The organism is Comamonas flocculans, from assembly GCF_007954405.1.
GTDB lineage: Bacteria > Pseudomonadota > Gammaproteobacteria > Burkholderiales > Burkholderiaceae_C > Comamonas_C > Comamonas_C flocculans.
In genome coordinates this window covers 3,121,966-3,175,170 of the sequence record NZ_CP042344.1, presented here as the reverse complement: position 1 = coordinate 3,175,170, position 53,205 = coordinate 3,121,966, and the positions used below count along the sequence as shown (strand labels likewise).

Annotated in this window: 64 protein-coding genes and 1 other annotated feature (2 of these 65 cut by a window edge); of the genes, 38 read left to right on the top strand and 26 right to left on the bottom strand. The window is 67.2% G+C overall.

From position 1 onward, the window contains the following. From FOZ74_RS15205 to FOZ74_RS15125, 17 genes are all read right to left on the bottom strand, one after another. Positions 1-357 carry the 5' portion of a phage protease gene (locus FOZ74_RS15205; protein WP_146913880.1) on the bottom strand. It extends 795 nt beyond the left edge of the window, so 357 of the gene's 1,152 nt are visible here — the first part of the coding sequence; the start codon lies at positions 355-357; its stop codon lies beyond the left edge, outside the window. Positions 358-405: 48 nt separating this feature from the next. Then, positions 406-966, bottom strand: coding sequence for a phage virion morphogenesis protein (locus FOZ74_RS15200; protein ID WP_146913878.1), 561 nt, complete (start codon positions 964-966; stop codon positions 406-408). Between the two features lie 215 nt (positions 967-1,181). Beyond that, on the bottom strand, positions 1,182-2,420 hold the full coding sequence (locus FOZ74_RS15195) for a PBECR2 nuclease fold domain-containing protein (RefSeq protein WP_146913876.1): 1,239 nt from the start codon (positions 2,418-2,420) through the stop codon (positions 1,182-1,184). 102 nt (positions 2,421-2,522) lie between these two features. Continuing rightward, entirely contained in the window at positions 2,523-4,154 is a 1,632-nt protein-coding gene (locus FOZ74_RS15190; RefSeq protein ID WP_146913874.1) for a DUF935 domain-containing protein, read from the bottom strand. 7 nt (positions 4,155-4,161) lie between these two features. Next, positions 4,162-5,835, bottom strand: coding sequence for a hypothetical protein (locus FOZ74_RS15185; RefSeq protein ID WP_146913872.1), 1,674 nt, complete (start codon positions 5,833-5,835; stop codon positions 4,162-4,164). Next, positions 5,835-6,425, bottom strand: coding sequence for a phage protein Gp27 family protein (locus FOZ74_RS15180; RefSeq protein ID WP_146913870.1), 591 nt, complete (start codon positions 6,423-6,425; stop codon positions 5,835-5,837). Before FOZ74_RS15180 ends, FOZ74_RS15185 begins: the two co-directional genes overlap by 1 nt. A gap of 9 nt (positions 6,426-6,434) precedes the next feature. Beyond that, positions 6,435-6,749 (bottom strand): hypothetical protein, encoded by a 315-nt coding sequence (locus FOZ74_RS15175; protein WP_146913868.1) that lies wholly within the window; start codon positions 6,747-6,749, stop codon positions 6,435-6,437. Beyond that, positions 6,746-7,105, bottom strand: coding sequence for a hypothetical protein (locus FOZ74_RS15170; protein ID WP_146913866.1), 360 nt, complete (start codon positions 7,103-7,105; stop codon positions 6,746-6,748). Before FOZ74_RS15170 ends, FOZ74_RS15175 begins: the two co-directional genes overlap by 4 nt. Beyond that, positions 7,102-7,347, bottom strand: coding sequence for a TraR/DksA C4-type zinc finger protein (locus tag FOZ74_RS15165; RefSeq protein ID WP_186764618.1), 246 nt, complete (start codon positions 7,345-7,347; stop codon positions 7,102-7,104). The genes FOZ74_RS15170 and FOZ74_RS15165 overlap by 4 nt, the downstream gene beginning before the upstream one ends. Positions 7,348-7,431: 84 nt before the next feature. Next, positions 7,432-7,866: a hypothetical protein gene (locus FOZ74_RS15160; protein WP_146913864.1), complete on the bottom strand. Its 435-nt coding sequence runs from the start codon at positions 7,864-7,866 to the stop codon at positions 7,432-7,434. Next, entirely contained in the window at positions 7,863-8,492 is a 630-nt protein-coding gene (locus FOZ74_RS15155; RefSeq protein ID WP_146914228.1) for a transglycosylase SLT domain-containing protein, read from the bottom strand. The genes FOZ74_RS15160 and FOZ74_RS15155 overlap by 4 nt, the downstream gene beginning before the upstream one ends. 2 nt (positions 8,493-8,494) lie before the next feature. Further along, on the bottom strand, positions 8,495-8,878 hold the full coding sequence (locus FOZ74_RS15150) for a putative holin (RefSeq protein WP_146913863.1): 384 nt from the start codon (positions 8,876-8,878) through the stop codon (positions 8,495-8,497). A 103-nt stretch (positions 8,879-8,981) separates the two neighbouring features. Continuing rightward, the gene (locus tag FOZ74_RS15145) at positions 8,982-9,536 is read right to left on the bottom strand and encodes a hypothetical protein (RefSeq protein ID WP_146913861.1); all 555 of its coding nucleotides are present in this window, start codon (positions 9,534-9,536) and stop codon (positions 8,982-8,984) included. Between the two features lie 13 nt (positions 9,537-9,549). Continuing rightward, positions 9,550-10,533: a hypothetical protein gene (locus FOZ74_RS15140; protein WP_146913859.1), complete on the bottom strand. Its 984-nt coding sequence runs from the start codon at positions 10,531-10,533 to the stop codon at positions 9,550-9,552. A 29-nt stretch (positions 10,534-10,562) separates the two neighbouring features. Further along, positions 10,563-11,390 carry a tetratricopeptide repeat protein gene (locus tag FOZ74_RS15135; RefSeq protein ID WP_146913857.1) on the bottom strand — a complete coding sequence of 276 codons (828 nt, stop codon included), beginning with the start codon at positions 11,388-11,390 and terminating at the stop codon, positions 10,563-10,565. Between the two features lie 15 nt (positions 11,391-11,405). Beyond that, positions 11,406-11,756 (bottom strand): helix-turn-helix domain-containing protein, encoded by a 351-nt coding sequence (locus FOZ74_RS16580; protein WP_432417463.1) that lies wholly within the window; start codon positions 11,754-11,756, stop codon positions 11,406-11,408. A gap of 159 nt (positions 11,757-11,915) precedes the next feature. Then, positions 11,916-12,221 (bottom strand): hypothetical protein, encoded by a 306-nt coding sequence (locus tag FOZ74_RS15125; protein WP_146913853.1) that lies wholly within the window; start codon positions 12,219-12,221, stop codon positions 11,916-11,918. Positions 12,222-12,289: 68 nt separating this feature from the next. Between FOZ74_RS15125 and FOZ74_RS15120 the strand changes: the two genes are divergently transcribed. Continuing rightward, a complete protein-coding gene (locus FOZ74_RS15120; RefSeq protein ID WP_146913852.1) occupies positions 12,290-12,550 on the top strand; it encodes a helix-turn-helix domain-containing protein in 261 nt (86 codons plus the stop codon). 21 nt (positions 12,551-12,571) lie between these two features. Here the strand turns inward: FOZ74_RS15120 and FOZ74_RS15115 are convergent, their stop codons facing one another. Continuing rightward, positions 12,572-12,877, bottom strand: a complete 306-nt coding sequence (locus FOZ74_RS15115; protein ID WP_146913850.1) for a hypothetical protein — start codon at positions 12,875-12,877, stop codon at positions 12,572-12,574. A 108-nt stretch (positions 12,878-12,985) separates the two neighbouring features. Here FOZ74_RS15115 and FOZ74_RS15110 point away from each other — a divergent pair, with 108 nt between their 5' ends. The 22 genes from FOZ74_RS15110 (at position 12,986) to dld (ending at position 29,405) form a co-directional block, all read left to right on the top strand. Further along, positions 12,986-13,459, top strand: coding sequence for a hypothetical protein (locus FOZ74_RS15110; protein ID WP_146913849.1), 474 nt, complete (start codon positions 12,986-12,988; stop codon positions 13,457-13,459). A gap of 2 nt (positions 13,460-13,461) precedes the next feature. Beyond that, the gene (locus tag FOZ74_RS15105) at positions 13,462-13,740 is read left to right on the top strand and encodes a hypothetical protein (RefSeq protein WP_146913847.1); all 279 of its coding nucleotides are present in this window, start codon (positions 13,462-13,464) and stop codon (positions 13,738-13,740) included. After that, on the top strand, positions 13,737-14,045 hold the full coding sequence (locus tag FOZ74_RS15100) for a hypothetical protein (protein WP_146913845.1): 309 nt from the start codon (positions 13,737-13,739) through the stop codon (positions 14,043-14,045). Before FOZ74_RS15105 ends, FOZ74_RS15100 begins: the two co-directional genes overlap by 4 nt. A gap of 100 nt (positions 14,046-14,145) precedes the next feature. After that, positions 14,146-15,045 (top strand): hypothetical protein, encoded by a 900-nt coding sequence (locus tag FOZ74_RS15095; protein ID WP_255437668.1) that lies wholly within the window; start codon positions 14,146-14,148, stop codon positions 15,043-15,045. Between the two features lie 13 nt (positions 15,046-15,058). Further along, positions 15,059-16,852: a transposase family protein gene (locus FOZ74_RS15090; RefSeq protein WP_146913842.1), complete on the top strand. Its 1,794-nt coding sequence runs from the start codon at positions 15,059-15,061 to the stop codon at positions 16,850-16,852. Positions 16,853-16,862: 10 nt separating this feature from the next. Beyond that, on the top strand, positions 16,863-18,104 hold the full coding sequence (locus FOZ74_RS15085) for an ExeA family protein (protein ID WP_186764617.1): 1,242 nt from the start codon (positions 16,863-16,865) through the stop codon (positions 18,102-18,104). Positions 18,105-18,106: 2 nt separating this feature from the next. Continuing rightward, on the top strand, positions 18,107-18,316 hold the full coding sequence (locus FOZ74_RS15080) for a hypothetical protein (RefSeq protein ID WP_146913838.1): 210 nt from the start codon (positions 18,107-18,109) through the stop codon (positions 18,314-18,316). Between the two features lie 68 nt (positions 18,317-18,384). Continuing rightward, the gene (locus FOZ74_RS15075; RefSeq protein WP_146913837.1) at positions 18,385-18,579 is read left to right on the top strand and encodes a hypothetical protein; all 195 of its coding nucleotides are present in this window, start codon (positions 18,385-18,387) and stop codon (positions 18,577-18,579) included. Continuing rightward, positions 18,576-19,181 carry a hypothetical protein gene (locus tag FOZ74_RS15070; protein ID WP_146913835.1) on the top strand — a complete coding sequence of 202 codons (606 nt, stop codon included), beginning with the start codon at positions 18,576-18,578 and terminating at the stop codon, positions 19,179-19,181. The genes FOZ74_RS15075 and FOZ74_RS15070 overlap by 4 nt, the downstream gene beginning before the upstream one ends. After that, positions 19,178-19,414, top strand: coding sequence for a hypothetical protein (locus FOZ74_RS15065; protein ID WP_146913833.1), 237 nt, complete (start codon positions 19,178-19,180; stop codon positions 19,412-19,414). The genes FOZ74_RS15070 and FOZ74_RS15065 overlap by 4 nt, the downstream gene beginning before the upstream one ends. 19 nt (positions 19,415-19,433) lie before the next feature. Continuing rightward, on the top strand, positions 19,434-20,054 hold the full coding sequence (locus FOZ74_RS15060) for a DUF3164 family protein (protein WP_146913832.1): 621 nt from the start codon (positions 19,434-19,436) through the stop codon (positions 20,052-20,054). Next, entirely contained in the window at positions 20,051-20,287 is a 237-nt protein-coding gene (locus FOZ74_RS15055; RefSeq protein WP_222434173.1) for a hypothetical protein, read from the top strand. The genes FOZ74_RS15060 and FOZ74_RS15055 overlap by 4 nt, the downstream gene beginning before the upstream one ends. An 8-nt stretch (positions 20,288-20,295) precedes the next feature. After that, on the top strand, positions 20,296-20,589 hold the full coding sequence (locus FOZ74_RS15050; RefSeq protein ID WP_146913828.1) for a hypothetical protein: 294 nt from the start codon (positions 20,296-20,298) through the stop codon (positions 20,587-20,589). Further along, entirely contained in the window at positions 20,586-20,981 is a 396-nt protein-coding gene (locus tag FOZ74_RS16170; RefSeq protein WP_146913827.1) for a hypothetical protein, read from the top strand. Before FOZ74_RS15050 ends, FOZ74_RS16170 begins: the two co-directional genes overlap by 4 nt. A 5-nt stretch (positions 20,982-20,986) precedes the next feature. Then, positions 20,987-21,697, top strand: coding sequence for a regulatory protein GemA (locus tag FOZ74_RS15040; RefSeq protein ID WP_146913825.1), 711 nt, complete (start codon positions 20,987-20,989; stop codon positions 21,695-21,697). Continuing rightward, on the top strand, positions 21,687-22,091 hold the full coding sequence (locus tag FOZ74_RS15035) for a Mor transcription activator family protein (RefSeq protein ID WP_186764615.1): 405 nt from the start codon (positions 21,687-21,689) through the stop codon (positions 22,089-22,091). The genes FOZ74_RS15040 and FOZ74_RS15035 overlap by 11 nt, the downstream gene beginning before the upstream one ends. A 432-nt stretch (positions 22,092-22,523) precedes the next feature. Next, entirely contained in the window at positions 22,524-23,576 is a 1,053-nt protein-coding gene (locus tag FOZ74_RS15030) for a TRAP transporter substrate-binding protein (protein ID WP_146913822.1), read from the top strand. 62 nt (positions 23,577-23,638) lie between these two features. Beyond that, positions 23,639-24,223: a TRAP transporter small permease subunit gene (locus tag FOZ74_RS15025; RefSeq protein ID WP_146913820.1), complete on the top strand. Its 585-nt coding sequence runs from the start codon at positions 23,639-23,641 to the stop codon at positions 24,221-24,223. A 17-nt stretch (positions 24,224-24,240) separates the two neighbouring features. Then, positions 24,241-25,614 carry a TRAP transporter large permease gene (locus tag FOZ74_RS15020; RefSeq protein ID WP_146913819.1) on the top strand — a complete coding sequence of 458 codons (1,374 nt, stop codon included), beginning with the start codon at positions 24,241-24,243 and terminating at the stop codon, positions 25,612-25,614. A gap of 79 nt (positions 25,615-25,693) precedes the next feature. Further along, on the top strand, positions 25,694-26,503 hold the full coding sequence (lldR, locus tag FOZ74_RS15015) for a transcriptional regulator LldR (RefSeq protein ID WP_146914227.1): 810 nt from the start codon (positions 25,694-25,696) through the stop codon (positions 26,501-26,503). Continuing rightward, complete coding sequence (gene lldD / locus FOZ74_RS15010; protein ID WP_146913818.1) at positions 26,500-27,639, top strand: FMN-dependent L-lactate dehydrogenase LldD; 1,140 nt, start codon at positions 26,500-26,502, stop codon at positions 27,637-27,639. Before lldR ends, lldD begins: the two co-directional genes overlap by 4 nt. Beyond that, on the top strand, positions 27,636-29,405 hold the full coding sequence (gene dld / locus FOZ74_RS15005; RefSeq protein ID WP_146913817.1) for a D-lactate dehydrogenase: 1,770 nt from the start codon (positions 27,636-27,638) through the stop codon (positions 29,403-29,405). The genes lldD and dld overlap by 4 nt, the downstream gene beginning before the upstream one ends. Before the next feature lie 158 nt (positions 29,406-29,563). On the opposite strand, the gene FOZ74_RS15000 is transcribed toward dld, so the two are convergent. After that, positions 29,564-30,829, bottom strand: coding sequence for a YihY family inner membrane protein (locus tag FOZ74_RS15000; protein WP_146913816.1), 1,266 nt, complete (start codon positions 30,827-30,829; stop codon positions 29,564-29,566). 29 nt (positions 30,830-30,858) lie between these two features. Between FOZ74_RS15000 and FOZ74_RS14995 the strand changes: the two genes are divergently transcribed. Genes FOZ74_RS14995 through hmgA form a run of 4 tightly spaced genes read left to right on the top strand, consistent with a single transcriptional unit; the run spans position 30,859 to position 34,884 of the window. Beyond that, entirely contained in the window at positions 30,859-31,281 is a 423-nt protein-coding gene (locus FOZ74_RS14995) for a DUF2069 domain-containing protein (RefSeq protein ID WP_146913814.1), read from the top strand. After that, a complete protein-coding gene (locus tag FOZ74_RS14990) occupies positions 31,259-32,686 on the top strand; it encodes an FAD-binding oxidoreductase (protein ID WP_146913813.1) in 1,428 nt (475 codons plus the stop codon). Before FOZ74_RS14995 ends, FOZ74_RS14990 begins: the two co-directional genes overlap by 23 nt. A gap of 39 nt (positions 32,687-32,725) precedes the next feature. Beyond that, the gene (locus tag FOZ74_RS14985; RefSeq protein WP_146913811.1) at positions 32,726-33,547 is read left to right on the top strand and encodes a thymidylate synthase; all 822 of its coding nucleotides are present in this window, start codon (positions 32,726-32,728) and stop codon (positions 33,545-33,547) included. Between the two features lie 47 nt (positions 33,548-33,594). Next, positions 33,595-34,884, top strand: a complete 1,290-nt coding sequence (gene hmgA, locus FOZ74_RS14980; RefSeq protein WP_255437666.1) for a homogentisate 1,2-dioxygenase — start codon at positions 33,595-33,597, stop codon at positions 34,882-34,884. A gap of 51 nt (positions 34,885-34,935) precedes the next feature. On the opposite strand, the gene selD is transcribed toward hmgA, so the two are convergent. Further along, complete coding sequence (selD, locus tag FOZ74_RS14975; protein ID WP_146913808.1) at positions 34,936-36,006, bottom strand: selenide, water dikinase SelD; 1,071 nt, start codon at positions 36,004-36,006, stop codon at positions 34,936-34,938. 65 nt (positions 36,007-36,071) lie between these two features. On the opposite strand from selD, the gene gloA reads away from it, so the two are divergent. After that, complete coding sequence (gloA, locus tag FOZ74_RS14970; RefSeq protein ID WP_146913807.1) at positions 36,072-36,521, top strand: lactoylglutathione lyase; 450 nt, start codon at positions 36,072-36,074, stop codon at positions 36,519-36,521. Between the two features lie 277 nt (positions 36,522-36,798). Here the strand turns inward: gloA and FOZ74_RS14965 are convergent, their stop codons facing one another. Continuing rightward, entirely contained in the window at positions 36,799-37,278 is a 480-nt protein-coding gene (locus tag FOZ74_RS14965) for a Wadjet anti-phage system protein JetD domain-containing protein (RefSeq protein WP_146913805.1), read from the bottom strand. Between the two features lie 20 nt (positions 37,279-37,298). Between FOZ74_RS14965 and FOZ74_RS14960 the strand changes: the two genes are divergently transcribed. From FOZ74_RS14960 to FOZ74_RS14940, 4 genes are all read left to right on the top strand, one after another. Then, a protein-coding gene (locus FOZ74_RS14960; RefSeq protein WP_432417462.1) for an IS3 family transposase occupies positions 37,299-38,539 on the top strand; the annotation gives its coding sequence in 2 pieces (ribosomal slippage) (positions 37,299-37,590 and positions 37,590-38,539; 1,242 coding nt in all). Next, positions 37,577-37,690, top strand: a sequence feature (AL1L pseudoknot). Its footprint overlaps the gene before it by 114 nt. A gap of 615 nt (positions 38,540-39,154) precedes the next feature. Continuing rightward, positions 39,155-40,357 carry a tryptophan synthase subunit beta gene (gene trpB / locus FOZ74_RS14950; protein WP_146913802.1) on the top strand — a complete coding sequence of 401 codons (1,203 nt, stop codon included), beginning with the start codon at positions 39,155-39,157 and terminating at the stop codon, positions 40,355-40,357. Positions 40,358-40,386: 29 nt separating this feature from the next. After that, a complete protein-coding gene (gene aat / locus FOZ74_RS14945; RefSeq protein ID WP_146913801.1) occupies positions 40,387-41,136 on the top strand; it encodes a leucyl/phenylalanyl-tRNA--protein transferase in 750 nt (249 codons plus the stop codon). Further along, complete coding sequence (locus FOZ74_RS14940; RefSeq protein WP_146913800.1) at positions 41,133-41,870, top strand: arginyltransferase; 738 nt, start codon at positions 41,133-41,135, stop codon at positions 41,868-41,870. Before aat ends, FOZ74_RS14940 begins: the two co-directional genes overlap by 4 nt. 63 nt (positions 41,871-41,933) lie before the next feature. Here the strand turns inward: FOZ74_RS14940 and FOZ74_RS14935 are convergent, their stop codons facing one another. Beyond that, entirely contained in the window at positions 41,934-42,635 is a 702-nt protein-coding gene (locus tag FOZ74_RS14935) for a pirin family protein (RefSeq protein ID WP_146913799.1), read from the bottom strand. Positions 42,636-42,798: 163 nt separating this feature from the next. Between FOZ74_RS14935 and FOZ74_RS14930 the strand changes: the two genes are divergently transcribed. The 5 genes from FOZ74_RS14930 to FOZ74_RS14910 all read left to right on the top strand — a co-directional run bounded on the left by FOZ74_RS14930 (position 42,799) and on the right by FOZ74_RS14910 (position 48,936). Beyond that, complete coding sequence (locus FOZ74_RS14930) at positions 42,799-43,860, top strand: NAD(P)/FAD-dependent oxidoreductase (protein ID WP_146913798.1); 1,062 nt, start codon at positions 42,799-42,801, stop codon at positions 43,858-43,860. Between the two features lie 66 nt (positions 43,861-43,926). Then, positions 43,927-44,871 carry a tRNA glutamyl-Q(34) synthetase GluQRS gene (gene gluQRS, locus FOZ74_RS14925; protein ID WP_146913797.1) on the top strand — a complete coding sequence of 315 codons (945 nt, stop codon included), beginning with the start codon at positions 43,927-43,929 and terminating at the stop codon, positions 44,869-44,871. Next, complete coding sequence (trmB, locus tag FOZ74_RS14920; RefSeq protein WP_432417461.1) at positions 44,868-45,584, top strand: tRNA (guanosine(46)-N7)-methyltransferase TrmB; 717 nt, start codon at positions 44,868-44,870, stop codon at positions 45,582-45,584. Before gluQRS ends, trmB begins: the two co-directional genes overlap by 4 nt. A gap of 97 nt (positions 45,585-45,681) precedes the next feature. Then, positions 45,682-48,564, top strand: a complete 2,883-nt coding sequence (locus FOZ74_RS14915) for a bifunctional diguanylate cyclase/phosphodiesterase (RefSeq protein ID WP_186764614.1) — start codon at positions 45,682-45,684, stop codon at positions 48,562-48,564. Between the two features lie 12 nt (positions 48,565-48,576). Next, complete coding sequence (locus FOZ74_RS14910; RefSeq protein WP_146913794.1) at positions 48,577-48,936, top strand: ArsR/SmtB family transcription factor; 360 nt, start codon at positions 48,577-48,579, stop codon at positions 48,934-48,936. A 42-nt stretch (positions 48,937-48,978) separates the two neighbouring features. Here the strand turns inward: FOZ74_RS14910 and FOZ74_RS14905 are convergent, their stop codons facing one another. The 4 genes from FOZ74_RS14905 to rlmB all read right to left on the bottom strand — a co-directional run bounded on the left by FOZ74_RS14905 (position 48,979) and on the right by rlmB (position 53,167). Next, positions 48,979-49,899 (bottom strand): M48 family metalloprotease, encoded by a 921-nt coding sequence (locus tag FOZ74_RS14905; RefSeq protein ID WP_146913793.1) that lies wholly within the window; start codon positions 49,897-49,899, stop codon positions 48,979-48,981. Further along, complete coding sequence (locus FOZ74_RS14900; protein ID WP_146913792.1) at positions 49,896-50,405, bottom strand: SH3 domain-containing protein; 510 nt, start codon at positions 50,403-50,405, stop codon at positions 49,896-49,898. Before FOZ74_RS14900 ends, FOZ74_RS14905 begins: the two co-directional genes overlap by 4 nt. Beyond that, complete coding sequence (locus tag FOZ74_RS14895; RefSeq protein ID WP_146913791.1) at positions 50,402-52,330, bottom strand: adenylate/guanylate cyclase domain-containing protein; 1,929 nt, start codon at positions 52,328-52,330, stop codon at positions 50,402-50,404. The genes FOZ74_RS14900 and FOZ74_RS14895 overlap by 4 nt, the downstream gene beginning before the upstream one ends. A gap of 102 nt (positions 52,331-52,432) precedes the next feature. Continuing rightward, positions 52,433-53,167: a 23S rRNA (guanosine(2251)-2'-O)-methyltransferase RlmB gene (gene rlmB, locus FOZ74_RS14890; RefSeq protein WP_146913790.1), complete on the bottom strand. Its 735-nt coding sequence runs from the start codon at positions 53,165-53,167 to the stop codon at positions 52,433-52,435. 35 nt (positions 53,168-53,202) lie between these two features. Between rlmB and FOZ74_RS14885 the strand changes: the two genes are divergently transcribed. Continuing rightward, positions 53,203-53,205 carry the 5' end (the start) of a phospholipase D-like domain-containing protein gene (locus FOZ74_RS14885; protein WP_255437664.1) on the top strand. It continues 1,491 nt past the right edge of the window, so 3 of the gene's 1,494 nt are visible here — the first part of the coding sequence; it begins with the start codon at positions 53,203-53,205; its stop codon lies off the right edge, out of view.

Sequence of the window (53,205 nt, the reverse complement as noted above, 5' to 3'; positions counted from 1 at the left end):
GGTCATCTCGACGGTGCCAAACAGGCCCTGGCCTTCGACCCATTCGAGGGACTTGGGCCACCCGGCGGCGGGCGCGGGCTGGCCGTTCTTTTCCTTGTGCAGGGTCTGGTGCTCGTAGTCGATGACGAGCGGCTTGCGCCGGGCCTTGAAGCGCTCGATCACGCGCGCGGCGCTGGCGGCGTCGATGCGCCAGGCGCTGACGTCCTCGGGGCGGGTGTCGCCACTGCGAAACGGCCCGGCGGGGAAGAACTGCACCCGGCGCAGCAGGCCTGCGCTGTCCCCCGCCGCCTGCACGGCAAAGGTGCAGGCGGCGATCGCTACAGCGCTACGCTCACGGTGGGTGTTGGGGGAAGGCATGCCGCCATGGTCGGCATGCGGGCACGTCAAGTCATGGGAACCAGGACACTATCCGTCGGCCCCGTCCAGCCAGTGCGCGAGGATGTCGCGGATCTTGCGTTCATCCTCGGCGCTGATGCCCAGGAACGGGCGCGCCGGTATCTTGACCTGGTAGGCGCCGCGCGTGACCCAGCGCTCGGTGACGCCGCGGGTGTGGGACTTCTTGGCGAACAGCACGCGCCCGGCCACGCTGCGGTAGCGCGTCTTGCGCGACTGGGCGTGCTGCTCGATGGTGCCGCCGAGCTGGTGGATGGCGGCGTACTCCTGGTTGGAGCCGACCTCGACGGTGCGCGCGTCGGTCACCTGGTAGTGGATTTGAGAGCGCAGGTAGCCGCGCAGCGTAAGGATCTTGTCCTGGTTGTACTTCTTGCGCCGGGCGTAACGCGCTTGCAATGGCGCCCAGGGCGCGCCGTCGGGCGCGGTCTGGGTGGTAAAGCGGCGCTGGGCGGATTCGGTCAGGTATTCGCCCAGCCGCGGCATGAGGCTGGCCATGCCCAGCTCGGCCAAGCGTGCCAGCCGAGCGCGGGCTTGGGCATCGTCCACGGTGATGGTGAGGTGGGTTCCGGCCATGGTGCAAGGCTCCTACAATCGCGTTACTTCATCGGGTGAGACGGCCGTGCCAGGCCCTGCGTCCCTACACCCGGAAGAACCCAGCATGTGGCGCCGTGCTGGGTTATCCATTGTTTTGAGCCTGCAATCCAGGCCACCCATCGGACGGGCAGCGGCTGCCACCGCCTCCAATCCCACGTCCGGGTGGCCAGCATGTGGCGGCGTGCTGGCTTTTTTCATTCCTGTCCCCTGCGATACAGGCGCACGCCAATGCGCCACCCTTCGGGTGCCTGATTCGGCCCGGCGAAGGCGGTGACGCCGCTCCAGCCGTCCGCGCCGTTTTCAAAAACGACCAGGGCGGGAGCAGCCTCCCCCTCCACCACGAAGCGCGCGATGTAGCGGCGACGCACCACGGCGCGCTGCTGGCCGTAGAGCCATTCGACGCGGGTCCAGATTTCATCGGGGGCGAGCAGCGCATGGGCAAGCAGCGGCATGAAGCGGCCACGGCCGCGCTTGTCGGCCTTCCATTCGCCAGCTGCATCCTTGAACAGATCCGCGCCCACCACGATGCGCTCGCCGAGCACGTCCTTGATGATGGCGGCCGTCTGAAGCGTGGCGCCCAGGATTTCGAGGAAGGCGCGCGCATAGTCCTGCGGCGGCAAGCCCGCGGGCAGCAGATCGGCGGCAGGCACGTTGCGCGCGGGCGGCAGTACGTCGAGTGGGCGGCGATTGGGCAACCCCTGGCCACCGGTGCTGCCCGGGATGGGTGGCGTGGGCCGCTCTGGCGGAATGGCGCTTTTCAGGCGCGCGCTGCCCGGCGCGTATTCAAAGCCGGGGTCTATCCCCTCGGGCACGCGCACGGTGCGCGGGCCGTTGATGCTGCGCTGGCCGATGGTGCGCTGCACCCATTGGACGGGTGGCGCCTGGTCGGGGCCGCTTTTGCCCAGGCGCACCAGGTCGCTGGCCCAGCGCCCGCGCACGGTGCAATGGCAGCCCCAGCCGTTGGGCGGGAAGTGGGTTTGCCACCAGGGGTCGTCGCGCTCCAGCAGCAGCCCATCCCAGGCGACGTGCTGCTCGCGCGGCTGCTGCACCCAGTCCTGGTGTTCGTACTGCCAGTAGGGCGCGGCCTGCAGCTGCTGCCAGCGCCCGGCCGCGTAGCTGGTGGCAAGGTTGGTGTCGTAGATGACGCGGCTTCGCCAGTCGCGCCCGCCGTTGTAGTCCCAGCCGTGCGTGGCAACGATGCGGTCGAAATCGCGGCGAAAGTCTTGCAGCGTGCTGCCGCCGAGGATGGCCTTCTCGACGGCCGCGCGGAAGTCGGCGACGATGGCGTCGCGGTTGGCACCGGCGACGACGAAGGCCCAGTCGTGCATCCAGGTGTAGATGTCGGTCCAGCCGGTGGTGGGCAGATTGAGCTTGCGCCGGAAAAACTGCGCCGTCTCGGCAAACGGCAGCGATCCATAGGCCGCGCTGCTCATGCATGCCCCCCACGCGCGTCAGGCGTGTTTATAAACACGGTTGGCGCGCAAACCCGGGGCGACGTAGCCGCGAGGCCGCAAACGGGCGCCACGGGCCGGATTTCAGTCATGCAGCCCTCCGGCTTCTTGCAGCACCTCGTAGCGACCGGCCAGCTCGGCGGCGCGCAGGGCCTCGGCCATGGCGGCGGCGTACTGGTCCAGCGTCATGCCGGGCAGCAGGGCGTCCAGGCCGTCGCGGATCTCGGCGAGCGACTGCGCGCGCATGACGAGCTCGCGCACCTGCTCGATCCAGCCGGCCACGGCCGGGGCCAGGTCGCCAGCCAGGCGCGGCTGCATCTGCGCGGGCGGGGGGGCGCCCTCACCCCGGCCCTCTCCCAGGGGGGGAGGGAGGGCAGCAAGGGATGCCGTGGGTGAGCGGCCCTCACCCCGGCCCTCTCCCAAAGGGAGAGGGTGAGAAGTCAGGGCGGCGGCGGGCAGGAGCACGGGCTCGTTGCCCTGGGCCACGGGGATGCCGAGCTTTTCATGCACCCACGCAACGGGCGGGCGCACGCCCATGTTCACCAGCGCGGGCAAGCCCTGGCTGAAGGCGGTGAGGTCTTCCCTCTCTTGCGTCTTGAGCCGGAACTGCGGCAGGCGGCGCAGGCCGCCCGGTGCCAGGCCATTGAGCGAGGCGACGGCGAAGACCAGGTCGCGCGTGAGCGTGGTGTTGGCCTGGCGGATGTCGCCATCGCGCAGGTCTTTGCGCACTTCGTTGTGCACGTTGCCCAGAGCGTTGGTGCTGGACTTGCCGTCGGCGCCGCTGGTGAGGGTGCCGCCGAGGATGACCTTGGACTGGTTGCGCTCGCACCAGGAGATCATGAGCTCGAAGGCCTTGGGGTCGCCCGTGGCGGCGTTCTCGAATTCGATGAGCATGCTGTCGGGGACGATGCCCGCCGCGTTGTGCCCCACGGCGGCGACGGCGCGCAGCAGCGTGGCCTTTTCCTTCTCGCTGGCGCTGGCGGGGTATTTGCCGATGCGCAGGGGGATGCCGTAGATCTCCAGGAATTCGGCGAGGTCGCCCACGCTGTAGTTCTTGAACAGGTAGGTCCACACGAGCTGGCGAAACAGCGCCGAGCGCTCCAGGTAGCCGCTCTTGGCCTTGTGGATGTGGGTGATCCAGCCGAAGGGCTGAAGCGGCGCACCCATGACGCCGTCCACCACGTCGAGCGTGCGCAGGCGCAGCTCCTGGCGGTAGCCGCGGTGCAGCGTGAACCAGCCTTGCGGGCGGTGGGTGATGGTCTTGGGCACCCACCAGCGCTCGACGCGCTGCCACTGCATTTCCAGGCAGGCGTAGCCCTTGCCGATGGCGTCGGTGAGATCGAACACCATGTCTTCGAAGTCGGGGATTTCCATGAGCAGCTCACCGAGTTGCGACGCGCGCTTTTTCTCGGCGGCATCTGCGCCTTCGGGCGGCACCACGTCCCAGTCGAGCACGCAGGCGCGGCGGCGCTTGCCCATCTCGGCGGCGATGTGGCCGTCCTTCTCTTCCATGTCTTCGAAGAGCTCAAACTGGGCGATGAGGTCGCCGGCTTCCGCCGCGTCCAGAATCTTGGCCAGGCGAGACGGCGTGAGGCCGCGCGTGGGATGGGTCTGCAGCTCGCGCTGCAAATGCAGGAGCCGCGAGGTTTGCGGCTCGGCCAGGTCAGGCATGGCGATGGGCTGGCCATCGGGGCCAAGGATGCGGGATGTGGCCATGGCGGGTCTACCAGGTAGCGTGCGGCTCGCGCAGGAGGCCAAGGTCGTCATCGCCCTGGTCGCTGGCGTCGCCTGCGAGGTTGTCGAAGCCGCGCGGGAAGGCGGGCACGGGGGTGAATTCAATGGCGCCGCCCAGGTTCAGCGTGGCGAACCAGCCCAGGCACAGCATGACGGCGGAGTCACCGTGGCGAAACAGGTCGGGGTCCTTGACGTCTTTGCGGCGCGCCTTCACGACCATGGGAATGCCGTCCACCTCTTCGATGGCGCGCAGGTCCTGCGCGTAATTGGGGTCGGCGGGGATGTCGAGCATGCCGTCTTCAAACGCCTGCACCAGCTTGGGCATCCAGGTGCCGTACCACGCGCGCGCCAGCTTGACCTGGTGCACGTGGGTGTGGCCGAACTTGTCGGCGGTTTCCTCGGCCAGCGTTTCGCCGTTGCCCCCGGCGTCCATGGCGCCGCCGCAGCGCCGGGGCAGGTGCTCGATGGCGTACCAGGTGATCTGCCGCTGCTGCGCGTAGGGCACCTTGTGCATTTCGATGGACAAGGGCAGCTGGCGGCGCATGCCGGCGCCCAGCGCGAGCGCGCCCCAGACGGAAAAGTCGCGGTGGCGCGCATAGTCGTGCGCGAAGACGTGCCTCTCGTTCTTGTCCAGGCGATCCAGGGCGGGGGCAAGGTAGCGCTTGATCCAGTCGGCCACCCACGCCTCGCGCTCGGCGGGCGCCTTGCGCACGAAGTCATCGTCCAGCGCCAGGCGCAGCACGCTGCTGGGCGGCAGCACCATGGCCTGCTCGATCCAGACGCCGGGCAGCGCCACGCCGTTGCCGTCGCGCGCGATGGCGTCCAGCTCTTCGCGCATGGCGGCCTTGCGCACGCCGTAGGCGTTGCGAATCTTGGCGTACCACTTGGCCTTGCCCTCGGGCGTGGGCGTCTCGCCCTTCATCCAGCACACGCGCTCGTACAGGCCGTTGGCCACCGCGTCGTCGAAGGTGACGGTGAACACGGCGGCGTCTTCGCCGTAGCGGCCGGCCTCGATGTCGCGGCAGAACTGCGCGAAGGGGTTGGCCTTGCCGTTGTGCGAGCTGATGACGGTGATCTGTCCGCCCCAGATCAGCAGTGCGCTGGCGGCGTCGAGCACGCCCTGCACGTCGGGGTGGAACGCCGCCTCGTCGATGACCACGTGGCCCTGCAGGCCGCGGATGTTGGCGGGCCGGCTGGACAGCGCGCAGACCTGAAAGCCCGAAGCAAAGCGGATGCGGTAGGCGGTGATGTGGCGCGTTTTGCCGGTCTGCGGGTCCTGGTCCTCGAAGAGGAATTCTTCGATGTTGGATACCTCGCCCTGCGCCCGCGCGATGACGCGGGCGAAGCGGGCGCAGTAGCCGATGGCCTCCAGGCCCTTCTCTTTCGTGTCGCCGATGTAGTAGACGTTGTCGCCACCGGCTTCCTTGCTGGCGGCGGCCACGAGCGTCTTGCGCAGCATCACCGCGAAGGTGATGCCGGTGCGCCGCCCCTTGGGGATGGCGATGATCGATTGCGTCATCGCGACCACCTGGCGCTGGTGCAGCATCAGCACGCCTTCGGCCACGGGGTCGAAGTTGGCGGGGATGGCGCGGGCGCGCGGCGGCAGCTCGTCCCATTCGACGACGCGCAGCGTGCTGGCCAGCGGCTGGATGATGGATGCCATCAGCGCACCCCCAGGAATTCCTTGATCCAGAAATCAACCTGCTCGCGGCCCATGCCCTGGCTCTTGGCGATCTTCTCCAGGTTGGCCTGCTGCTCGGCCAGCAGCTTCTTGCGCGTGGCCTCTTCGATGCGCGCCTGGAATTCCTTGAGGTTGATCGAGCTGCGCGTGAGCGTTGCGATGTTCTTGGCGGCCTTGCTGAGCAGCGCGACGCGCTCGCCAGGGTCGGCCTTCTCGCCGTCTTCGCCGATCTCGTCGGCCTCTTGCAGGGCCAGGATGGCTTCGAACAGTTCGCTCTGCACCATGGCGGTGAGGGCTTCGCTGCGCGCGTCCTTGTCATCGCCCGCGTGCTGCTGGATGAGCTTGGCCGCCTCGGTGCTGGCGCGAATCGCGGCCAGGCGCCGATCCAGCTTGGCGCCGTAACGGTGCAGCGCGCTCCTGCTGGGCAGCTGGCCCGCGTGGGATTCGGCCGGATAGCGCGCCTGCAGGTCGGCAATGAGCTCATCGAGCGTTTGCGCGCCCGTGGCCAGCATGGCCTCGATGTAGCTCTTGATCTCGGCGGGCAAGCGGCTGACGGTGCTTTTGCGACCCATGGCGCGCGCCTACCAGTACTTGGCCGGGCGGGCGATGCCGGGCTCGCAGTCGGTGGTGTATTCGGCCAGATCAATGCCATGGCGGGTGAGCTTGGCGAACCAGCGGCCGCTGGGCTGGCGTTGCAGCTCTATCAAGGCGCGCTCGTGCAGATACTCCAGCTCACGGCGCAATTCCAGGGCCGTGCAGTCAGGGTATTCGGCCTGCGCCACCGACAGTACCGGGCCCTCGAAGGCGCCAATCGGGCGCGCGTTGTTGAGCGTGAGCAGCACCAGCCAGCGCAGGGCCTCGCGGCGCAAACGGGAGGTATCAATCGAAGTGGTCATGGCGTTGGATGGTCGGAGTCGCGGGAAAACACACGTGCACGCAGCTGCACGTTGTCGATCTTGGTGGCCAGGCCGTCGAGCTTGGCCTCGACGATGCTTTGGCCGCGCACGTAGTCTTCGCGGCGCACGTACTGCAGAGGCAGCTCCGCCTGCAGCGTGAGCAGTTCGCGCTCCAGGCGCGAGAGGCCCGAGAGCTCGGCCTCGCGCGTGGTCTGCAGCGCCGCGAAGCGCTCTTGCATGCGCCGCTCGAACTGTCCGGCGATCAGCTTGCCCGCCGTGAAGATGATGGTGGCAAAGCCACCGAGCAGCGATATGCCAAAGCCCACCAGCTGCCAGAAGTCAACGCCCACCGTCATTGCGCTTTCTTTCCCTTGGAGGTTTTCTCAAGACGTGCCTGGCATGCCACGCACAGCCGCACGCCCGGCAGGGCGCGACGGCGCGGCTCGGGGATGGGTTCGGCGCAGCCGCGGGCCTGGCAGTGCTCGGCCGAGTCGGCCATGGTCTTGCCGGTGAGGCCCGCGCGGCGGTGCTGGCTGTGCAGCGCGTCGGCGAGCAGCTCGGCCTCGCGCGCCTGGGCGCGGTCGATGTCGTCTGTCACCGCTGGCCCTCCGTGTCCAGCCAGTTCAGCAGGTCGGTCATGCGGCCGGCGCACAGGGCGTACAAGTCGTACATGGTCTTGAGCTCAAGGGCGATCGGGTCTACCTGCGTGCTCCTGGGCAGCGGTGGCGGCGGCGGGCAGCGCACCGCGTATTCCGCTGGCAGCGGCTTGGGCAGCGCGATCACGGGCGGCGCCGAGGCCGCGCATGACGCCATCAGGAAACATGCAATCAGTGCGGCTGGGCGCAGTGGCAAAGAGCGCATCGCTCATCTCCCGGGTGGTTTGCTGGTTCGCGCTTTCAAGCCGCGTGGCGGCGGCGCGCATGGCCTGGCTGGCCACGTTTGACCGCTTGAGCAGATCGGCGTGCGCCTGCAGCTGCTCGCCCATGGCCTTGACGGTGGCCGCGTCTTGCCGGGCCGCTTCGGCGGCTTTGCCGTCGGCATGACCGCGGGCGTAGCCGGCGGCGCCGGCGGCAAGCGCAAGCACCAGGGCGGCGAGCGCGATGGCGGCGCGGCTCACAGGCCCGGCCCCCACGACGCATAGCGCGGCTGCAGCACGAGCAGGATGCGCCGGGGGTAGCCGAGGTTTTCAGCGCAGTGCACCGGGCTGCGGCGGGCCTGGCCGCAGGCGGCATCCACCTGCGCGCGCGTGGGCTCACGCAGCCCCGTACTACGGGCTTCCGCCTGCCAGTGGGCAAGCCCGCCGTTGTAGGCGCGCAGCGCCACCCACATGCGGTCCTGTGGGGTGTAGCGCGCGGGCGTGCGATCGTGCAGATACCGGTCGTAGCCGACCAGCGCGCGCAAGGCCCAGGTGGGGTTGTGTGGCTGGCACTGCCGGGCGGGCAGGCCCATGCTGTCGCACCACCATTGCGCGGTCGCGGGCATGAACTGCGCCAGGCCGAGCGCGCCCACGTGGCTGACGGCATCGGGGCGCCAGCCGCTTTCCTGGTGCACCTGGGCGGCGAACACCGCCACCGGCGCGCCCAGGCCCCATTCGGCCTGCGCGGCGCGGATCAGCGTGCGCTTGTAGGCATTGGCCGCGGGCGGCACCTGCGCCTGGGCGGTGCCCGCCAGCCACAGCGTGGCCAGGTAGCACAGCGCCACCAGCGCGGTGACGGCGAGGGCATCCAGCAGCCGCGCGCGCATCGTCACGCCCCCAGGCTCACGGCCACGATGGCGGCGGCCATGATGACGGCGCGTCGCCACATGCAGCCGAGCATGAAGTACAGCGCCGGGGTGTTGGAGACGGCTACGAGCAGCTCGGCCCCCTCGGGGCCTTCGTGCTCAACGGCCTCGCCATCGTCCACCGGGTCATCGAGCGCGCGCAGCGCGTCAAGGCGCGGGCGGGCGTAGGGGAAGACGCTGCGATCGATCCAGTAGCCGGCGACGGCCGCCAGGGCGATGAGGTTGAGCTTGTAGAGGCTGACCGGCAGTTGCTGCGGCGCGATGAAGAACACCAGCAGCGAGAGCAGCAGCGCGATGACCCACCACGAGGTCAGGCGAGGCAGCTTGTTCTGGAAGAACTGAGACACGGGACACTCCTTCTGGGGGAAGAGGCAAGGCGTTGAAGCCGCCAGTCTTCCCGCGAAGGGGTGTCAAGTCTTGGGAACCAGGTCCTTATTTAGTGTCTGCGCTTCAGTCTGGCGTGAGCATGCGCTCGCCAAGGTAGAACAGGCCCCAGAAGGTGACGCACGTCATCTGGATGATTGCGAAAAGAAACATACCCAGCCCCGGCCAATGCAGGGAAGAAGCCATGCTCTTTCCGAGCGCAGGGGCCAAGACCAATGTTGCAATGGCTGCAAGGGTGAAGAGGAAGCTCAGCGCCGTGAGGTAGGCGAACATCGACGTGAGAAAGCGCCGCCGGGTCGCTGCCACCTTCTGCATGACCCCGTTGTACTTGATGTACATGGTGGGGGCCGGATTGGGCATTGTCCGGTCCAGGTGGGGGCTGTTGAAAGATGAAACCGCCGCCAAGGCAGCGATGTAGAAACCCGCCAAGGTTTGAGTGAATCCGAGGAGACGATCAAGCAGCCCTTGCGAACCAAACACATTCACGGAACTGCCAAGCCGGGCGAGCACGACCAAGACCACTAGCGTTGCCAGGGCAGGCAATAGCCAATTGATCCACAAGGGCAACCGCGAAGGATGCCGGATAGTGAGGAATGAAAAAGGCCTGACAAGATCCAGCATGTTGGGCTGTCGTTCACGAAGGCACCGATTGAAGCAGTGGCCTCATGCCCGCCAGAATGACGGGGCTGAGCGCTTCCTGCTGCGATTCCACGTCGGTGTCGAACTCGATGTGATCCCTGAGGGTGAAGGCGGCATCCAGGTTGTTGATGTCCAGCGTGGCGCTGGTCTTTTTTCCCGCCACGGTTTTGTAATGAAGGCGCAGCTTGGTGTATTCAGCGCCATCGGGACGACTCTTGAAGTAGCGTACCGCATCACGCAGGCCTGCGCCAGTAACGGCTTTGGGGATGGCTGCCTGAACGCTCAGGCTGCGCTCTACAACTTGCAAATTGCCGCCCGTGTCGAATCGGCTACGTTCCTGTGCAATCAGCTCCATTCCTTCAAATTCACCAGTGTGCAGGGCATCGGCAAGCGTCTGACCCTGGTGAGCAAATGCGGTAAAGCCGTAGTTCACCTGATATTGCAGAGGCTTGCCTTCGGAGTTCTTGGCTCCGGATGGATCGTCGAAGTAGAACAGCGCCCTGTTGCGGCGGTTTCTGGCGGCCTCTTTCGAGAGCCGCCTCAAGAGTATTTCGATGTCTTTGGCTGCCACGCCCGCCTGCATGGTCAGCAGCATGGCGGCCGTCTTGCCGTCTGCATTGGGGCGGACAAGCGCATGGGCTGAAATTTCGATGCCCTCAGCCTTGGTTTTACCTGCCTTGCGCACCTTTGCCGTACCCAAATCGCGTAGGGCCACATCGGACAGCGCAGCGTTGGCCTTGCTGATCAGCAACTGATAGCAGTTACTGGTCTTGTCGTAGCCCCAGTCCGCCAGCACGGTGTGCAACTGCTGTGACTTGCGGATGGTCTGGGGCAGCTTGCTGCCGGCAGCAAGCCCGGTAAAGCATTTGAGCAGGTCGGCAAACGGTGCGCATGACGGGCTCTCGATGGCCGCCTTGGTGTAAGAGCGTAGGTGGATTTCGTAGAAATGCACTGTGCGCTTGCGAAGCGATAAAGACATTTGATCTCCTCTTTTTTTTAACGTGATCGTCATTGCCCGCCGGGCACTGCCTGCGGTTGCGGCAAGCCGCCCTGTTGTTCGATTTCAGCCATCAAAGAGGCGTACCTCGTTGAGTTCGCCCAGGATGTAATTTTTTTGCGGAACTGATCTCGCTTGTGGGCTGCCCAGGATGGGGTGTCGCCAGAGTACTGCCCCTTGGGCAGGCGCCCGGCAATCTTGTCTTCCAGTAGTACGGCAACACGGCGCAGCACCCGCGCGGCCTCGGGATAGTCCTTGTGTTTGAGTAGCAGCTTGGCCCATGCGTCAACCCGGCCTGAATGCACCATGGAGCCAACCGAATTGGCGAAATAGTCCAACTCTTGGGCTGGCGCGCTCATGTCTCCGTTGGCGACACGCAGTTCGTAGAACTTCGAGGCGTAACGGGCTTCGCTCGGGTTTCCTGTCAGCGCTTGACGAAAGAGTTCTAGAGCTTCACCCGCCTCGCCTCGCTCTTGAGCCAACACGCCAAGGCAAAAATCGCGGTAGTGCTGAGGGTGCGACACGAAGTCATCAAACGGCACGCCAGCGCGCACATAGTCAAGCATGGGCAGAAAGTGCGTCACATGGCGCTTGCCCGAAGCAATGGCCTCCTGCTGTTTGGCATCGAGCGCCCACAACCTATGAAACCGGTACATGGCAAGGCCGCTGTGCTGTGTGACGCCGCCGTGCTTGCTGCGGGTGATCTTGAATCCAGCGCTGGTCCACTCATCGAAAGTGCGAATTCGCCCGTAGTGCTCCAGGAATGGGGCGTGCTTCGCACCGTTCAAGAGGTGCATAAACCCCTCTGGAGAAAGCTCCACGTACTCCACCTGGCTCATTCATCGCACCTTCCATCATTCGCGGCCACGCGCGGCCTTCTTGCGGCCTGTGGCCGTTGATTTCGCTTCGAGATCGGCTGCGCGCTCAATGAAGCGCCTGCCTTCCTCGTCCGTGGACTCGTAGTTGTCCAGCAGCGCGCGGGCGCGCGGTGGCAGTGCCGCCGCCGCAGGTGCCGACTGGCTGCGCTGGCCGGTGAGGATGTAGAGCACGTCGGTGCCAGCGGCGGCGATGGCTGACAGATAGCGCGCATCCGGTGACCGTTCGCCCTTCTCATAAAGAAGCTGCGCCTGCTTGCGCACACCCGCCATCGCACCGAACGCCTCTTGGCTCATGCCAAGCCGCTCGCGTTCTTCGCGCAATCGCACACCAGTATCCATATGCGTAACTTAACTATTTGCAAGATACGCATTTGCGTACCATAATCACACCAACCTCAAGAAACCCAACAACCACCGCCACCGAAGAGGACACCATGACAACGCACTCCGACGACCTGCTACGCAGCTTTCACGAAGGCGATGCCGTTACCCGGCAGATCGTGCGCCAGCTTCGCCGTCGTCTTGGCCGTCAGCGTCAAGCCAGCCAAGCGCGTCCCATGCGGGTTGCGTGCGCATCGTTCCTGGCGGCTGCGACAGCGCTAGCTGTGTCAGCGCTTCACGCAGCCCATGGCGCGCGGGCTCGTCGGGGAGCAGACCAATGAGCATTTTTTGCACGTCGGCCATCCCCAGCAGCAGGTCCTCGACGTGCTGCAGGCGACTCACCAGCCAGAGAGTGCGCTCGTTGGTGGAGAGCTCGAGTGGATCAATGCCTTTTTCTTGCTCTTCTTCCATGCCTTCTCCTCTTTGACGCCCAGCCCGCAATCTACCACCGACCACCCACCAATCACCACCGAAAAACCATGAGTAAAACCCTACGCACCACTGCACAGGCCCGCCAGTGGATGGATGAGCAGGGCCTTTCGCAGGCCGAGCTGGCGCGCCGTTTCGGCGTGACCAGTTCGCTGGTGGACGCCATCCTGCGCGGCGGCAAGCCGTGCAAACGCGGCGCGAGCCACAACATTGCGGTGTTCCTGGGCCTGAAGCACGGCCAGGCGGTGGCGGCGCGCCAACCCTACCGCGGCCGCACCACACAGGCGGCCAGCGCGGGGGCCGGGGCATGAGCGGCACGCCCGGCGAGCGCCTCAGCTGCCTGCAAGCCAGCCTGCGCATGGTTCACCTGCTCGGTGCGCTGCGTCCCGAATACGGCCGGCCAGCGTTGCGGCTTGTTCCTGCATCCAAGGTGCCAGCTCCGCAATCTCTGGGGCCGACAGCGTCTGCATCAGCCGCGCAACCAGCCGATCCGCATCAATCACCCCAGCGTGATGGAGCTCACCCATGAGCAGGGCCACCGCTTCGTGCATCACCATGTGCTGGGCCATCGAGGCGTCGGCGCGCAAGCGGCCTTCGATCAGGTGTCTGGCGACGGTCGCCGGGATGAATTCCGCCATAGCTTCCTCCGGTTGCATTGCGATGCGTGCATTGCAGCAGAGACGGCGGACGCGGGCTAGAGGCGGGCGAGCTATCTTTTTGGACGCACCACCCCGGAGGGCCTTCCAATGACCCGCCGCGACTGGAAACACGCGCGCGCCAACAGCGTGGTGCATGCGCTGCGGCTGTGCAAGGAGTTCGCACTTGTGCGGCACAACCTCTCGGTTGAGCGCATTGCCGACCGCATGGGGGTGACGCACGACAGCCTCTACAAGTGGCTGGGCAACGGCCGCATGCCGGCCATTCTGGTGCCCGCCTACGAGCTGGCGTGCGGATGCCATTACGTGTCGGACTGGTACGGCGCAGCGGCCGGGCGCCTGGTGGTACCCATGCCCACAGGCCGCGCCGTGAGCGAGGCTGACCTGCTGGCCGTCAACAGCAGCTGCGCCGCCGCCCTGGCTCTGCTCACCACCTTCTACGCCGACCCCACGCGGGCCGACGCCGCCGTCGCCACCCTGGAGGCGCTGCGCGCGCATCTGGAACAGGTGGCTTTTCATCACCACAACGTGGCGCGCTATGCGGCGCCGGAGCTGGAGTTTTGAGCATGGCACCCCTGGATTGCAACTGGGCCTGCGTGATGGCGCCCGCCTATGTGTACGTGGGCATCGTCAAGCGTGAAGAGTTTGACCGCCTCGCCCTGCCGGTCACCGACCACGGCGCAAGCAACCCCGACCGCCCGGTGCTCACAAAGACGGCGCACGACCCCAACGGCTGCACCGTGGTGTTCCAGCACTGGTATGGCCCCACACCCGCCGAGCGCGCTGCCGAGGCCGCAGCGGCGCAAGCGCTGGCCCGTATCACCGTTGCCGGGACGGTGGCATGAGCAACCCCCAGCACCATCAACCGGCGCGCCGCGCGCTGCGACTGCTGTGGGTGCTGCAGGGCAATGCGTTCGGTGGCCTGCGGCTCAAGCAGGTGGCCGAGGCGATGCGCGTGGCGCCGCCCATGGCGCTGCGCGACCTGGAACTGCTGGCTGCCGAGGGCGTGGCCGAGCGCATTCCCGGCAACGAGGAGTGCTGGCGGCTGACCCCCAAATTGATCCAGCTTGCCCGCGCCCACGACGACGAGCTGCGCCGCGTGCGCGAGCGCGTGGATGCCATCGACCAGCGCTACACGCGCGCCATCTGACCGATCACCAACCAAAGGGAAAAACATGACACGAGGACGCAAGGCGCTCGCGCCCGCAGAGCTGCACGGGCCTGATTTTGTGGGCGCAACACCGCCGGACATGGCGCAGCAGGAGGCCGATGCGCGCAATGCGCTGGCCGCCGCCAATGCCAAGGTCGCCGCGCTGGCTCGCGAGCTGCGCTACGAGGGATCGACCGATCCGCAGGTGCTGGAGAACTCGGCGCGTGATGTCATTCGCCGCATCGGCACTGGCATTTTCGAGCTGGGTGGCTATTTGCTGCTGTTGAAAGAGGCTTGCGCGCACGGGGAATTTCTCCCAGCGCTGGAGCGGCTGGGCTTGGGCGCTGACGCTGCGCAGCGGTACATGGCGATATCAAAACGCTTCGCAAATACCGCGACGTCGCGGCATTTGGAATCGATCGGCATGTCCAAGCTGGTCGAACTGCTGCCTCTTGACAATGAACAGCTCGACGAGCTCACCGAGCATGGCCAGACCGGCGAGCTGGCCTTGGATGATGTCGCCACGATGAGCGTCAAGGAGCTGCGGGCCGCCGTGCGCCAGGCGCGCCATGACACCGATTACGCGGCCGAGCAGCTCCAGAAAGAACGCCAGCGCGCCGACAAGGCCGAGAAGAAGCTGCGCGGCCGGGTGCCCGTGGTGGTGCCGCTGGATGAGCGCATCGCGCCGTTCCATGAGGAAATCGGCAAGCGCCAATCGCTCATCGAGCGCGCGGTGCAAGCGCACCGCGAGGCCACCCAGGCGCTGGAAGCGTGGTGGACCGCCGAGGTGACGAGCGCAGAAGGCTATGACCCGATGGCCCCGGCGCCGCTGCCGCGCGCCGTGGCCCTGGTGGCGCTGACCTTGCAGGATGGGTTGAACCGCCTGGCGCAGATGGTGGGCGTGGCGCAGCATGAATTCGACCTTGCGTTCGGCGACGACCTGGCCGATGAGCGCCAGCACCTGATGCAGTTGCCAGACGCCGGGACGCAAGATGCTTGAGGAGGCGCAGGACATGGCGGCGCTTTCCCCCGAGGCTTGCAGCTATGTGCGCGAGTTGGCGCAGCGCCTGGATGGCGCGGGCTACAGCCAGCGCACGACGCTGGTGCGCGAGGCGGGCGACTTTCTCGGGCTATCCATGCAGAGCGTGTACCGCAACCTCAAGAGCGTGGCGGGCTGGTCCAGTGGCCGCAAGGTGCGCAGCGACAAGGGTTCGACGAGCGTGCCGCCGGATGCGCTGGTGACGCTGGGCGCGGCGCAACGCGAGGCGATTCGCGCCAACGGCAAGCAGACGCTGTTCACCCCCACGGCGCGGGGCATGCTGGCGCAGAACGGGCATGACTTTGGCGTGAGCAACGGGCAGCTCAACCGGCTGCTGCGCGACCGCCGGCTGAATGTGGCGGCGCAGCGCATGGCGCGGCCGGTGCAGCCGCTGCGCGCGCCGCACCCCAACCACACGCACGAGATCGACCCGTCGCTGTGCCTGGTGTACTACCTGAAGGGGCGCCAGTACATCATCCGCGACGACGAGTTCTACAAGAACAAGCTCGACCGCCTGGCGCAGGTCAAGTTCAAGGTGTACCGCTATGTGCAGTACGACCGGGCGAGCGCGGCCGTGACGCCGTGGTACTGCGAGGCGGCGGGCGAAGACCAGCACAATCTTTTCAAGTTCCTGATGTTTTGCTGGGGCAAGCAGGAGGGGCGGCTTGCGCATGGCGTGCCGTTCAATCTGCTATGGGACAAGGGCAGCGCGAACATGTCGGCGGCGGTGCGGTCGCTGGCCGATGCCTTGGGGGTGAATCACCTGACGCACGAGGCGGGGAACGCGCGCGCCAAGGGCGGCACGGAGGGCAGCAACAACCTGGTGGAGACGCAGTTTGAAAGCCGGCTGCGCTTTCAGCCTGTGGAAAACGTGCAAGAGCTCAATGCCGCCGCGTTCGCCTGGGCCAACGCCTGGAATGCCAACCTGATTCCGGACCAGGACTGCCGCCTGCACCGCCCGGGCCTGGCCGAGCCCATGGCGCGCTACGACCTGTGGCAGCTGATCACGGCCGAGCAGCTGCGCCTGCTGCCGCCCGAGGAGGTGTGCCGCGCGTTCATGCGCAGCAAGCCCGAGGAGCGGCAGGTGAAGCCCGATCTTTCAATTACCTTCCGCCACCCTGCGGCAGAGCGCACGATGGCCTACAGCCTGCGCGGGTTCGACGGCATCAACGTGGGCGACACGGTGGTGGTGCGCGGGTTGATCTATGGCGAGTGCGCGGTTCAGGTGCAGGTGCAGCGTTACGACGGCGAGCCGCTGCTGTATCGGGTGGAGCCGAACATCGAGTTCGACCAGTTCGGCCAGCGCCTGGATGGCGCCATCATCGGGACGGAATACAAGCGCACCAGCGCCACCCCGGCCGAGCACGCGGCCACCGCGATGGATGGGGCCGCCTACCCGGGCATGACGCAGGACGAGGTGAAGGCAGCGCGCGCCAAGCGCGCCACGCCTTTCAACGGGGAAATCAACGCCCACGGCTACCTGCAGCAGATCGAGCTGCCCGATTACCTGCCGCGCCAGGGCACGGCCATCGAGACGCCGGCGCACGCGGCGCCTGCGGGCCCCGAGCTGATCGATGCGGTGAGCGCGATGCTGCGCATCGTGCAGGCCACGGGCCGCCCTCTGTCGCCCCAGGAAAACGCCTTCTTCATGAAGCGCTACGCCTCGGGCGTGCCCGAGGATCAGGTGGCGGCGCTGATCGCGCAGTACCAAGGCGCGGCCACGGTGGATGAACCCCTGCAAGCCGTTGGTGGCCTGCGCGCGGTGTGAGGTGGCAACCATGATGAATCTGCCTCAAGACCTGGCCATGGTGCAAAGCAACCAGGCGCAACTCGCGCGTCACCTCGGAATTTCCCGCGCGAGCGTCACCCTGATCGCGAAGTACCACATCTGGCCCACCACGCGCGGGCTCAGCGAGCAGCTGCTGCGCGAGCGCATCAGCGCATTCCTGAAAGCGAAGGGCCTGCCCGCCGAGCGGCTGGCAGCGACCTTTGACGAAGCACCCGCAGCTGCGCGCGCCAACGCGCAGCTGCAGGCGATGGCGAAAGCCAATACCTCCGGCCCCCAGCCCGGCACTACCCAAGAAGAGGACCCCTTCATGCTACTACGGCATCACTCATTGTCATCTGCCGCGCGCCAGCACTTCAAGGTGCTGCGCGATCCGTTCGTCGACGAGATGAACGAGGACGCTGACGTGTTCGTCACCGACGACATCCGCTACGTGCGCGCCGCGATGCGGCACACGGCGCGCCACGGCGGCATGCTGGCCGTGGTGGCCGAATCGGGCGGCGGCAAGTCGACGCTACGCCACGACCTGATCGACTGGATCAACACCACGGGCGAGCCGATCACGGTGGTGGAGCCCTATGTGGTGGGCATGGAAGACAGCCACCGCAAGGGCCGGGCGTTGATGGCCGTCGACATCACGGGCGCGGTGATCCGGGCCGTCTCGCCTGGCGCATCGCTGCGTCAGTCGGCGCAGGATCGCGCGGCGCAGATGCACAACATGCTCAAGGCCAGCGCGCAGGTGGGCAGGCGCCACGTGCTGCTGATCGAAGAGGCGCACGCGCTGGCGGTGCCGACATTGAAGCACCTCAAGCGTTTTTACGAGCTGCAGGATGGTTTCAAGAAGCTGCTCTCAATCATCATCATCGGGCAGACTGAGCTGGAAAAGAAGCTCAGCGAGCACAACCCGGAGGTGCGCGAGGTGGTGCAACGCTGCGAGCTGGTGAAGCTGCCGCCGCTGGACAACCACGTGCAAGCCTATCTGCGCCACAAGCTGGAGCGCGTGGGCCTGCAGTTCGACGCGGTGATGGCGCCGGATGCGGTCGAAGCGATTCGCGCCACGCTGCGCCAGGCAGTGGCCGAGACGGTGCGCGGCCAGCGCCAGGCGCGCGAGCAGTCGCTGTGCTACCCGCTGGCGATCAACAACCTGGTGACCAGGGCGATGAACCAGGCGGCGCAGATCGGCGCGCCCCGGGTGAATGCGGCGCTGATCCAGGCGGCAGTGAGGGGGAACTGAGCATGCAGCGCAGCTACCACATCACGATCAACATGGCTGACGGCTCGAAGCGCACGCATGTCAACCTGTACCGCGACAGCGCCGCCGCTGCATCCGACGCGGCGCAGCGCTTCCCAGCAGCGACACGCCTTGATATCAAGCGTACAACGACGGTGCTGCGTGTCGGCACCCGCGCGCCAGGCATGCCCTGCATGGGGAGGGCCGCCTCATGAATCACCCCACATGCACAGAACTCGGCGTGTGCCAGAAGCTGGAGCTGCTTGGGCCTGACTGCAGCTGCATGCACGACACGCATCGCCTGCCGGTTGACGGCTACTTCTTTGCGCCTGGTTCAGTGCAGACGATGCCACGGCGGCGCACGCGGCGCCTGCGCCGTGCCGCGCACCTGGCCGTGAGCGTGCTGATGGCCGTGGAATTTCTCGCTCTTGTCGCGGGGATCGGCTTTTTCATTGGCCTGCTTTGGAGCCGCATATGACCAAGCCCACGGAAATCATCGCCTGCCCGGCCTGCGGCACGGAGCTTACGCTGGAGCACCTGGTGGGCTCGCTGGACGATGAGCGCGCCTTCGCCCGCCTGGTCGCGCTGAGCGTGCCCATGGCGCACCTGGTGGTGCGCTACATCGCGTTGTTCGCCCCCGCCAAGCAGCGTCTGACGCTGCGCAAGAAGGTACGGCTCATCCAGCAACTGCTGCCCGACCTGCAGCGCCTGGCGATCACGCACAAGGGTCGCGAGTGGCCTGCGCCGCTGGATGCATGGGAGCAGGCCATCGAGCAGATGCTCGCCGCGCGGGACGCGGCGCGCCTGCAGCTGCCGCTGACGGGCCATGGCTACCTGTATGCCGTGCTCGCCGGCCTGGCGGAAAAGCATGCGGCCCTGGCCGAGCAGCGGCCGCGCCGCGACACGGTGACCGTGCGCGGCCAGACCATGGAGATAGGCACCGCGCTGGATGTGGTGTACGGCTGCAAAGACCCGGCGCTGGCCGCCATCGAAGAGAGCAGCCGCAAAGCCGCGCCGATGCCCGACGCGGTGCGCGAGCACATTCGCCGGATCAAGGGCGCCCAAGGAGGTGCGGCATGACAACCGTCGCCATCAACCAGGCCGAAGCACTCGAACGCCGCGATGCGCTCTCGCGCGAAATCCGCGCACTGGTCGTGAGTAAGCGTGAACTCACGGACATCGTTTTAGACGCTCTTTTGAGCGCCTATGTGAACGTCGCAGACGAGACCGGCCGCCTGAAAGAGGTTCCACCAGTCTTGCGCAAGATCGCTGAAGCCGTTGCGCTCGATCAGCTCGTTCCCACCCGCCACTGATTCCTGAAAGACCGCCCCAATGACTGAAGCACAAACCATCCCTCCCGGCTACTGGCGCAACGCGCGCGGTGGCCTTGACCCCATCGAGACCATCAAGCCGATTGACAAGGCGCGCGACGAGCTCGTGCATGAATTGGTCGCGGGCGCCAAGGCGCTCAGCGGCGACGTGGCGCGCTACCGAGAAAAGGCGCTGGGCGACATCGCCAGCTTCGTGCAACTGAGCGCCGAGCAGTACGGTGCGCAGCTCGGCGGCACCAAGGGCAACGTCAGTCTCATCAGCTACGACGGACGCTACAAGGTGCTGCGCGCCATCAGCGAAACGCTTTCATTTGACGAACGCCTGCAGGCGGCAAAGGCACTCATCGAGGAGTGCCTGACCGAGTGGACGAAAGGCGCACGCCCCGAACTGCGCGCGATCGTCAACCGCGCCTTCGAGACCGACAAGGCGGGCAACCTCAACACCAATGCGGTGCTCGCGCTGCGACGCCTGGACATTCAGGACGACCGCTGGGCGCGTGCCATGCAAGCCATCGGCGAGAGCCTGCAGGTGGTGGGCAGCAAGAGCTACATCCGGCTGTACGAGCGCGTGGGCGACTCGGACAAGTACCAGCTCATCAGCCTCGATGTGGCGGCGGCATGACCAAGATTGCCATGAACAGCATCGCCGCCAACCCCTTCGCCGCCACGGTCTACGGCAGTCACCAGACCTACCACGTGACGGTGGACGACCGCATCGCCGCCGTGCGCCGATTCACCACCCGCGAGCAATGCCAGGCCGTGCTGGCGCTGCCCGACCTGCAAAAGACCGTGGCTCGCGCGGTGCACTCGCGCCTGCGCCAGATCGAACGTGACAGCGGAGCGCGGTCGGCATGAGCGGCCCCATGGATCCACGGGACGCTATCCGTCTACTACGCGACCCGGCGGCATCTTTTGGCAACGATGTGTCGATGCGCATCGCGGCCTGCATTGAACACCAGTCGCGTGAGCTGGCCCAACTACGGCAGCTACAGCTTCAGTTTGGCAGTCACCAAGACGATCGCTATCGTCGCCTCGTTGACCTGATGGATGAATGCGACGCCATGGGCGCGCACCCCAACCGGGCCGCGCGGGAGTTTGCCGCGCGCGTGGCGAACTTCCTGGTGCTGGACGCAGCAATCGAGGTCCGCTCGACATGACCCGACATCCGTTGTTCACCTGGTTGCAATGCAGCGCCTGCCAACAGTGGCTGCCCGCCACGTCGGAGTTCTTCGCTGCTCGCGCGCTCTCGGGCTCCCTGCGCCGCTTCCGGTGTCGTGAGTGCACCGCGCGAGGGCAGCTCATGCGGCCCGCGCCCGGCCTGACGCAGGACATTGATGCCGAGCACGCCTGCGTCCGCTGCGGCCAGCTCTGGCCGCTCTCAAGCGAGTTTTTCCGCCCGCTGTCGCACCACCCGGGGCAACTGCATAGCGTGTGCCGCGCCTGCGAGAGCGAGGCGCGTCGCGCGAGCAGGCTGCACACGGTGTCCGCTGCACGCGAGAGCGACATGATCGCGCCGCTGCTCACCGGCGCTCATTTTTTCCAAGGTTGAGCGAGATGACTTTGCCCGCCAAAAATCCTTCAGCAACAGCCGGCCGAGCCCGCCTGATCAAGATCATCCATGTGGCTCGTCGTGACTTGGAGCGCGCTGGCCATCTGGATGAGCCGGGTTACCGAGAGATCCTGCGTGCCGCATCAAACGGTAGGCACGAATCGACGGCCGACATGAACTACTCGTCTCTCAAGGTGGCGCTGACACGTTTTGAAAAAGCAGGTTTTCGGGTGCGCAGCACTGCCAAGGCACGCCCGATATCCGCTTCGCCAGAAAACGCCAAGGTCCGCGCGCTGTGGCTGTTCTTGCATGCCCTTGGGATCGTCAAGGACCCCAGTGAGCAGGCCCTGGCCGCCTACGTGAAGCGCATCGCGAAAGTTGATGATCTGCGATGGGCACGTGGCACGCGGCCCGATTTGAACACCCCGCGCTACCGCACGGAACTGCTGATCGAAACGCTCAAGAAGTGGGGCATGCGCTATCTACCGGCGATCGTGGCGGACCTTCTCAGCGAGGCGGTCGAAGCCGCCAGAGCTGGTCAGCTCTCCAAAGACCAGGCCGACCTTGCGCTCAAGGCTCAATTCACGCTGCGAGACGGTCAAGGCTTCGACAAGCACTGGGACGCTTGGGAATACCTCATGAAGGCGCTGGGTCGCCCGATTCCTGGGCAGCGCCCTGACGCGCCTGCCGATGCGGAGGCCCCCGTTGAAGAATGAAATCTCTCGGGCATTGCTCAAGCGCCACGAGCTGCTTGCCGAGCTGTGCGACGTGGTCGAACGCGAGCTCGTGGACTTGGGCACTCCTGCGGACACTGCTCGGATCGTGGGGGCCGCAGTGGTGGATTTCCTGAGTTGCTATTGGGCCGGTCAGGTGGTTTCTTTCCCCAAGGATGAGTACTATCGGCTCACCCTGAAAGAGCTGGAAGCATGGGACATGTACACCGGCAACAACCTTGATCAGGTCGCCCGCCACTTCATGATGACCCCGCGCGGCATGCGCAAACTGCTGCGCCGCATCGGCGAGCGCATCAAGGCCCAATGCAAGGCCCAGGCTGCACCAGGGCAGGGTGACCTGCTTGGCAAGCCAGAGCCCGAAACCGAAGAACTCTGATCCCCGGCGCGGCGATTACACGGATTGCAACGTCGTTGCATTTGCCCGTTTCGTTCCGTTCCGCCTTGTTCCCGAAAATCCCAGTTTTCGCGCCGTTCCCTCTTTACTTTTCTCACTTCGTTTCAAGGCTAGCGTCCCCCAAGGCCGAGCCATCTGGCCTCACAGCCGCTGCCATGGTCGGCCCTCTCCAGCAGAACTTTCCATGTGTCCGCAAGCTATATTGGTATTACCAATAACAAAATACAAGGTAAATTCCATGATTTTTAAGTGTTTACCCTGGCATTTTTGATAAGAAATAGCCGACAAAATCGCGATGTGTTCGCTGGCATGGCATTTTGGTCGTACCAATGAATACGTAGCTTCCCATGTCGGAACCACTCGTTCGAAGCCTCCGATACCCCTCTTTTCCCATCCTGACGGAGACAACTTTCCATGAAACCATCACTCAAGGCCCTCGCCCTCGCCACCCTGCTCGCGGGAGCAGCCACCGCCGCCTCGGCTCAGGAGACCGTGCGATGGGGCGTCCCGATGTCTTTTGGCGCCAACCTCACGGCCCTTGGCGACACCATGCCGTGGGTGTCCGAGCAACTGAAGAAAGTGACGGGGGGCAGCGTCAATCTCCAGGTGTTCGAGCCCGGCAAGCTGGTACCCGCGTTGGCGGTCTTCGACAGCGTCTCGACGGGCAAGGTCGAGGCCGGGTACAGCTGGATGGGCTATGAAATCGGCAAGGTGCCGGTCTCGGCGCTCTTCGGTGCGGTTCCGTTCGGGATGGAAACCCCGCAATTCATCGCCTGGATGTACTACGGCGGCGGTGACGCGCTGCTCAAGGAGGCGTACAAGCCGCACAACGTCTATCCCATCCTGTGTGGCTCGATCAGCCCCGAGGCGGCGGGCTGGTTCCGCAAGGAAATCAACACCCCCGAAGACCTCAAGGGCCTGAAGTTCCGCGCGGCGGGCCTGGGCGGCAAGATCTACCAGAAGCTCGGCGCCTCGGTGACCATGCTGCCCGGCGGCGAGCTGTTCCAGGCGCTGGAAAAGGGCGTGCTCGACGGCACCGAGTTCTCGCTGCCCACGGTGGACGAACAACTGGGTTTCGCCAAGGTGGTAAAGAACTACTACATGCCCGGTTGGCACCAGCCGTCGACCAACCAGTTCCTTTACGTGAATATCGCCGCCTGGAACAAGCTCAAGCCGCAGACACAGGCCCAGATCGAGACCACCTGCACCGCGGGCGTCGCCATCTCGCTGGCCAAGGCAGAGGCGTTGCAGGGCAGCGTGCTGGCGAAATTCGAGAAGGAAGGCGTACAGGCCCGCCAGTTCAACAAGACCATGCTCGATGCCTTCGCACAGGCGTCCCGCGAGGTACTCGATGAAGAGGCGGCCAAGGATGCAACCTTCAAGAAGGTGCTCGAGAGCATGAATGCCTTCCAGAAGCAAAACGCCCAGTGGCACCACCTGGGCTACCTGCCGCGCGACTACCAGTAACCCGGTCGCGCCGCCGCGGGCGCTTGCGCCGCGGCGGCAAGGCCACTCACGAGTTCTCATCCATGGCAACACATTCTCACGACGCCCAGGCCCTGTTCACCGGGCCTTCCGGCATCGCCTTGCCCACCACGGGCTTTTCGCGCACCGTCGATCGCCTGATCGACCGGGTGGGCGAAGCAGCCTCGGTGCTGTGGACCGTGCTGGTGGCCGTCATCGTCCTGCAGGTGGTGCTGCGCTACGTCTTTGGTATCGGCTCCATCATGCTGGAGGAAGTCCAATGGCACCTGTACGCGGTCGGCTTCATGCTGGGCCTGTCGTTCACCGAGGTGCATGAACGCAACGTGCGCATCGATGTCATTGCTGAAAAATTCCCCTACCGGGTGCGGCTGTGGATCGAGTTGCTGGGCATCGCTCTGCTGCTGCTCAGCTTTGCGGTGCTGGCCATCTGGTTCAGCGTGCCCTTCGTGGTCACGTCCTGGCAGCTTGGCGAGATATCCGCCGCGCCGGGCGGACTGCCGTTTCGCTGGGCGCTCAAATCCTTCCTGATCACCGCCTTCGCACTGCTGGCGCTGGCCGGCCTGGGCCGCCTGACGCGCGTCTGGGCGGCGCTGCGCCACTGCGCCGCCTCCCCCGCAACCAGCCGTTGAAGCAGCGACCAACCATCATGCCGTTCTACGAAATCCTCTCGCTCACCTTGATGGCGAGCTTCATCGTCTGCCTGTTCCTGGGCTTTCCGGTGGCCTGGCTGCTGGCCGGCGTCTCGGTGCTCTTCACGGCGCTGGCGATCACGCTGACAACCCAGTTCGGGATGGACACCTTCCTGCTGACCAGCTGGGTCAAGTTCTCCGGCATCATCGACCGCTTCGACGCCATCATGTCCAACTGGGTGCTGGTATCGCTGCCGATGTTCGTCTACATGGGCCTGATGCTCGACCGCTCGGGCGTTGCCGACGTGATGATGCGCAATTTCGTCAAGGTGTTCGGTGGGATCCGCGGCGGGCTGGGGCTGACGGTGATCGTCATCGGCATCCTGCTGGCTGCGTCCACTGGCATCGTCGGCGCTTCGGTGGTGCTGCTGGCGATGCTGGCAATGCCGATCCTGCTGCAGCACAACTATTCCAAACCGATCGCCTCGGGCCTGGTGGCGGCGTCCGGCACGCTGGGCATCCTGATCCCGCCGTCCATCATGCTGGTGCTGATGGCCGACCAGGTCTCCACCTCCGTGGGCGATCTGTTCATGGGGGCGCTCATCCCCGGCCTGCTGCTCGGCACGCTGTACATGGTGTACGTCGTCGCGGTCGGTTTCATCCGACCCGACATCGTCCCGCCGCGCCCGGCCAATGCCGAAAAGCTGACGCTGGCGCAGGTAGGCGTAGCCTTCCTGTCGACACTGCCAACCTTCGGGCTGATCCTGCTGGTGCTCGGCTCCATCTTCTTCGGCATTGCCACACCCACCGAAGCCTCCGGTCTGGGCGCGGCCGGGGCCATGGTGCTGGCCGCGATCAACCGCAAGCTGAGCTGGCAGGTGATCCGCCAAGTGGGCGTGGAAACCACGCTGACCACCAGCTTCATCTTCGCCATCTTCATCGGCGCGACGGTGTTCGCCTACGTGCTGCGCATGATTGGCGGCGATGAGCTGATCACGGAATTCTTCAAGGGCACGGGCCTGGGCCCGACGGGTCTGGTGCTGCTGGTGCTCGCGGTCGTGTTCGTCGCCGGGTTCTTCCTCGACTGGTTCGAGATCGTGCTCATCATCCTGCCGCTGCTGGCCCCAGTGATCAAGCTCAATGGAACCGACATGACCTGGTTCCTGATCCTCATCGCCCTGATGCTGCAGACCTCGTTCCTGACGCCGCCGGTCGGTTTCTCGCTGTTCTACCTCAAGGGCGTGGTGCCCGCCGGCGTGACCATACGCGACATCTACATCGGGATCATCCCCTTCGTACTGCTGCAAATGGCCATGGTGGCGCTGTGCCTGCTGTTCCCGCAGATCATCCTGTGGCTACCGCAGCAGATGTACGGCGCTCCGGGAGGATGATCCGTCCACCGGCACGGCAGCCGGTTTACGTGGATGATTCCCGGACATGAAGCACCCGCAAGCAGAAAACACGCCCGCCATGCGCCTGGCCGATCACGTCGTCGAGAAAGTGCTGGCCCTGGTGCAGTCGCGCCGACTGCAGCCCGGACAGCGGCTTCCCGCCGAGCGGCGGCTGGCCGAGGATCTCGGCGTCTCGCGCACCTCCGTGCGCGAAGCGATCCAGAAACTCACCAGCCAGGGCATATTGGCTTCGCGCCGCGGCGACGGCACCTACCTGCAGACCCATCCGACGGCCGAATGGCTGCGCGGCGCGATGGAGCCGCTGGCAGGGCTGATCGATTCCGATCCGCACTACCGCTACGATGTGCTGGAGACGCGGCATGCACTCGAAACCAGTACCGCCTGGCTGGCCGCGCAGCGCGCCACGGCGCAGGATAAGACGCATATCCGGCGCTGCTTCAACGTCATGCTCCAGTACCAGCGAAGCGGCCACGCCGAACTGGCCGCGCGAGCCGATGCGCAGTTTCATCTGGCGATTGCCGAAGCCTCGCACAACCTGGTGCTGGTGCAGGTGATGCACAGCCTGTTCACCCTGATGTTGTCCACCGTCGAGCGCAACCGCCTCGACATGTTCCGGCTCAGCGCCCCGCAGACGCTGCAGGAGCTGACGCAACAGCACGAGGACCTGATGCTGGCCGTTCTGGAAGGTGATCCGCAACGCGCACGATCGAGCATCGGCGTGCATCTGGAACACGTGCGCGCAACCATCGTGCGGCTGGACGAAGACGCCGCCCGGCGCGAGCGCTCGATGCGCCTGCCGGTGGACCTGGCGCCCACGCTGCTGCCCGATACCGAACCACCACCAACCGACGCAGAGTCATCGCAATGATCATCTCCTCAGCCGCCGACTACCGCCCGGCGGCACGAAAATTCCTTCCTCCATTCCTGTTTCACTACATTGACGGCGGCGCCTATGACGAGTGGACGCTGCGACGCAACACGCAGGATCTCTCCGAGGTAGCCCTGCGCCAGCGCGTGCTCAAGGACATGAGCCGGCTCGACACCAGCACCGAACTGTTCGGTGAACGGCTGGCCATCCCCGTGGCGCTCGCACCCGTGGGGTTGACCGGCATGTACCGTCGCCGCGGCGAGGTGCAGGCGGCGCGCGCAGCCGATGCCCATGGCGTGCCGTTCACCATGTCCAGCGTCTCGGTCTGTCCGATCGAGGAGGTTGCTCCCCGGATCGAGCGGCCCATGTGGTTTCAGCTCTACGTGCTCAAGGATCGCGGATTCATGCGCAATGCGCTGGAGCGCGCCCAGGCGGCGGGCTGCTCGACCCTGGTGTTCACCGTTGACATGCCGGTGCCCGGAGCGCGCTATCGCGATGCGCATTCCGGCATGAGCGGCCCGTACGCGGCACTGCGCCGCTACCTGCAGGCCATGCTGCATCCACGCTGGGCCTGCAATGTCGGCCTGCTGGGCCGCCCGCATGACCTGGGCAATATCTCCGCCTACCGCGGCAGCCCCACGAGCCTGCAGGACTACATGGGCTACCTGAACGCCAACTTCGACCCGTCCATCTCATGGAAGGACCTCGAATGGATCCGCGCGTTCTGGAAGGGTGCCATGGTGATCAAGGGCATCCTGGACCCCGAAGACGCCCGGGACGCGGTGCGCTTCGGAGCCGATGGTATCGTCGTCTCCAACCACGGCGGACGCCAGCTCGACGGCGTCCTGTCCTCTGCGCGTGCGCTACCGGCCATCGCCGAAGCAGTCAAGGGCCAGATCAAGATACTGTTCGACTCCGGCGTGCGCAGCGGCCTGGATGTCGTGCGCGCGCTCGCGCTCGGGGCCGACGCAGCGATGATCGGCCGTGCCTACGTCTACGCACTGGCCGCTGCGGGTGAAGCCGGTGTCGCGCAGCTGCTGCAATTGCTGGAAAAGGAAATACGCGTCGCCATGACGCTCACCAGCGTCAGCAAGATCACCGAGATCACCGCCGATTTGCTGGCACAGCAGGCATGAGTGCCACGCCTGCCACCACGGCGCACGCAACTGACACACTCCTGGCGCAGCTGCGCAAAATCGTCGGACGCACCCACGTACTGACCGGCCCGCAAGCCACGCGGCGTTTCCGCAAAGGTCACCGCACGGGGCAGGGTCCGGTTCTGGCCGTGGTCCGCCCGGGCAGTCTGCTGGAGCAGTGGAAGGTGCTGCAGGCAGCCGTCGCAGCCGATTGCATCGTCATCATGCAGGCCGCCAATACCGGCCTGACGGGCGGCTCCACGCCCGATGGCAGCGAATACGACCGGCAGGTCATCCTGATCAACACCATGCGCATCAGCGGCGTGCAGATCATTGCCGACGGTGCGCAGGTGGTCTGTCTGCCCGGCGCGACGCTCCATCGCCTGGAGCGGGAACTCGCCGCGTTGCAGCGCGAGCCGCATTCGGTAATCGGCTCCTCGTGCATAGGTGCCTCGGTGCTGGGCGGCATCTGCAACAACTCCGGCGGTGCGCTGGTGCGCCGCGGCCCGGCCTATACGGAGCTGGCGCTCTACGCCCGCGTGGACGACCGCGGCAGGCTGGAACTGGTCAACCATCTGGGCATCGCGCTGGGCACTACACCCGAAGAAATCCTCACGCGCCTGCAAGCCGGCGACTACACCGAGGCGGACATCAGCCATGATCCACGGCATCCGGCATCGGACAAGCACTACGCCGAACACGTGCGCGACGTCGACGCCGACACTCCGGCGCGCTTCAATGCCGATCCGTCGCGCTTGTTCGAAGCTTCAGGCTCGGCCGGCAGGTTGTGCCTGTTTGCCGTCCGGCTGGATACCTTCCCCAGGGAAACCGGCACGGTGTTCTACATCGGCAGCAACACACCCGATGACCTGACTGCGATCCGCCGCCACCTGCTGACGGGTTTGCCCAGCCTGCCGATCGCTGGCGAATACATCCACCGCACCGCCTACGATATCGGCGAACGGTATGGCAAAGACACGTTCCTGCTGATCAACCATCTCGGTACCTCCTGGATGCCGGCGGCATTCGCGCTCAAGAGCCGCATCGACGGCTGGCTGGAGCGCCTGGGCCTGTACGGCGCCACCGATCGCCTGCTGCAAGCGATCACCCGGCTGCTACCCGCCCATCTGCCTGCACGCATGGGGCAATGGCGCGCACGCTACGAACACCACCTTCTGGTGCGCGTGTCCGACGATGCGGTACCGGCCACGCGCGAATTTCTGGCACGCCTGTTCACCGCAGGCAGCGCCGGGGACTGGTTCGAGTGCACCCCCGAGGAAGGACGCAAGGCATTCCTGCACCGCTTCGCCATCGCCGGAGCGGCGATTCGCTACCGCGCCGCGCATCGTTCGGAGATCGAGGACATCGTCGCACTGGACATTGCCCTTCGCCGCAATGACCGCGACTGGGTGGAGCAGCTTCCCGCCGACATGCAGCGCGACATCGTGCACCGGCTGTACTACGGCCATTTCCTGTGCCACGTCTTTCACCAGGACTACATCGTCAGGAAGGGAGTGGACCCACTCGCCATGGAACAGCGCATGTGGGCGTTGCTCGACACACGCCGGGCCGAATACCCGGCCGAGCACAACGTCGGCCACCTGTATGCCGCCAAACCGGAACTGGCGGATTTCTATCGCTCGCTGGACCCGAGCAACACCTTCAACCCCGGCATAGGCCACACGACACGCCTGCGCAACTGGCAACCGTGCTGCAATGAACCCGGGCACTGGCCCCGAGGGTACTCGGAGCCAGCGCAAGACTGACGGGCCGCCCCTGCGGCGAGAATAGTTCTCGCATCCTGGCCCGAGACATCAAAATGGCACGGCGCGCCGGGGCGCGAATTGCGACCGACCTGCGAGATCTTTGGCCACGCGCGGTTTCGTGCAGGTGCTGGCGCCGCAGCAAGGCGCGGCGGCGCGCCTCAATGCGCGTGCGCGCCAGCTGCCGGCTCGCGCGCGAGCACGTCCGCCAGCTTGAGCACCTGCATGCCGGTATGCCCCCAGAAGCGCTCCAGCGCAGGGGCACGCTCGAGCAGCAGGCGCTGCACCAGCGGCTCCATGGGGGTGGTCGCGGGTTCGGCCAGCAGCAGGTAGCGCGCATCGGACAGGTCACGCGCGCCCGAGGCCACTTCGTTGATCTGCGCCACCCAGTCCAGCTGCAGCAGCACCTGCAGCACCGCGGCCAGTTGCGGCTCGCCCGCGTTCAGCAGGCGCGACAGCTGCGCGCTGGTCAGGCCCCGGTGGGGCCGGGCCAGCGCCGCCTGCAGTTGCTGCAGCACCTGCACCGCGAGCGCGAACGGCGCCTGGTCCTGCGCATCCGGATGCGCCAGCGCGGTGCGCAGGCGCGGCACGTAAGCCGCGATCACCGCTCCCAGCAGCACGATCACCCAGACCATGTACACCCACAGCAGCAGGATGGGCAGCGTGGCAAAGGCGCCGTAGATCAGCGAATAGGTCGGCACCGATGCGAGGTACAGCGCCAGTCCCTTCTTGGCCACGGCCACGCACAGCGCGACGAACACGCCGCCAGCCAGCGCGTGGCGCCAGCGCACCGTGGTGTTGGGCACGTAGTGGTAGAGCGCCGACATGCCGCCGGCCATGACCAGGAATTCGATGCTGGCGAACAGCAGGCGCACCCCGCCGGGCAGCGAGCCGCCGATGCGATGCGACGCGGCCGAGGCGACCGAGGAGGTCAGCATCAGGCCGCCGGCGAGCACCAGCGGGCCCAGCGTCATCGACGCCCAGTAGATCAGCACGCGCTGGCCCAGCGGGCGCAGGCGCGGCACCCGCCAGATGGTGTTGAGCGTGCGGTCTATCGTGAGGATCAGCGCCAGCGCCGTGACGATGAGAAAGAAGAAGCCCACCGCGCCCAGGCTGCTGGCCTTGGCGGCGAACTGCATGAGGTAGTCCATGACCGGGCGCGAGATGTTCTCGGGGAACAGGCTCTGGGTGAGCCAGGTCTGCAGCACTTGCTGCATCTCGGCGAAGATCGGGAAGGCGGAAAAGATCGCCAGCACCACGGTCAGGAAAGGCACCAGCGCCAGCAGCGTGGTGTAGGTCAGGCTGGCGGCGGTCTGGCCCAGGCGGTCTTCGCGGTAGCGCTCGGCCATCAGCAGGGCCACCCCCTGCCAGGGAAAGTGGCGCAGCCGGCGCAGAACGTGATCGACGGTGGCGCGGGTGAATCTCATCGCCCGTATGATCCCAGATTCCGCCGACCATGCCGACCACGCCGCCCATCTCCGCCGCACCGCCGCCCCTGGTGGTACTGAGCCAGACCCTGGCGATCACGGCCCTGACGCTGCTGATCGTGCTGTGCCTGGCCTGGGAGCTGTGGCTCAGCCCCCTGCGCCCCGGCGGCTCCTGGATCGCACTCAAGGCGCTGCCCCTGGCCCTGCCGCTGGCGGGCCTGCTCAAGCGGCGCATGTACACCTACCGCTGGCTCAGCCTGCTGCTGTGGCTGTACTTCACCGAAGGCGTGGTGCGCGCCTGGAGCGATCCCGCCCCCAGCCGCTGGCTGGCGCTGATCGAAATCGCCCTGAGCCTGCTGCTGTTTGCCGCCTGCGTGATGCATATCCGCCTGCGCCTGCGCGCGGCACGTCCCTCTCGACCGGAATTGCATGACTCCCGAACCTCTCCTTGAAGCGCTGCGCAGCATCGTCGGCGCAGACCACGTACTCACCCAAGGCAAGCTCTGTGCCTGGGAACAAGACTGGCGCCGCCGCCGCCAGGGCAAGGCCTTGGCCGTGGTGCGCCCGGCCAGTACGGCCGAGGTGGCCGCCGTGGTGCGCGCCTGCGCCAAGGCGGGCACGGCGCTGATCCCGCAGGGTGGCAACACCGGCCTGTCGGTGGGCGCGACGCCCGACGACAGCGGCACGCAAATCGTGCTCAGCCTCACGCGCATGAACCGCATCCGCGCGATCGACCGCGACAACCTCACCGTGACGGTGGAGGCCGGCTGCATCCTGCAGACGCTGCAGGAATACGCCGACCAGCATGGCCTGCTGTTTCCGCTCTCGCTCGCGGCCGAAGGCTCGTGCACGGTCGGCGGCAATCTCGGCACCAACGCCGGGGGCACGCAGGTGGTGCGCTACGGCAATACGCGCGAGCTGTGCCTGGGGCTGGAGGTCGTGACGGCGCAGGGCGAGGTCTGGGAGGGCCTGTCGGGTCTGCGCAAGGACAACACCGGCTACGACCTGCGCCACCTCTTCATCGGCAGCGAAGGCACGCTGGGCGTGATCACCGCCGCCACGATGAAGCTCTTTCCCAAGCCGGTGGCCGATCTCACCGCCTGGGCCGCCGTGCCTTCGATGGCAGCCGCCGTGCGCCTGCTGGGCCTGGCGCACCAGCACCTGGGCGCATCGCTCACCGGCTTCGAGGTGATGGGACAGTTCGCGCTCTCGCTCGTCGCGCGCCACATGCCGCAGCTGCGCGTGCCCTTTGCCGCCATGCAGGGGGCGCCCTACTGCGTGCTGCTGGAAAACGCCGACAGCGAATCGGAGCAGCACGCACGCGAACGCTTCGAGCACCTGCTGGAGCACGCACTCGACGAGGGCTGCGTGCTCGACGCGGTGGTGGCCGAGAGCATCGCCCAGGCCCGCGAGCTCTGGCACGTGCGCGAGAGCATTCCGCTGGCCCAGGCCGAGGAGGGGCTGAACATCAAGCACGACATCTCGGTGGCCGCCTCGCGCATCCCGGCCTTCGTCGAGCACACCGATGCGCTGCTCACGCGCGAGATCCCCGGCGTGCGCCTGGTCAACTTCGGCCACCTGGGCGACGGCAACCTGCACTACAACGTGCAGGCGCCCGAAGGCGACGACGGCAAGGTCTTCCTGCGCGAGCAGGAGGCGCGCGTGAACCGGCTGGTGTACGACGCGGTGGCGCAATTCGGCGGATCGTTTTCGGCCGAGCACGGTGTGGGCCAGCTCAAGACCCACGAACTGGAGCGCTACGAGCCGCCGGTGGCGCTGGCGATGATGCGCGCGATCAAGCAGGCGCTCGATCCGCAAGGCATCATGAATCCAGGCTGCGTACTCTCCAAACCATAGCTGCTTGCGCCCGCCACACAAGCGCTAGAGCCCAATTTCATGCTTGAAACTGAACGCCCCGTCCGCTCCCAGTACGAAGACCTGATGCGCCACGTCTACGAACACGGCGTGGCCAAGGGCGACCGCACCGGCACCGGCACGCTGAGCGTCTTCGGCCACCAGATGCGCTTCGACCTGGCCGAGGGCTTTCCGCTGGTCACGACCAAGAAGGTGCATCTCAAGTCCATCATCCACGAGCTGCTGTGGTTCCTGCGCGGCAGCGGCAACGCCCGCTGGCTGCAGGAAAGGGGCGTGACCATCTGGGACGAATGGGCCGACCCGCACACCGGCGATCTCGGGCCCGTGTACGGCGTGCAGTGGCGCTCCTGGCCGGCGCCGGGCGGTGCGCACATCGACCAGATCGCGCAGGTCGTCGAGCAGCTCAAGAGCAACCCGGACAGCCGGCGCATCATCGTCTCGGCCTGGAACGTGGCGGACCTGCCCCGGATGGCGCTCATGCCCTGCCATGCGCTGTTCCAGTTCTATGTGGCCGAAGGCAAGCTCAGCTGCCAGCTCTACCAGAGGAGCGCCGACATCTTCCTGGGCGTGCCTTTCAACATCGCCAGCTACGCGCTGCTCACGCACATGCTGGCGCAGCAGTGCGACCTCGGCGTGGGCGACTTCATCTGGACCGGCGGCGACTGCCACCTGTACAGCAACCACCTCGAGCAGGTGCGCACGCAGCTGGCGCGCGCGCCCTACCCTTACCCGGTGCTGCACATCCAGCGCAGGCCCGCGTCCATCTTCGACTATGCCTACGAGGACTTCGAGGTGCAGGACTACCGGCACCATCCGGCGCTCAAGGCACCGGTCGCCGTCTGATGCCAATTGGGGCTAGGCTTTGGCCCCTGACGTTTGAGGAGATCACCATGTCTGAACAAGGCTACATGCCGGGCTTCGGCAACGAGTTTTCCACCGAGGCCCTGCCCGGCGCGCTGCCGGCGCGCGGCAATTCACCGCAGAAGGCGCCCTACGGCCTGTATGCCGAACAGCTCTCGGGCACCGCCTTCACCGCACCGCGCCATGCCAACCGGCGCTCCTGGCTGTATCGCATCCGCCCGGCAGCGGTGCAGGAGCCCTACGAGCCCTGCGACATCGCGCCGCGCTGGCTCAGCCACTTCGACGACGTGCCCACGCCGCCCAACCCGCTGCGCTGGGACCCGCTGCCCCTGCCCGGCCCGAGCGCGGAAGTGGACTTCGTCGACGGCATGACCACCATGGGCGGCAATGCCGGCTGCGCGGTCCACATCTATGCGGCCAACCAGTCCATGGGCACGCGCTACTTTCACAACGCCGACGGCGAACTGCTCATCGTGCCGCAGCAGGGACGGCTGTCGATTGCCACCGAGTTCGGCCTGATCGAGATCGAGCCGCAGGAGATCGCGGTGATTCCGCGGGGCGTGCGCTTTCGCGTGGATCTGCCCGAGGGCCCCGCGCGCGGCTACGTCTGCGAGAACTACGGCGCCCATCTGCGCCTGCCCGATCTGGGCGTGATCGGCTCCAACGGCCTGGCGCACCCGCGCGACTTCCTCACACCCGTGGCGGCCTACGAGGACAAGGAAGGCAGCTTCGAGATGGTGGCCAAGTTCCAGGGGCGCCTGTGGCGCGCGCCCATAGGCCATTCGCCGCTCGACGTCGTCGCCTGGCACGGCAACGGCGCACCCTACAAATACGACCTGCGCAAGTTCAACCCCATAGGCTCGATCAGCTACGACCACCCGGACCCGTCGATCTTCCTCGTGCTGCACGCGCCCAGCAGCACGCCGGGGGTGGACACGCTGGACTTCGTCGCCTTCGCGCCGCGCGTGCTGGCCATGCTCGACACCTTCCGCCCACCGTGGTTTCACCGCAACATCGCCGGCGAATTCATGGGCCTGGTACACGGCGCCTACGACGCCAAGGCCGAGGGTTTTGCCCCGGGGGGTGCGTCGCTGCACAACTCCATGATCGGCCACGGACCGGATGCCGGCACCTTCGACAAGGCCAGCAGCCACGACACCAGCCAGCCCGATTACATCCGCGACACCATGGCCATCATGTTCGAGACGCCAGTGGTCATCCAGGCCACGCGCTTCGCACTGGAGTCACCCCAGCGCCAGCGCCGCTACCACGAATGCTGGACGGGGCTGAAGAAGCACTTCGACCCCGCGCGCCGCTAGGGCCCCGGCGGGCAGATACGGGTTCAGGCGCACCGGGTCTGCTGCCGCCCTTCAAGCGCGCACGACCAGGGTGTGGCCGCCTGGGGGCAACATTTCACCCACGACGGCTGCATGCTCGAAGCCCTGCTCGGCAAACAGGCGCAACACCTCGGGCGCGACCTGGGGCGTGCAACTGACGAGCAGGCCGCCCGAGGTCTGGGGGTCGGTGAGGATGGCGCGCGCAGCGGGCGCGAGCGCCGGATCCAGCAGGACCTCAGCGCCGTAGGCATCCCAGTTGCGCCTTGACGCGCCGGTCTGCAGGCCCTGCTCGACCAGCTGCGCCACCTGCGGCAGCAATGCGAGGCTGTCGTAGCGCAGCTGCGCCGTCAACCCCGAGGCGCGCGCGAGCTCCAGCGCATGGCCGGCAAGGCCAAAACCGGTCACGTCGGTGAGCGCATGGACCCCCGGCAGCTGCGCCAGCGCCATGCCCGGCGTATTGAGCTGCGTGGTACTGGCAATGAGCGCGTCGTAGCCTGCGGCGTCGAGCCTGTCCTTCTTGAGCGCCGCGGAGAGCACGCCCACGCCCAGGCGCTTGCCCAGGATGAGCACATCGCCAGCGCGCGCGTCGCGGTTGCGCTTGACCTGCTCAGGATGCACCAGGCCCATGACCACCAGCCCGTAGATCGGCTCGACCGAGTCTATGGTGTGACCGCCCGCAATGGGGATGCCCGCCTTGCGGCAGACGGCCTGCCCACCGCGCGCCACCGCGCCTATCGTCTCCAGCGAGAGCCTGGCCAGTGGCATGGCCAGCAAGGCCAGCGCCATGATGGGCCGTGCGCCCATGGCGTAGATGTCGCTGATGGCATTGGCCGCGGCGATGCGCCCGAAGTCATGGGGATCGTCCACGATGGGCATGAAGAAGTCGGTGGTGGCCACCAGCGCCTGTTCTTCGTTGAGCCGGTACACGGCCGCGTCGTCCGCGGTCTCGTTGCCTACCAGCAGTTCGGGCGGCACCCAGCCTGCGGCGCTGCCCTGAAGGATCTCCTGCAACACCCCCGGGGCAATCTTGCATCCGCAGCCGCCACCGTGCGACAGACTGGTCAGGCGCAGGGGCGCGGCGGCTTCAAGAGGGCTGTGGATCATGGCAGTGCAAACGATGGAATCGAAACGCCTATTGTCCGCCCCGGGCCGTTCGCCATAATCACCGCATGCGACTTCTACACACCATGCTGCGGGTCGGCGACCTGCAGCGTTCCATTGATTTCTACACCCGGGTGCTGGACATGCAGCTGCTGCGCACCAGCGAGAACCCCGAATACAAATATTCGCTCGCCTTCCTCGGCTACGAGGGCGGCAACCCCGGCCAGGCCGAAATCGAACTGACCTGGAACTGGGGCGTCGAGAGCTACGAGCACGGCAATGCCTACGGCCATGTCGCGATCGGCGTACCCGATGCCTACGCGGCCTGCGAGCGCATCAAGGCCGCAGGCGGCCAGGTCACGCGCGAAGCCGGGCCGGTCAAGGGCGGCAGCACCATCATCGCCTTCGTGACGGACCCGGACGGCTACAAGATCGAACTAATACAAACAAAATCAACAACTTACGATAACGGACGCCAGTCGGACGCCAAAAACACCGATCCGCTGCGCAGCGCGTAGCAGATATGCAACAGAAGCCCGCACAAGCGGGCTTCTTTTTGTCCGGTGATGGCACGCAGCCATGGCTATCAACTTCCGCTCCATCGGCCAGGAGCAACCTTTCGGGCTCACCGGCTTCATGACCGTTTCTGGGGCTGATCTGAGACGTTCATGGTTGACGGGTTGTTGCCAACGGCCACGGTCATGAGCGTGTCGGAGTGGCAGGATCCCACGCACGCGAGCTGCAAACCTTCGGACAGTCTCAATAGATCGACAGGTACTTGCGCCGCTGCCGTGATCACTCGGGCCAGCATGGCTCCATCGCTTCCTGCTCGACCGCGAGCGCCCCGAGTGCTGCAGCTTCTTCACCCCACCCCCAGCGCTCACAGACCCTGAGAATCTCGCGCCGTGCAGAGGGTGCCAATTCACGCTGGGTAACGGTGCCAGGTAGCACGGCATCAGCGCGCATGCCATGCAAACGGAGCGAACGCCCTTCTTGTTCGCAGCACTTAGCGATGTGCGACGCAATGCGGAATCCGCCCAAGTCGATGTCGCCCCAGTGATGGAGGGCCGCGGTCGGCGCAAGCGCCTTCAGAAACACTGCATAGGCTCGCTTCCACGATGGACTCGGCATGCCGCCCGTGTAGATAACGATGGCATCGTCCGGCCGTTGCCCGGCCATTTCGTGGAACGTGGTCAGATTCTCGACTGTCAACAGCCGCTGGCCGAAACCTGGATCGATTTGTACTGAATCGCCCCGGTTTCCGAGGAGGCTCAAATCTTTGAGAGGATTGAGCCATGAACAATGCAACGAAGTTTTCCGCAGAGGTGCGCGAACGCGCAGTGCGGATGGTGCAGGAGGGACGGGGCGAGTATCCCTCCCTGTGGAAGGCCGTGGCGGCGATTGCCCCCAAGATCGGCTGCACGCCCACAACCTTGCTGAGCTGGGTCAAGCGCGCCCAGGTTGATGGCGGGCAGCGGCCCGGCGTCACCACGCACGAGCGCGATGAGATCAAGGCGCTGCAGCGTGAGGTCAAGGAGCTGCGGCGCGCCAACGAGATATTGCGCCTTGCCAGTGCTTTTTTCGCCCAGGCGGAGCTCGACCGCAAATTCAAGTGAACGCGTTCATCGACAGGCACCGCGAAGTGCATGGGGTCAAGCCGATCTGCAGGACGTTGCAGGTCGCCCCGTCGGCGTACTGGCGTCACGCTGCTTGTCAGCGCGATCCTGAACTGCGTAGCGAGCGAGCCAAACGCGATGAGGTGCTGGCCGTAGAGATTGAGCGTGTGTACAACGCCAACTGGCAGGTCTATGGCGTGCGCAAGCTCTGGCACCAGTTGCAGCGTGAGGGTATTGCCGTGGCTCGCTGTACCGTGGCTCGGCTGATGAAGCACCTGGGCATCGAAGGCGCACGCCGTGGCAGGCGCGTGCGCACCACTATGGCCGATGCCGCCCAGCCGTGCCCGCTCGATCGGGTCAATCGCAACTTCACCGCCGAGCGACCCAACCAGCTATGGGTGGTCGACTTCACGTACGTGTCCACCTGGCAGGGATGGCTGTACGTGGCCTTCGTCACCGACGTCTTTGCCCGCCGTATCGTGGGCTGGCAGACAAGCACGTGCATGAACACCGATTTCGTGCTGGACGCCCTGGAGCAGGCATTGCACGCGCGTCAGCCGGACAAGGGCGCGCTCACGCATCACGGGGACAGAGGCTCACAGTATCTGTCCTGGCGCTACAGCGAGCGCCTGGTCGACGCTGGCGTTGTCGCCTCGGTGGGCTCCGTGGGTGACGCCTACGACAACGCCTTGGCCGAGACGATCAATGGCCTGTACAAGACCGAGGTGATCAAGCGACTGGGGCCGTGGAGATCTCGTGAGCAACTGGAGCTGGCCACACTGCGCTGGGTCCACTGGTTCAACACCGAACGACTGCTTGAACCCATCGGTAACATTCCACCAGTAGAAGCTGAAGCAAAATACTTCAGTAACTTGGCAATCAAACACGCTTCGGAAGAGGCAGCCACTTTAACCACGTAGCCTCCTCGAAACCTGGGGCGATTCAACCAGCATGCGGTCTTGCCAGCTAACGCTGGCATCGGGTGGTCCCCTGGGGGCCACGGGCGGCGCAGTGCGCTGCACCGCCCGTTCCTCCGCGCCCCGGTCCATCGCGAGCGCGGCGCGCACCATGGCCCACGCGGCGCTTACCAGCAGCACGAGCACGGCGCCCAGGAGCCAGCCCAGCGCAGGCATGCAGGTGGGGTCCAGCGCTGAACAGGGCGTCCAGGTCACGGCAGTCCAGTCCTGGTCATCGCGGGCGAAATAGGCCCGCTGTGCCCGCCCCTGGGTGTCCGCAGACGACACCCACCCGCTGCTGGCGCCCTCTGTGCCGGTAAGCAATCGCGCTACCTGCCCGGGGCCGAAACTGCCACGCAAGCCCGGCGGATGTGCCAGGACGACGCGACCTTCGCTGTCCACCAGGATGCGCTCCCACTCCGAATCCGCCGCGGACGCATCGCTCGGCGCCTGCGACGTACTCGCCTCGGTGTGCGCCGGTGCCCGCGCAGCGCTCGCGCCGCCGGGGTGCCGTGCCACAATCGCCGGCGCCGGCGGCGCCCGAAGACCCTTCGCAACGACAAGCACAGGAGAGCAGTCATGACCACCCCGTTCGCACCCATGCCCGACGCACAGGGCTATTTCGGCCCCTACGGCGGCCAGCTGGTGCCGCCGTTTCTCAAGCAGGCGATGGACGACATCGGCAAGGCCTATGCCGAGATCACGCAGCGCGCAGACTTCCAGCAGGAACTGCGCGAACTGCAGACGGACTACGTCGGCCGGCCCAGTCCGATCTTTCACGCGCGGCGCCTCTCGCAGCAGCTCGGCGGCGCACAGATTCACCTGAAGCGCGAAGACCTCAACCACACCGGCGCGCACAAGATCAACCACTGCCTGGGCGAGGCGCTGCTGGCCAGGTTCATGAACAAGACCAAGGTGATCGCGGAGACCGGCGCGGGCCAGCACGGCGTGGCGCTGGCCACGGCCTGCGCGCTGGTGGGCATACCGTGCGAGATCCACATGGGCCAGGTGGACATCGAGAAGGAACATCCCAACGTCACCAAGATGCGCATCCTGGGCGCGACGCTGGTACCGGTCACGCGCGGCGCGGCCACGCTCAAGGAGGCGGTGGACAACGCCTTCGAGGAATACCTGAAGGACCCGACCAACTACTTCTACGCCATTGGCTCGGTCGTCGGGCCGCACCCGTTTCCGATGATGGTGCGCGACTTTCAAAGCATCGTCGGGCGCGAGGCGCGCGAGCAATTCCTCGGCAAGCACGGCAAGCTGCCCGACTATGCGGCGGCCTGCGTCGGCGGCGGCTCCAATGCCATGGGGCTGTTCACGGCCTTTCTGGAGGACGAAAGCGTCAAGCTGGTGGGCGTGGAGCCCGCGGGCGAAGGCACGGACAAGCCCGGGCGCCACGCGGCCACGCTCACCATGGGCAAGCCGGGCGAGATCCACGGCATGAAGTGCTACGTGCTGGAAGACGCGCCGGGCGTACCGGCGGCCGTGCACAGCATCGCCTCGGGCCTGGACTACCCCGGCATAGGGCCGCAGCACAGCTACCTCAAGGACATTGGCCGGGTGCAGTACGAGGTGGCCGACGACAAGGAAACGCTGGACGCCTACATGCGCCTGTCGCGCGTCGAAGGCATCGTGCCGGCCCTGGAGAGCGCGCACGCCGTGGCCTGGGCCATGCGCGTGGCGCCCGGGCTGGGCAAGGAAGTGAACATCCTCGTGAATCTGTCGGGGCGCGGCGACAAGGACGCGGACTACGTGGCGCACAAGCTCGGGCTCTGAAGCGCACGGGCGCGCGGCAGGCTGCAGCCATGAGCGGCCCCATTCCCTGGCTGGCGGCGCAAGACCCGTTTCCGCCGCCGCAGACCAGCTGGGGGCCGGACAGCCCCATGCCCGGTCTGCTGGCGGCCGGCGGCGCGCTGGACGTGCCGCACCTGGTGGCGGCCTACGCGCAGGGCATCTTTCCGTGGTTCGGCGAGGACCAGCCCATCCTCTGGTGGAGCACCGCGCCGCGCATGGTGCTGCCGCTGGACGAATTCCGCCTGCACGCCTCGCTGCGCAAGACGCTCAAGCGCTTTCGCGCCGCACCCGGGCACGAGCTGCGGGTGGACAGCGACTTCGCCGCCGTCATCCACGCCTGCGCCAGCACGGCGCGCAGCGGCCAGGCGGGTACCTGGATCGTGCCGCGGATGGTGCGTGCCTACGAGGCGCTGCACGCCGCCGGCTTTGCCCACAGCGTCGAGACCTGGGTGCACGGGCGACTCGTGGGCGGCCTGTACTGCGTGGCGCTGGGGCGCGCGGTGTTCGGTGAATCCATGTTCGCCCACGCGCGCGACGCTTCCAAGATCGCCCTGGCGGCGCTGGTGGCGCTGTGCCGCCTCCAGGGGGTGCGGCTGATCGACTGCCAGCAGAACACGCGCCACCTGGCGTCGCTGGGCGCGCGCGAGATCGACCGCGAAGACTTCCTCGCGCATGTGGCGCGGGCACGCACACTGGCGGCGCTGGATTGGCGTTTTGCACCACAATGCTGGGACGAGCTTTTGCCCGCAACCACAGCATGACCCAACTCAACGACCTGCCGCTGCAGGCGCTGCAGTTCTACACCACGGCGCCCTATGAATGCAGCTACCTGCCGGGGCGTCTGGCGCGCTCGGAAGTGGCCACGCCCAGCCACCTGATCCACAGCGGTGTGTATTCCGAACTCATCGCCCAGGGCTTTCGCCGAAGCGGCATGTTCACTTACCGCCCGCACTGCGAAGGCTGCAATGCCTGCACGCCGATACGCATCCTGGCGCAGGACTTCCGGCCCGACCGCAGCCAGCGCCGCGCCTTGCGGCGCCACCGCACGCTCGAGGCGCGCGCGCTGCGCCTGCATTTCGTGCCCGAGCACTACCAGCTCTACCTGCGCTACCAGGCGGTACGCCACGCCGGCGGCGGCATGGACCACGACAGCATCGACCAGTACACCCAGTTCCTGCTGCAAAGCCGGGTCAACTCGCGCCTGATCGAATTCCGCGAGCCGCAGGCCGACGGCAAGCCCGGGCTGCTGCGCATGGTGTCGGTGCTGGACATCCTGGACAACGGCCTGTCGGCGGTCTACACCTTCTACGACCCCGACGAAGACGCGAGCTACGGCACCTACAGCATCCTCTGGCAGATCGCCCAGGCGCGCGCCATGGGACTGGAGCACGTCTATCTGGGCTACTGGATCGCGCTCAGCCCGAAGATGAATTACAAGACGCGCTTCAAACCGCACCAGTTGCTGCTGGACGGCGCCTGGAAGCGCTTCGACTGAAAATATGAGCCAAATCGGCCTCCAGCGCCCGCCCATCAAGCACAAGTAGCTATTTTTTTGCTATCACGGTGCGAGGTCGAAGACCAGCACCTCGGCCCCCTTGCCCTGCGCCAGCGTGATCTGGGTTTCGTCCTGCAAGAGCGCGGCGTCCCCGCCCGCGAGCGCCGCGCCATTGACGTCCAGCGTCCCGCGCACCAGGTGGACATAGGCCTTGCGCCCCGGCTCGATCACCAGGCGCGCCGCTTCATCGCCGTCGAACAGACCCGCATACAGGCGCGCGTCGGCATGCATGCCCACCGCGCCGCCCTGTCCCATGGGCGCGGCGATCAGGTGCAGACGCCCGCGCTTGGCGGAATCGGGCACGCGCGTTTGCTCGTAGCTGGGCGACACGCCCTGGACGTCGGGCAGGATCCAGATCTGCAGGAAGTGCGTCTCCTGCCCCTGGGCGTGGTTGAACTCGCTGTGCATCACGCCGCTGCCCGCGCTCATGCGCTGCACGTCGCCCGGCGGTATCGCCTGCACGTTGCCCATGCTGTCGCGGTGCGCGAGCTCGCCCGAGAGCACGTAGCTGATGATCTCCATGTCGCGGTGTCCGTGCGTACCGAAACCGCTGCCCGGCGCGATGCGGTCTTCATTGATCACGCGCAGATTGCCCCAGCCCATGTGGCCCGGGTCGTAGTAGTCGGCAAACGAAAAGCTGTGCAGCGACTTGAGCCAGCCGTGGTCGGCCAGGCCGCGCTCGCTGGCCTTGCGCAGGGTGAGCATGAAGGGTTCTCCTTGACGGGGTTCTGCCATCTTCCCATGTGGGTGCGACGCGGCATTTGCCAAGGGGCGACGCCGGCGGATCGCGCAGCGGCATGCGCCCCGGCTTTCCCCGCCGGCTGCGCGCGCGTGTAGAGTGCGGCCAGTGCCACCAAGGAAGACCGCCATGCCCGCGCAAGCCCCCGTCCAGCCACGGCGCAAGCCCCAGCATTACGCCGTCGTCGGCGCCGGCATTGCCGGCATCGTCTGTGCCCGCACGCTGGCGCAGGCGGGCCACAGGGTGAGCGTGTTCGAGCAGGCCGCGCGCGTCGGCGGGCGCACCCTGACGCTGCAGAGCCCGGCCGGCGGCTTCGATGCCGGCGCGCAGTACTTCACGGTGCGCGACGAGCGCTTCGCCCGCGCGCTGCAGACCGTGCCCGGCCTGTGCCGCCCCTGGAGCGCGAGCACCGTGCGCGTGCTTGACGGCGCGGGCCGCGTGGTCAGCGCCGCGCCGCCCCCCGGCGAGGCGCACTGGGTGGCGCAGCCCGGCATGGACGCGCTGGCCGCCGCCTGGGCAGAGCCTCTGGCGCAGCTTCACACGGGCCGGCAGGTCGGGCGGCTCAAGCGCCTGGGCGCACGCTGGCGGCTGCAGACCGTCACCGGGCCGGATGCGCAGGATCTGCAAGACGCGGGCAGTTTCGACGCGCTGCTGCTGGCCCTGCCCGCGCCCGAGGCACTGACACTGCTGCGGGCCTCGGGCCTGCGCCCCGCCTGGGCACCGGCCCTGGCACAGGTGCGCATGGCCCCGTGCTGGACGCTGATGCTGAGCTTTGCGCAGGCGGTGCGTCCGGGCCTGACCACGCTGGGTCCGCAATGGAATGCGGCGCGCAGCACCCACCACCGCGTGGCCTGGCTGGCGCGCGAATCGTCCAAACCCGCGCGCGCCCAGGTCGAGCGCTGGACGGTGCAGGCCAGCCCCGCCTGGTCCGAAGAGCACCGCATGGACGGTGCGCAGCGCGTGCAGGACAAGCTGCTCAAGGCCTTTGCCGAAATCACCGGCATCCGCGCGACACCGAGCGCGGCGCGCGCCCTGCTCTGGCCGCATGCGCAAACCCAGGTCGCGCTGGGCCAATCCTTCGTCTGGGACAAGGCGCTGCACCTGGGCGCCTGCGGCGACTGGTGCCTGGGCCATCGGCTGGAGGACGCCTTCGTCTCGGGGCTGGAACTGGCGCTGGCCGTCGCCACCTGAGACGACCGCCGTCGGGTGCCTTGCGCGCCCCGCCTGCCGCCCATCCGCTTGCCATCGCCCGCCTGCATGTACCTGGGTCGTTTTGCCCCCTCGCCCACCGGGCCGCTGCATGCGGGCTCGCTGGTGGCGGCGCTGGCCAGCTGGCTGGACGCGCGCGCGGCCGGCGGCCGGTGGCTGGTGCGCATTGAAGACGTGGACAGCGGGCGCTGCCGTGCGGGCGCGGCCGAGCGCATCCTGGCCCAGCTTGCCGATTGCCAGCTGCTGCCCGACGCACCGCCGCTGTACCAGTCACGCCGCGGCGCGCGCTACCAGCAGATGCTGGACGTGCTGCGGGCACGCGGCCTGGCCTACCCCTGCGGCTGCACGCGCCGCGACATCGACGCCGCCCTGGCCGCGCAAGGCCTCGCGCACGAACGCCACCACGATCGCCCCTACCCCGGCACCTGCCGCGCCGGCCTGCATGGCAAGCCCGCACGGGCCTGGCGTTTCCATCTTGAAAAATACCTTTCAAATTGGCCGCAAACGCAGGCTGGCAAAGCGCCAGCAGCTCCTTTTTCAGTAGAGGACAAGACGCTGCGCTGGCAGGACCGGCGGCTGGGCCCGCAAAGCCAGGACGTGGCGCGCGAGGTCGGCGACTTCGTGCTGCGCCGCGCCGACGGCCTCTGGGCCTACCAGCTGGCCGTGGTGGTGGACGACGCCGACCAGGGCATCACCGACGTGGTGCGTGGTGAAGACCTGGCCGACAACACCCCACGCCAGATGCTGCTGCAGGCGGCGCTGGGCCTGCCCACGCCGCGCCACCTGCACACGCCGCTGGTGCGCGCGAGCGACGGTGAAAAGCTCTCCAAGCAGCATGGCGCGCCGGCGCTCGACACCCGCGCGCCATTGCCCCCGCTGGCGGCGGCGGCGCGCGTGCTGGCCCTGCCCGAGGCGCCGCGCGAAAGCGCTGTCGCCCAGGCGCTGGCCTTCTGGGTCGCCGCCTGGCGCGACACCTACAATCGCGCGCCGTGACCGAAGAGCAAACCTCCCCCGCCGAGCCCGAGCACCCCCGGCGGCGCATCCGCAGCTTCGTGCTGCGCGCCGGGCGCACCACCGCCGGCCAGGCCAGGGCACTGGCCGAACTGGGGCCGCGCTACCTGCTTGACTACGCGCCGGTGCCGCTCGATGCCATGGCGGCCTTCGGTCGCGCCGCGCCACTGATCCTGGAGATCGGCTTCGGCATGGGCGAAGCCACGGCGCAGATCGCCCAGGCCCGCCCCGGCGACAACTTCCTGTGCTGCGAGGTGCACGAACCCGGCGTGGGCGCGCTGCTCAAGCGCATCGGCGAACAAGGCGTGGGCAATATCCGCATCGTGCGCCACGACGCCGTGGAGGTGGCCACGCACATGCTCGCGCCCGGCCAGCTCGACGGCGTGCACATCTTCTTTCCCGACCCCTGGCACAAGACGCGCCACCACAAGCGCCGGCTGATCCAGCCGCCGCTGGTGGCGCTGCTGGCCAGCCGCCTGGCGCCCGGCGGCTACCTGCACTGCGCCACCGACTGGCAGCCCTATGCAGAGCAGATGCTGCAGGTGCTCTCGGCCGAACCGCTGCTGCTCAACACCGGCACGCCCTGGGCCGAGCGCCCCGGCTACCGGCCGCTCACCAAGTTCGAGAACCGCGGCCTGCGTCTGGGCCACGGCGTGCGCGACTTGGTCTTCACCCGGCGCGCACCCGCGCCCTGAGCGCGCCCGCCGCTGCGCACCGCGGGCGCTTGCGGGTAATATCCGCAGCAAAAAAATGGCCGCCGCGCCCCGCGCGCGACCGCAGGAGACCCACCCCTTGCTTCGACCCATCGAGCTCAGATACCTCGGAGGTTGCGCTGCTGCCGCCGCCGTGTGCGTGCTCGCGGCGCTCTTTCCCCAATGGAGCGAAGCCTGGCTGGAGCAGCGCAGCGCACTGGGCGTGCACCTGTTCACCGAGGTGTTTTCGCTGGCCATGATGCTGGGCATGGCGGCGCTGGCCTGGAACGACATCCGCCAGAACCACGGGCACACCGCCAACGTGGTGCTCTTCGGCTGGGTGCTGATCGCCGCGCTGGACACGATGAGCCTGTTCAGCTTCGAAGGCATGCCCGGCTACAGCCCCGCCCAGGGCATGACCCTGACCTTTTTCTACCACACCCTGGCCCGCACGATAGAGGCGGTCTACCTGTTCTATCTGGCCTTGCTGCTGGGTTTTGCCGGCCGCCGGCTGCTCTGGCTCGCGGCCGCCCTCGTGCTGGCGGGCGCGCTGGGCCTGCTGGGGCTGGGTGCGCCGGCATTGCCCTTGCTGCTCTACACCCCGCAGATGGGCGCGGGCATGTCCGCCACGGGGCTGGGGCTGCAGCTCGCGGGCATCGCGCTGTGCCTCGTCAGCGCCGTGCTGTTCCTGCGCCACTGGCGCCAGCGCCCGCTGCTGCTGTCGCTGCAGATCGCCGCGGCCTGCTTCGTGCTGGCGCTGAGCCGGGCCTTGTTCATCGGGCACTTCGGCACCCTGGACGGCGCCGACATCGCCGCCTGGCTGCTGCGCGCAAGCGCCTACGCACTGCTGTACGGCGCCTGGCACCAGATCGGCGTCGCGCACCCGCACCAGCAGCTGCTGCAGTCGCAGCGCACGATTGCCCGGCAAACGCGTGAAATCCTCACCGCCATGGCCGAGATGCCGGTGGAAGTGGTGCTGCTCGACCCCGCGCTGAACTACCACTACGCCAATCCGGCGCACACGCGGCGCACCGGCATGCACCGCAAGGAGCTCGCCGGTACCTCCTGGCTGGGCCAGGTGCCCTATGAGCAGAGAGACCTGGTGCTGGCCCACCTGAGGAGCGCGCTGCGCGGCCAGCACGTGCATTTCGACCTGCGCGAGGAAGCGGGCGGCGTGGTGTTGTTGAGTCTGGACGCGCGGGCCGCGCCGCGCCTTGCCGCCGACGGCAGCGTCGAGGGCGTGCTGCTCACGCTGGTGGACAACACCGAGCAGGAAAACACCCGCCTGATGACGCGGCTGTCGCTGCAGGAGGCGGCGGACCTGAAAGCCGCGCTCGACGCCCACGCCATCGTCGCCGTTTCCAACGCCGAGGGCACGATCACCCAGGTCAATGACAAGTTCTGCGAAATCTCCGGCTACCGCCGCGACGAACTCATAGGCCACACCTACGCGCGCATCCGCTCGGGCATGCACCCGCCGAGCTTCGACAAGGAGATCAGTCAGGCGGTGGAGGCCGGCCAGGTGTGGACCGGCGAGATCTGCAACCGCGCCAGGGACGGCAGCCTGTTCTGGACCCAGACCACCATCGTGCCCTTCACGCGCAGCGACGGCGCGCCCCAGCAGTACATCACGCTGCGCACCGACATCACCGAACGCAAGGCCTCGGAGCAGCAGGCGCGCGAGATGGCGCTGTACGACGAGCTCACCGGCCTGCCCAACCGGCGCCTGATCGTCGACCACGTGCAGCAGGCCTGCACCAGCAGCTCGCGCAGCGGCAGCCACAGCGCGGTGATGCTGCTGGACCTGGACAACTTCAAGGAAGTCAACGACACCCAGGGGCACGACCAGGGCGACGAGCTGCTGCGCTGCGTCGCGCGGCGGCTGCAGCGCAACCTGCGCACGGTGGACATGGTGGCGCGCCTGGGCGGCGACGAATTCGTGATTCTGGTCAACGGCCTGAGCAGCGAGCGCCACGGCGCGGGCGAAGAGGCCCTGGCCATAGGCGAGAAGGTGCGCGCGGCGCTGGAGCGTGCCTTCAACCTCGGCGCGCGCGTGGTGCACACCTCTGCCAGCATGGGCCTGTCGCTGTTCCAGGGCACGGGCACGACGCAGGACGACATCCTCAAGCGCGCCGACATGGCACTCTACCGCGCCAAGGCACGCGGGCGCAACCAGATCTGCCTGTTCGACCCCAGCATGCAGACCGAGGTGGAGCACCGCGCCAGCCTGATGTCCGACCTGCGCATGGCGCTGAGCCAGGGCGAGCTGCAGCTGCACTACCAGGTCATCGTCGATCGCAACCGCCAGCCCATAGGCTACGAGGCGCTGCTGCGCTGGCAGCATCCGCTGCGCGGCGAGGTACCGCCGCTGGCCTTCATCGAGCAGGCCGAGCAGTCGGGCCTGATCCTGCCCATAGGCACCTGGGTGCTGCAGACGGCCTGCCGCCAGCTCGCCGAGTGGGCACTCGAGCCGGCGATGCGCCGGCGCACGGTGTCGGTGAACATCAGCGCGCGCCAGCTGCGCGACCCGGATTTCGTCGGCGTGGTGCGCTCCATCCTCGATGAAACCGGCGCCAGCGCCCACCTGCTGTGCCTGGAGCTCACCGAGAGCATGTTCCACGAGGACATGGAGCAGAGCATCGCCAAGATGCAGCAGCTGTGCGCGCGCGGCGTGCGCTTCGCGCTCGACGACTTCGGCACCGGCTATTCCTCGCTGGGCTATCTGCGGCGCATGCCGCTGGACATCATCAAGATCGACAAGTCCTTCGTGGACGACATCCTCACCGACCCCAACGACGCGGCCATCGCCCAGACCATCATGGCACTGGCCGGCACGCTGGAGCTGCGCGTGATCGCCGAAGGAATAGAGGCGCCAGAGCAGTTCGAATGGCTGCGCAGCCGCCACTGCGACGGCTTTCAGGGCTACCACTTCGGCCGGCCGGTGCCGGCGCAGGATTTGCAGGACGCAGCTCAGGCGCTATAGTGCTGCGCCAAGATGTCTCCCGCGTCCCCGCTTCACATCGTCTCGACGGATCGGCACGCGCCGCCGTCCGAAGAGGTGTTCGAGCGCGCCGCGGACATCTTCAGGCTCATGTCCACGCCGGTGCGGCTGCAGATCATCAGCTCCCTGTGCGCGGGCGAGAAGAACGTGAGCGAGATCCTGGGCGAGATCGCCACCACCCAGCCCAACCTGAGCCAGCACCTGAACGTGCTCTACCGCGCCGAGATCCTGGCGCGCGAGCGCCGCGGCAACCAGGTCTTCTACCGCATCCACAACCACGACGTGGTGGCGCTGTGCCGCACGCTCTGCGGCATGCTCACCGCAGACCAGGACCAGCACGCCCATGCGCCCTGAGGGCCGCCGCGGGCAAGCGCCCGGCGGCGCGGGCATGGGCTTTCAGTCGAGCGTTCTGCGCAGCGCCAGGTAGCGCGCCTCGTTGGACACGCCGGCGAGCCCGGCGAACTTGCCGGCCAGCAGCGGATCGAGCCGCGTGATGCGCTCCGCCACCGGCGGGTGGGTGGCAAACAGCATCTGGTAGTTGGCGTCCTGGGCCGAACCGGCGGCCAGCGTATGCAGCGACTGCACCAGGCCCGCGGGCGCATAGCCGGCGCGCGCCGCCCACAGCAGGGCGTAGCGGTCGGCGTCGTATTCGTCGGACTGGTCCAGCCCCTTGGCGTAGATGTTGCGCACCATGCTGATCATCGGGCCGCTCAGGGCGGAATTGCCGCTGCGCGCCTCGACGATGCCGCCGGCCATCTGGGCAAAGCCGCCCGACTTGACCGCCGCCAGGTAGTGGCCGTGCACCACGTGGGTGATCTCGTGGGCCAGCACGCCGGCGAGCTCCGCCTCGGACTTGAGCGTGCGCAGCAAGCCGCGCGTGACGAAGACGTAGCCGCCCGGCGTTGCGTAGGCGTTGACCGCGTCGGAATCGATCACGCCGAAGCGCCACTGGTAGTCCACCGCACGGCCGCTGCCGTCCTTGCGCGCGTCGGCCTGCTGCGCCACCCACAGGCCCACGCGGTTGACGTAGCGCTGCACCTCGTCGTTGCGCAGCAACGGGCGCGCGCCCAGCAGCACCGAGGCAAAGCCGTTGCCCAGCTCGCGCTCTTCTTCGGGGCTGTAGTCCTTGAACGCCGCCGAGGCGCCCTGCACCACGTTCTGCACGCCGCTCATGGTGCTGCCCCCGCCCCCGCCGCCCAGGCTGCCGAGCGCGGAAGTGAGGCCTCCAAGGCCGCCGCCGGACATGGTTTCGCAGCCCAGCAGCGCGGCGGTGCAGGCGCTGGCGAGCAGCCAGCGCAGATTCGTCTTCAGGCTCATTGCGCGGCTCCGTCGTAGTCGGCGATTGCCGTGGCCGCGAGCTTGCCGCTGCGGGCAAACTGCTGCGCCTCGCGGGCACTGACCGCGTGCTGCTCCAGCCGGCGCACTTCCTGCGGCGCGGGCTGGGCCGAGGCCAGTTCCTCCTGCGTGAGGCCGCGCGTGCCGGTGGTGGCGGTGGGCTGGTTGCCGGCGCCGGTGAACAGGCTGGCCAGCGGGTTGCCGCTGGCCGCCGGCGCGCGTGCCGCCATGGTGCGCACATGGGTCAGGCGCACCCAGCCATGTTGTTCGCCGGCCTGGACCTTGAGCCAGCCGCCCCGGGTCTGCACGCCCTGCAGCGGCGTGCCCGCGGGCAGTTGCTGCACCACCATGGAATTGAGCGCCGGCGTGGCGCGCAGCTGCGTCGCCGTCGTCACCTCATGCGTCTGGGCGCCCGCCAGCAACCCCCAGGCGAGCAGTGCCGCAAAGGCCAGCCAGCGCCAGCCGCGGCTGCGTGTGTGGTAGCTCATGGTTCACCTCCGTCTGTGCTGCCCCCTGTGCCGGGGGCTGTTCCCGTGGCGGCCATTGTAGGCAGCGGTTCGTACAAAAGCACCTGCTGTTCGCGCCCCTTGACGCTGAAGGCGCCGTGGCCCGCGAAGGCCAGACGCTCGCCGCAGAGCTCGCGCGTCGCTTCGGACACCAGGATGCGCGCCACGCCCTTGGTACAGCCCTCGATGCGGCTGGCCAGGTTCACCGTGTCGCCGATGGCGGTGTAGTCCAGGCGCCGGGCCGTGCCCAGGAACCCCACCACCGCCGGCCCGCTGTGTATGCCTATGCCGATCTCGAAGCGCGTACCCGGCAATTCGCGGGCGACCTCGGCGCAAAAGCGCTCGAGCGCCTCGGACATGCCCAGTGCCGCGCGCACCGCGCGCTCGGCATGGTCGCCCTGGGCCATGGGCGCGCCCCAGAAGGCCATGATGGCGTCGCCGATGAACTTGTCGAGCGTGCCGCCGTGGCGAAAGATCACCTCCACCTGCATCTCGAAGTAGCGGTTGAGCAGCGCCACGATCTCTTCGGGCTGGCGGTGCTCGGACAGGCTGGTGAAGCCCCGGATGTCGGAAAACAGCACCGTCACCTCGCGGCTGGCAGACACCTCGGCCTGGGCCACCTGCTGCGCTTCGGACAGGTCCTGCACGATGCGCGGATCGACGAAGCGCGAAAACATCGCCTGCACATGGTGGCGCTGCGCCATCTCCAGGCGCGAGGACAGCAGCCCGAAGGACAGCAGCGCCAGCGCCCCCATGGCCAGTGCCGAGGTCGGCACCCAATACACCTGGTGGCCCAGCAGCAGCGCTGATGCGGCCATCGAGGCCACGGCCGCCGTGCCCAGCAGCGCCGCCGGCCACAGCGGTGACAGGCGCAGCATGAAAGCCGCCGCGATCGCCAGCACCAGCGTCAGCGCCAGCGCGGGGCTGAGCCAGCGCGGCGCCTCGCGCAGCCAGTCGCCGTCCTGCAGATTGGCCAGCGCCGTGGCCAGCACGAAGGGGCCGGGCATGGTCGCGGCCACCGGCGTGGGCACGAAGTCCAGCAGGCCCGAGGCGGTGGCGCCGACGATGATGATCTTGCCCGCCGGGTCGAACGGCAGCGCCTGCCCTTCGCTCAGCGCCGCCAGGTAGGCCTGCGCGTACGGGATGCGGGTGAAGCTGCGGCCATACCAGTGCAGGCGAAACGCCGGCGTGCCCGGGCGCGGCAGCTGCAGCCAGTCGGCCACGCGCCCCACGATGTGCGGCAGCCACCAGCCTTGCACTTCGCGGCCCAGCTCGATGCTGCGCCCCAGGCCGTCGGCATCCTTGATGAAGTTGATGTAGCCGGTACGCCAGAGCTCGGGCGGCAGCGCGATGGGCGCGTCGATGCCGTAGCGCGCGTCGGGCCGGGCCTGGGGGCCGCGGCGTATGCCCATGACCTCGGGGGCGAGCGCCAGCGGCGCCTGCTGCGTCGACTCCGGCATCAGGATCATGGGCACGAAGATGCGCTCGTCGCGCAGCGCTGCGGCCAGGGCGGCGTCGTTTTCCGGGTGCAGGCGGTCGGGCGGCGAAAGGATCAGGTCGAGCACGATGGCCCGCGGGCCGTGCGCGGCCAGCGCCGTGAGCAGCTCCGCATGGATGGCGCGCGGCCAGGACCAGGTGCCCGCCAGCTCCAGCATCTGCGGGTCCATGAGCGAGTTCTGGTCGATGTCCACCAGCACCACGTCGGGCGGCGGCGTACGCTGCGCGGCGTGCCGGTGCAACAGCGCATCGCCCACGCGGTTGTCCAGCGCTTCGAGCAGATGCCAGTGCGCGCCGTCCGCCCAGGCCAGCAGCGTCAGCAGTGCCGCCAGCAGCGCATGCAGGGTGCGCCGACCCAGGCGAGCGCGCAGACGCTGCAGCGTGGAGCGGTGGCGTGTGGCTTCAGTCACGCCCGGCAGTATCGGCAGGCGCCACGCTCAGGTCAACGCCGGCAGTTCTGCTACTACAAAAATAGCTTCTTGCACAATGCCTGCGGGCGTTACAGCCGTTTTTCATCCGCGTTGACGGCGCGCCTCGTACAGGCACACGCCGCTGGCCACCGAAACGTTCAGGCTCTCCACCGCGCCATGCATGGGGATGGACACCAACACGTCGCAGCGCTTGCGCGTGAGCTGGCGCATGCCCTGCCCTTCGGCGCCGAGCACCAGCGCCAGCGGCCCGCGCAAGTCGGCCTGGTAGAGGGTCTGCGGCGCGTCGTCGCTCGTGCCCACCACGGTGATGCCACGTTCCTTGAGCTCCATCAGCTGGCGCGCGAGGTTGGTCACCATGAAGTAGGGCACGGTCTCGGCCGCGCCGCTGGCCACCTTGGCCACGGTGGCGTTGATGCCGGCGGCGTGGTCCTTGGGCGCGATGATGGCGTGCGCCCCGGCGCCGTCGGCCACGCGCAGGCAGGCGCCCAGGTTGTGCGGGTCGGTCACGCCGTCGAGCACCAGCAGCAGTGGCGGCACGTCCAGGCCGTCGAGCAGGTCGTCCACCGAATGGCTGCGGGCGAGCTCCTGCACCCGCGCGGCCACGCCCTGGTGGCCGTGGGAGCCGGCCAGGCGCGCGATGCGCAGGCCGTCGGCCTCCACCAGGCGCACGCCGGCCTCGCGGGCGCGCTGCAGGAACTGGCGCATGCGCGCGTCGCGCCGCGTGGGGTCGTGCAAGACCTCCACCACGCTGGCGGGCGCGGTCTTCAGGCGCACACCCACCGCATGGAAACCGAAAAGCACTTTGAGATCAGCCATGGCCGGGGATTATCGCGACGGCACGGGCTTGGGGCATG

Bases quoted from the DNA above. Each gene is read 5' to 3' on its own strand.
- FOZ74_RS14910 (WP_146913794.1), top strand. From the start codon at position 48,577: ATGTCTCCCGCGTCCCCGCTTCACATCGTCTCGACGGATCGGCACGCG.
- FOZ74_RS15200 (WP_146913878.1), bottom strand. From the start codon at position 966: ATGGCCGGAACCCACCTCACCATCACCGTGGACGATGCCCAAGCCCGC.
- selD (WP_146913808.1), bottom strand. From the start codon at position 36,006: ATGATCCACAGCCCTCTTGAAGCCGCCGCGCCCCTGCGCCTGACCAGT.
- FOZ74_RS15030 (WP_146913822.1), top strand. From the start codon at position 22,524: ATGAAACCATCACTCAAGGCCCTCGCCCTCGCCACCCTGCTCGCGGGA.
- FOZ74_RS15140 (WP_146913859.1), bottom strand. From the start codon at position 10,533: ATGTCTTTATCGCTTCGCAAGCGCACAGTGCATTTCTACGAAATCCAC.
- FOZ74_RS15195 (WP_146913876.1), bottom strand. From the start codon at position 2,420: ATGAGCAGCGCGGCCTATGGATCGCTGCCGTTTGCCGAGACGGCGCAG.
- FOZ74_RS14985 (WP_146913811.1), top strand. From the start codon at position 32,726: ATGCTTGAAACTGAACGCCCCGTCCGCTCCCAGTACGAAGACCTGATG.
- rlmB (WP_146913790.1), bottom strand. From the start codon at position 53,167: ATGGCTGATCTCAAAGTGCTTTTCGGTTTCCATGCGGTGGGTGTGCGC.
- FOZ74_RS15110 (WP_146913849.1), top strand. From the start codon at position 12,986: ATGACCCGCCGCGACTGGAAACACGCGCGCGCCAACAGCGTGGTGCAT.
- FOZ74_RS15075 (WP_146913837.1), top strand. From the start codon at position 18,385: ATGCACGACACGCATCGCCTGCCGGTTGACGGCTACTTCTTTGCGCCT.
- FOZ74_RS15145 (WP_146913861.1), bottom strand. From the start codon at position 9,536: ATGCTGGATCTTGTCAGGCCTTTTTCATTCCTCACTATCCGGCATCCT.
- FOZ74_RS15190 (WP_146913874.1), bottom strand. From the start codon at position 4,154: ATGGCCACATCCCGCATCCTTGGCCCCGATGGCCAGCCCATCGCCATG.
- FOZ74_RS15120 (WP_146913852.1), top strand. From the start codon at position 12,290: ATGAGTAAAACCCTACGCACCACTGCACAGGCCCGCCAGTGGATGGAT.
- FOZ74_RS15155 (WP_146914228.1), bottom strand. From the start codon at position 8,492: ATGCGCGCGCGGCTGCTGGATGCCCTCGCCGTCACCGCGCTGGTGGCG.
- FOZ74_RS15070 (WP_146913835.1), top strand. From the start codon at position 18,576: ATGACCAAGCCCACGGAAATCATCGCCTGCCCGGCCTGCGGCACGGAG.
- FOZ74_RS14990 (WP_146913813.1), top strand. From the start codon at position 31,259: ATGACTCCCGAACCTCTCCTTGAAGCGCTGCGCAGCATCGTCGGCGCA.
- FOZ74_RS14995 (WP_146913814.1), top strand. From the start codon at position 30,859: ATGCCGACCACGCCGCCCATCTCCGCCGCACCGCCGCCCCTGGTGGTA.
- FOZ74_RS15055 (WP_222434173.1), top strand. From the start codon at position 20,051: ATGACCAAGATTGCCATGAACAGCATCGCCGCCAACCCCTTCGCCGCC.
- FOZ74_RS15100 (WP_146913845.1), top strand. From the start codon at position 13,737: ATGAGCAACCCCCAGCACCATCAACCGGCGCGCCGCGCGCTGCGACTG.
- FOZ74_RS14940 (WP_146913800.1), top strand. From the start codon at position 41,133: ATGACCCAACTCAACGACCTGCCGCTGCAGGCGCTGCAGTTCTACACC.
- trpB (WP_146913802.1), top strand. From the start codon at position 39,155: ATGACCACCCCGTTCGCACCCATGCCCGACGCACAGGGCTATTTCGGC.
- FOZ74_RS15105 (WP_146913847.1), top strand. From the start codon at position 13,462: ATGGCACCCCTGGATTGCAACTGGGCCTGCGTGATGGCGCCCGCCTAT.
- FOZ74_RS15170 (WP_146913866.1), bottom strand. From the start codon at position 7,105: ATGACGGTGGGCGTTGACTTCTGGCAGCTGGTGGGCTTTGGCATATCG.
- FOZ74_RS15180 (WP_146913870.1), bottom strand. From the start codon at position 6,425: ATGGGTCGCAAAAGCACCGTCAGCCGCTTGCCCGCCGAGATCAAGAGC.
- FOZ74_RS15050 (WP_146913828.1), top strand. From the start codon at position 20,296: ATGGATCCACGGGACGCTATCCGTCTACTACGCGACCCGGCGGCATCT.
- FOZ74_RS15025 (WP_146913820.1), top strand. From the start codon at position 23,639: ATGGCAACACATTCTCACGACGCCCAGGCCCTGTTCACCGGGCCTTCC.
- dld (WP_146913817.1), top strand. From the start codon at position 27,636: ATGAGTGCCACGCCTGCCACCACGGCGCACGCAACTGACACACTCCTG.
- FOZ74_RS15085 (WP_186764617.1), top strand. From the start codon at position 16,863: ATGATGAATCTGCCTCAAGACCTGGCCATGGTGCAAAGCAACCAGGCG.
- FOZ74_RS15135 (WP_146913857.1), bottom strand. From the start codon at position 11,390: ATGAGCCAGGTGGAGTACGTGGAGCTTTCTCCAGAGGGGTTTATGCAC.
- FOZ74_RS15115 (WP_146913850.1), bottom strand. From the start codon at position 12,877: ATGGCGGAATTCATCCCGGCGACCGTCGCCAGACACCTGATCGAAGGC.
- FOZ74_RS15060 (WP_146913832.1), top strand. From the start codon at position 19,434: ATGACTGAAGCACAAACCATCCCTCCCGGCTACTGGCGCAACGCGCGC.
- FOZ74_RS14935 (WP_146913799.1), bottom strand. From the start codon at position 42,635: ATGCTCACCCTGCGCAAGGCCAGCGAGCGCGGCCTGGCCGACCACGGC.
- FOZ74_RS15090 (WP_146913842.1), top strand. From the start codon at position 15,059: ATGGCGGCGCTTTCCCCCGAGGCTTGCAGCTATGTGCGCGAGTTGGCG.
- FOZ74_RS15175 (WP_146913868.1), bottom strand. From the start codon at position 6,749: ATGACCACTTCGATTGATACCTCCCGTTTGCGCCGCGAGGCCCTGCGC.
- FOZ74_RS15040 (WP_146913825.1), top strand. From the start codon at position 20,987: ATGACTTTGCCCGCCAAAAATCCTTCAGCAACAGCCGGCCGAGCCCGC.
- FOZ74_RS15065 (WP_146913833.1), top strand. From the start codon at position 19,178: ATGACAACCGTCGCCATCAACCAGGCCGAAGCACTCGAACGCCGCGAT.
- gloA (WP_146913807.1), top strand. From the start codon at position 36,072: ATGCGACTTCTACACACCATGCTGCGGGTCGGCGACCTGCAGCGTTCC.
- FOZ74_RS15080 (WP_146913838.1), top strand. From the start codon at position 18,107: ATGCAGCGCAGCTACCACATCACGATCAACATGGCTGACGGCTCGAAG.
- FOZ74_RS14905 (WP_146913793.1), bottom strand. From the start codon at position 49,899: ATGAGCCTGAAGACGAATCTGCGCTGGCTGCTCGCCAGCGCCTGCACC.
- FOZ74_RS15125 (WP_146913853.1), bottom strand. From the start codon at position 12,221: ATGGAAGAAGAGCAAGAAAAAGGCATTGATCCACTCGAGCTCTCCACC.
- FOZ74_RS14930 (WP_146913798.1), top strand. From the start codon at position 42,799: ATGCCCGCGCAAGCCCCCGTCCAGCCACGGCGCAAGCCCCAGCATTAC.
- FOZ74_RS15185 (WP_146913872.1), bottom strand. From the start codon at position 5,835: ATGGCATCCATCATCCAGCCGCTGGCCAGCACGCTGCGCGTCGTCGAA.
- hmgA (WP_255437666.1), top strand. From the start codon at position 33,595: ATGTCTGAACAAGGCTACATGCCGGGCTTCGGCAACGAGTTTTCCACC.
- aat (WP_146913801.1), top strand. From the start codon at position 40,387: ATGAGCGGCCCCATTCCCTGGCTGGCGGCGCAAGACCCGTTTCCGCCG.
- FOZ74_RS15000 (WP_146913816.1), bottom strand. From the start codon at position 30,829: ATGAGATTCACCCGCGCCACCGTCGATCACGTTCTGCGCCGGCTGCGC.
- gluQRS (WP_146913797.1), top strand. From the start codon at position 43,927: ATGTACCTGGGTCGTTTTGCCCCCTCGCCCACCGGGCCGCTGCATGCG.
- lldR (WP_146914227.1), top strand. From the start codon at position 25,694: ATGCGCCTGGCCGATCACGTCGTCGAGAAAGTGCTGGCCCTGGTGCAG.
- FOZ74_RS16170 (WP_146913827.1), top strand. From the start codon at position 20,586: ATGACCCGACATCCGTTGTTCACCTGGTTGCAATGCAGCGCCTGCCAA.
- FOZ74_RS15095 (WP_255437668.1), top strand. From the start codon at position 14,146: ATGGCGCAGCAGGAGGCCGATGCGCGCAATGCGCTGGCCGCCGCCAAT.
- FOZ74_RS14900 (WP_146913792.1), bottom strand. From the start codon at position 50,405: ATGAGCTACCACACACGCAGCCGCGGCTGGCGCTGGCTGGCCTTTGCG.
- FOZ74_RS15020 (WP_146913819.1), top strand. From the start codon at position 24,241: ATGCCGTTCTACGAAATCCTCTCGCTCACCTTGATGGCGAGCTTCATC.
- lldD (WP_146913818.1), top strand. From the start codon at position 26,500: ATGATCATCTCCTCAGCCGCCGACTACCGCCCGGCGGCACGAAAATTC.